This is a genomic window from Marinospirillum alkalitolerans (assembly GCF_045055655.1).
GTDB classification, from domain to species: Bacteria; Pseudomonadota; Gammaproteobacteria; order Pseudomonadales; family Halomonadaceae; genus Marinospirillum; species Marinospirillum alkalitolerans.
Genome location: NZ_JBANFI010000009.1, coordinates 1 through 54042, shown reverse-complemented (window position 1 = coordinate 54042; position 54042 = coordinate 1). Strand labels below are relative to the sequence as shown.

At 53.0% G+C, this 54042-nt stretch carries 52 protein-coding genes, 3 tRNA genes and 1 other RNA gene; 31 read left to right on the top strand and 25 right to left on the bottom strand.

Annotated features, from left to right (window positions below):
- Nucleotides 1-15: 15 nt before the first annotated feature.
- Entirely contained in the window at nt 16-777 is a 762-nt protein-coding gene (locus V6U78_RS12160; RefSeq protein ID WP_405341285.1) for a TlyA family RNA methyltransferase, read from the bottom strand.
- Nucleotides 778-909: 132 nt separating this feature from the next.
- Between V6U78_RS12160 and ffs the strand changes: the two genes are divergently transcribed.
- Nucleotides 910-1006, top strand: an RNA gene (gene ffs, locus V6U78_RS12155) — signal recognition particle sRNA small type.
- Between the two features lie 156 nt (nt 1007-1162).
- Here ffs and V6U78_RS12150 read toward each other — a convergent pair.
- The gene (locus tag V6U78_RS12150; protein WP_405341282.1) at nt 1163-1306 is read right to left on the bottom strand and encodes a T6SS immunity protein Tdi1 domain-containing protein; all 144 of its coding nucleotides are present in this window, start codon (nt 1304-1306) and stop codon (nt 1163-1165) included.
- Between the two features lie 124 nt (nt 1307-1430).
- Nucleotides 1431-2297 carry a DUF2262 domain-containing protein gene (locus tag V6U78_RS12145; protein WP_405341279.1) on the bottom strand — a complete coding sequence of 289 codons (867 nt, stop codon included), beginning with the start codon at nt 2295-2297 and terminating at the stop codon, nt 1431-1433.
- Nucleotides 2298-2616: 319 nt separating this feature from the next.
- Here V6U78_RS12145 and V6U78_RS12140 point away from each other — a divergent pair, with 319 nt between their 5' ends.
- The gene (locus V6U78_RS12140; RefSeq protein WP_405341276.1) at nt 2617-3858 is read left to right on the top strand and encodes an NAD(P)/FAD-dependent oxidoreductase; all 1242 of its coding nucleotides are present in this window, start codon (nt 2617-2619) and stop codon (nt 3856-3858) included.
- A gap of 77 nt (nt 3859-3935) precedes the next feature.
- On the opposite strand, the gene V6U78_RS12135 is transcribed toward V6U78_RS12140, so the two are convergent.
- The 5 genes from V6U78_RS12135 to V6U78_RS12115 form a co-directional block, all read right to left on the bottom strand.
- On the bottom strand, nt 3936-5153 hold the full coding sequence (locus tag V6U78_RS12135) for a BCCT family transporter (RefSeq protein WP_405341273.1): 1218 nt from the start codon (nt 5151-5153) through the stop codon (nt 3936-3938).
- Nucleotides 5154-5340: 187 nt separating this feature from the next.
- Entirely contained in the window at nt 5341-7020 is a 1680-nt protein-coding gene (gene betA / locus V6U78_RS12130) for a choline dehydrogenase (RefSeq protein WP_405341270.1), read from the bottom strand.
- Nucleotides 7020-8483, bottom strand: coding sequence for a betaine-aldehyde dehydrogenase (gene betB, locus V6U78_RS12125; protein WP_405341267.1), 1464 nt, complete (start codon nt 8481-8483; stop codon nt 7020-7022). The genes betA and betB overlap by 1 nt, the downstream gene beginning before the upstream one ends.
- Before the next feature lie 16 nt (nt 8484-8499).
- Nucleotides 8500-9090, bottom strand: a complete 591-nt coding sequence (betI, locus tag V6U78_RS12120) for a transcriptional regulator BetI (protein ID WP_405341264.1) — start codon at nt 9088-9090, stop codon at nt 8500-8502.
- Between the two features lie 126 nt (nt 9091-9216).
- A complete protein-coding gene (locus V6U78_RS12115; protein WP_405341261.1) occupies nt 9217-10272 on the bottom strand; it encodes a hypothetical protein in 1056 nt (351 codons plus the stop codon).
- 312 nt (nt 10273-10584) lie between these two features.
- On the opposite strand from V6U78_RS12115, the gene V6U78_RS12110 reads away from it, so the two are divergent.
- The 9 genes from V6U78_RS12110 to V6U78_RS12070 all read left to right on the top strand — a co-directional run bounded on the left by V6U78_RS12110 (nt 10585) and on the right by V6U78_RS12070 (nt 17826).
- The gene (locus V6U78_RS12110; RefSeq protein WP_405341258.1) at nt 10585-11082 is read left to right on the top strand and encodes a CinA family protein; all 498 of its coding nucleotides are present in this window, start codon (nt 10585-10587) and stop codon (nt 11080-11082) included.
- Nucleotides 11083-11170: 88 nt separating this feature from the next.
- Nucleotides 11171-12229 (top strand): recombinase RecA, encoded by a 1059-nt coding sequence (gene recA, locus V6U78_RS12105; protein ID WP_405341255.1) that lies wholly within the window; start codon nt 11171-11173, stop codon nt 12227-12229.
- The gene (locus V6U78_RS12100) at nt 12219-12776 is read left to right on the top strand and encodes a regulatory protein RecX (protein ID WP_405341253.1); all 558 of its coding nucleotides are present in this window, start codon (nt 12219-12221) and stop codon (nt 12774-12776) included. The genes recA and V6U78_RS12100 overlap by 11 nt, the downstream gene beginning before the upstream one ends.
- Nucleotides 12777-12881: 105 nt before the next feature.
- Complete coding sequence (alaS, locus tag V6U78_RS12095; protein ID WP_405341250.1) at nt 12882-15527, top strand: alanine--tRNA ligase; 2646 nt, start codon at nt 12882-12884, stop codon at nt 15525-15527.
- Nucleotides 15528-15575: 48 nt separating this feature from the next.
- Nucleotides 15576-16814, top strand: coding sequence for an aspartate kinase (locus V6U78_RS12090; RefSeq protein WP_405341247.1), 1239 nt, complete (start codon nt 15576-15578; stop codon nt 16812-16814).
- A 288-nt stretch (nt 16815-17102) separates the two neighbouring features.
- Nucleotides 17103-17297, top strand: coding sequence for a carbon storage regulator CsrA (csrA, locus tag V6U78_RS12085; protein WP_405341244.1), 195 nt, complete (start codon nt 17103-17105; stop codon nt 17295-17297).
- A gap of 226 nt (nt 17298-17523) precedes the next feature.
- Nucleotides 17524-17613: transfer RNA gene (locus V6U78_RS12080), tRNA-Ser, on the top strand.
- A 17-nt stretch (nt 17614-17630) separates the two neighbouring features.
- Nucleotides 17631-17707, top strand: a tRNA-Arg gene (locus V6U78_RS12075).
- A gap of 42 nt (nt 17708-17749) precedes the next feature.
- Nucleotides 17750-17826: transfer RNA gene (locus V6U78_RS12070), tRNA-Arg, on the top strand.
- Nucleotides 17827-17994: 168 nt separating this feature from the next.
- On the opposite strand, the gene V6U78_RS12065 is transcribed toward V6U78_RS12070, so the two are convergent.
- The 3 genes from V6U78_RS12065 to purD all read right to left on the bottom strand — a co-directional run bounded on the left by V6U78_RS12065 (nt 17995) and on the right by purD (nt 20727).
- Nucleotides 17995-18867, bottom strand: coding sequence for a phosphoribulokinase (locus tag V6U78_RS12065; RefSeq protein WP_405341241.1), 873 nt, complete (start codon nt 18865-18867; stop codon nt 17995-17997).
- A gap of 2 nt (nt 18868-18869) precedes the next feature.
- A complete protein-coding gene (locus tag V6U78_RS12060; protein ID WP_405341238.1) occupies nt 18870-19295 on the bottom strand; it encodes an acyl-CoA thioesterase in 426 nt (141 codons plus the stop codon).
- 139 nt (nt 19296-19434) lie between these two features.
- Nucleotides 19435-20727: a phosphoribosylamine--glycine ligase gene (gene purD, locus V6U78_RS12055; RefSeq protein WP_405341235.1), complete on the bottom strand. Its 1293-nt coding sequence runs from the start codon at nt 20725-20727 to the stop codon at nt 19435-19437.
- A 357-nt stretch (nt 20728-21084) separates the two neighbouring features.
- Between purD and V6U78_RS12050 the strand changes: the two genes are divergently transcribed.
- On the top strand, nt 21085-21459 hold the full coding sequence (locus V6U78_RS12050; RefSeq protein ID WP_405341232.1) for a phasin family protein: 375 nt from the start codon (nt 21085-21087) through the stop codon (nt 21457-21459).
- A 141-nt stretch (nt 21460-21600) separates the two neighbouring features.
- On the opposite strand, the gene phaR is transcribed toward V6U78_RS12050, so the two are convergent.
- Nucleotides 21601-22107 carry a polyhydroxyalkanoate synthesis repressor PhaR gene (gene phaR, locus V6U78_RS12045; RefSeq protein ID WP_405341229.1) on the bottom strand — a complete coding sequence of 169 codons (507 nt, stop codon included), beginning with the start codon at nt 22105-22107 and terminating at the stop codon, nt 21601-21603.
- Between the two features lie 142 nt (nt 22108-22249).
- Between phaR and V6U78_RS12040 the strand changes: the two genes are divergently transcribed.
- Entirely contained in the window at nt 22250-22624 is a 375-nt protein-coding gene (locus tag V6U78_RS12040; RefSeq protein WP_405341226.1) for a hypothetical protein, read from the top strand.
- A gap of 114 nt (nt 22625-22738) precedes the next feature.
- Here the strand turns inward: V6U78_RS12040 and V6U78_RS12035 are convergent, their stop codons facing one another.
- Nucleotides 22739-23503, bottom strand: coding sequence for a hypothetical protein (locus tag V6U78_RS12035; protein ID WP_405341223.1), 765 nt, complete (start codon nt 23501-23503; stop codon nt 22739-22741).
- 191 nt (nt 23504-23694) lie between these two features.
- Here V6U78_RS12035 and V6U78_RS12030 point away from each other — a divergent pair, with 191 nt between their 5' ends.
- The 10 genes from V6U78_RS12030 to V6U78_RS11985 all read left to right on the top strand — a co-directional run bounded on the left by V6U78_RS12030 (nt 23695) and on the right by V6U78_RS11985 (nt 34613).
- On the top strand, nt 23695-24153 hold the full coding sequence (locus tag V6U78_RS12030; protein WP_405341220.1) for a hypothetical protein: 459 nt from the start codon (nt 23695-23697) through the stop codon (nt 24151-24153).
- 5 nt (nt 24154-24158) lie between these two features.
- Entirely contained in the window at nt 24159-24866 is a 708-nt protein-coding gene (locus V6U78_RS12025; RefSeq protein ID WP_405341217.1) for a 16S rRNA (uracil(1498)-N(3))-methyltransferase, read from the top strand.
- A gap of 208 nt (nt 24867-25074) precedes the next feature.
- Nucleotides 25075-27861: a monovalent cation/H+ antiporter subunit A gene (locus V6U78_RS12020; RefSeq protein ID WP_405341214.1), complete on the top strand. Its 2787-nt coding sequence runs from the start codon at nt 25075-25077 to the stop codon at nt 27859-27861.
- The gene (locus V6U78_RS12015; protein WP_405341211.1) at nt 27862-28203 is read left to right on the top strand and encodes a Na+/H+ antiporter subunit C; all 342 of its coding nucleotides are present in this window, start codon (nt 27862-27864) and stop codon (nt 28201-28203) included.
- The gene (locus V6U78_RS12010) at nt 28200-29699 is read left to right on the top strand and encodes a monovalent cation/H+ antiporter subunit D (protein WP_405341208.1); all 1500 of its coding nucleotides are present in this window, start codon (nt 28200-28202) and stop codon (nt 29697-29699) included. The genes V6U78_RS12015 and V6U78_RS12010 overlap by 4 nt, the downstream gene beginning before the upstream one ends.
- An 8-nt stretch (nt 29700-29707) precedes the next feature.
- A complete protein-coding gene (locus V6U78_RS12005) occupies nt 29708-30211 on the top strand; it encodes a Na+/H+ antiporter subunit E (protein WP_405341205.1) in 504 nt (167 codons plus the stop codon).
- Entirely contained in the window at nt 30205-30474 is a 270-nt protein-coding gene (locus tag V6U78_RS12000; RefSeq protein ID WP_405341202.1) for a K+/H+ antiporter subunit F, read from the top strand. Before V6U78_RS12005 ends, V6U78_RS12000 begins: the two co-directional genes overlap by 7 nt.
- A gap of 28 nt (nt 30475-30502) precedes the next feature.
- Nucleotides 30503-30895, top strand: coding sequence for a Na+/H+ antiporter subunit G (locus V6U78_RS11995; RefSeq protein ID WP_405341199.1), 393 nt, complete (start codon nt 30503-30505; stop codon nt 30893-30895).
- Nucleotides 30896-31000: 105 nt separating this feature from the next.
- A complete protein-coding gene (locus tag V6U78_RS11990) occupies nt 31001-32386 on the top strand; it encodes a DASH family cryptochrome (RefSeq protein ID WP_405341196.1) in 1386 nt (461 codons plus the stop codon).
- Between the two features lie 232 nt (nt 32387-32618).
- Nucleotides 32619-34613 carry a methyl-accepting chemotaxis protein gene (locus V6U78_RS11985; RefSeq protein ID WP_405341193.1) on the top strand — a complete coding sequence of 665 codons (1995 nt, stop codon included), beginning with the start codon at nt 32619-32621 and terminating at the stop codon, nt 34611-34613.
- Between the two features lie 118 nt (nt 34614-34731).
- On the opposite strand, the gene mnhG is transcribed toward V6U78_RS11985, so the two are convergent.
- The 11 genes from mnhG to V6U78_RS11930 form a co-directional block, all read right to left on the bottom strand.
- Nucleotides 34732-35175 (bottom strand): monovalent cation/H(+) antiporter subunit G, encoded by a 444-nt coding sequence (mnhG, locus tag V6U78_RS11980; protein WP_405341190.1) that lies wholly within the window; start codon nt 35173-35175, stop codon nt 34732-34734.
- Entirely contained in the window at nt 35168-35437 is a 270-nt protein-coding gene (locus tag V6U78_RS11975; RefSeq protein ID WP_405341187.1) for a monovalent cation/H+ antiporter complex subunit F, read from the bottom strand. The genes mnhG and V6U78_RS11975 overlap by 8 nt, the downstream gene beginning before the upstream one ends.
- Nucleotides 35434-35907 carry a Na+/H+ antiporter subunit E gene (locus V6U78_RS11970; protein ID WP_405341184.1) on the bottom strand — a complete coding sequence of 158 codons (474 nt, stop codon included), beginning with the start codon at nt 35905-35907 and terminating at the stop codon, nt 35434-35436. Before V6U78_RS11970 ends, V6U78_RS11975 begins: the two co-directional genes overlap by 4 nt.
- A complete protein-coding gene (locus tag V6U78_RS11965; RefSeq protein ID WP_405341181.1) occupies nt 35904-37412 on the bottom strand; it encodes a Na+/H+ antiporter subunit D in 1509 nt (502 codons plus the stop codon). The genes V6U78_RS11970 and V6U78_RS11965 overlap by 4 nt, the downstream gene beginning before the upstream one ends.
- Nucleotides 37409-37756, bottom strand: coding sequence for a Na+/H+ antiporter subunit C (locus V6U78_RS11960; protein WP_405341178.1), 348 nt, complete (start codon nt 37754-37756; stop codon nt 37409-37411). Before V6U78_RS11960 ends, V6U78_RS11965 begins: the two co-directional genes overlap by 4 nt.
- Nucleotides 37757-37765: 9 nt before the next feature.
- Nucleotides 37766-38197, bottom strand: coding sequence for a Na+/H+ antiporter subunit B (locus V6U78_RS11955; protein WP_405341175.1), 432 nt, complete (start codon nt 38195-38197; stop codon nt 37766-37768).
- The gene (locus tag V6U78_RS11950) at nt 38194-40605 is read right to left on the bottom strand and encodes a putative monovalent cation/H+ antiporter subunit A (RefSeq protein ID WP_405341172.1); all 2412 of its coding nucleotides are present in this window, start codon (nt 40603-40605) and stop codon (nt 38194-38196) included. The genes V6U78_RS11955 and V6U78_RS11950 overlap by 4 nt, the downstream gene beginning before the upstream one ends.
- Nucleotides 40606-40771: 166 nt before the next feature.
- Nucleotides 40772-41818: a ferrochelatase gene (hemH, locus tag V6U78_RS11945; RefSeq protein ID WP_405341169.1), complete on the bottom strand. Its 1047-nt coding sequence runs from the start codon at nt 41816-41818 to the stop codon at nt 40772-40774.
- Nucleotides 41819-41954: 136 nt separating this feature from the next.
- Nucleotides 41955-42266, bottom strand: coding sequence for a DUF6482 family protein (locus V6U78_RS11940; protein ID WP_405341166.1), 312 nt, complete (start codon nt 42264-42266; stop codon nt 41955-41957).
- A gap of 174 nt (nt 42267-42440) precedes the next feature.
- Nucleotides 42441-43805 carry an MATE family efflux transporter gene (locus V6U78_RS11935; protein WP_405341163.1) on the bottom strand — a complete coding sequence of 455 codons (1365 nt, stop codon included), beginning with the start codon at nt 43803-43805 and terminating at the stop codon, nt 42441-42443.
- Nucleotides 43806-43830: 25 nt separating this feature from the next.
- Nucleotides 43831-44304: a MarR family winged helix-turn-helix transcriptional regulator gene (locus tag V6U78_RS11930; protein ID WP_405341160.1), complete on the bottom strand. Its 474-nt coding sequence runs from the start codon at nt 44302-44304 to the stop codon at nt 43831-43833.
- A 261-nt stretch (nt 44305-44565) separates the two neighbouring features.
- Here V6U78_RS11930 and V6U78_RS11925 point away from each other — a divergent pair, with 261 nt between their 5' ends.
- The 4 genes from V6U78_RS11925 to V6U78_RS11910 all read left to right on the top strand — a co-directional run bounded on the left by V6U78_RS11925 (nt 44566) and on the right by V6U78_RS11910 (nt 48446).
- Nucleotides 44566-45801, top strand: coding sequence for a methyltransferase (locus V6U78_RS11925; protein ID WP_405341157.1), 1236 nt, complete (start codon nt 44566-44568; stop codon nt 45799-45801).
- Nucleotides 45802-45888: 87 nt separating this feature from the next.
- Nucleotides 45889-47079 (top strand): chloride channel protein, encoded by a 1191-nt coding sequence (locus V6U78_RS11920; RefSeq protein ID WP_405341154.1) that lies wholly within the window; start codon nt 45889-45891, stop codon nt 47077-47079.
- Nucleotides 47080-47190: 111 nt separating this feature from the next.
- Entirely contained in the window at nt 47191-48075 is an 885-nt protein-coding gene (locus V6U78_RS11915) for an EAL domain-containing protein (RefSeq protein WP_405341151.1), read from the top strand.
- 89 nt (nt 48076-48164) lie between these two features.
- Entirely contained in the window at nt 48165-48446 is a 282-nt protein-coding gene (locus tag V6U78_RS11910) for a hypothetical protein (protein WP_405341148.1), read from the top strand.
- Between the two features lie 95 nt (nt 48447-48541).
- Here V6U78_RS11910 and V6U78_RS11905 read toward each other — a convergent pair whose 3' ends face one another.
- Nucleotides 48542-50590, bottom strand: a complete 2049-nt coding sequence (locus V6U78_RS11905; RefSeq protein WP_405341145.1) for a M3 family metallopeptidase — start codon at nt 50588-50590, stop codon at nt 48542-48544.
- Between the two features lie 245 nt (nt 50591-50835).
- Here V6U78_RS11905 and V6U78_RS11900 point away from each other — a divergent pair, with 245 nt between their 5' ends.
- The 4 genes from V6U78_RS11900 to V6U78_RS11885 all read left to right on the top strand — a co-directional run bounded on the left by V6U78_RS11900 (nt 50836) and on the right by V6U78_RS11885 (nt 53999).
- Nucleotides 50836-52218 carry a sodium-dependent transporter gene (locus V6U78_RS11900; protein WP_405341142.1) on the top strand — a complete coding sequence of 461 codons (1383 nt, stop codon included), beginning with the start codon at nt 50836-50838 and terminating at the stop codon, nt 52216-52218.
- The gene (locus V6U78_RS11895) at nt 52215-52757 is read left to right on the top strand and encodes a gamma carbonic anhydrase family protein (protein WP_405341139.1); all 543 of its coding nucleotides are present in this window, start codon (nt 52215-52217) and stop codon (nt 52755-52757) included. Before V6U78_RS11900 ends, V6U78_RS11895 begins: the two co-directional genes overlap by 4 nt.
- A gap of 1 nt (nt 52758) precedes the next feature.
- On the top strand, nt 52759-53364 hold the full coding sequence (locus tag V6U78_RS11890; protein ID WP_405341136.1) for a YjaG family protein: 606 nt from the start codon (nt 52759-52761) through the stop codon (nt 53362-53364).
- A gap of 239 nt (nt 53365-53603) precedes the next feature.
- Nucleotides 53604-53999 (top strand): flagellar basal body-associated FliL family protein, encoded by a 396-nt coding sequence (locus V6U78_RS11885; RefSeq protein WP_405341133.1) that lies wholly within the window; start codon nt 53604-53606, stop codon nt 53997-53999.
- Nucleotides 54000-54042 lie beyond the last annotated feature (43 nt).

Below are 54042 nucleotides of genomic sequence, written 5' to 3'. Positions count from 1 at the left end.
ATTATCTTCTTCTGATTACGAAATCTTTTGTGCCATACACAGAAATTCGTTATTACCGTCACCACCTTGGATTGGGCTGGCAAGCCATCCTCTCAGGCTCAGTCCCAAGCCGAGTATCTTGCTCTCTATCTTGCTTCTTACTGCTTCGTAGAGGCGAGTATCCGTCACTAAGCCATGCTTATTGATATGCTCCTTTCCTACCTCAAACTGAGGCTTCACCAGGGTAATCAGCCAGCCTTGATCTGCCATCAAATTAGGGCATTGGGGTAAAACCAGCGTTTGTGAGATAAAGGAGATATCCATCACTATGAGCCCATACTTGGCCGGTAGCTGGGCTGAGAGAAGCTGATCCGGTGTCAAATAACGTGCATTGACCTTTTCCAAAGCACGCACTCGAGGGTCACTCTGGAGGCGGGGGTGAAGCTGGCTATGCCCAACATCAATGCCGACCACTGATGCGACACCCGCTTGCAGCAGGTAGTCAGTAAAGCCACCTGTTGATTGTCCTATATCTAAAGCTATTTGATTGTGAACTTGAATCGATCCAGCTTCTATCGCTGCTTTGAGCTTGAGTGCACCACGAGAGACATACTGGTCTTCTTCCGCTGCCTCAACCCTCAGTAGAGTCTCTTCAGGCAGCTTTAACCCCGGCTTGCTTGCAACCTGCCAATGTCCACCTTTATTCAAATAGACGCGGCCTTGCTCTAGCATTTTCGCAGCTTGAGTTCGAGTGGCAGCAAGTTGTTGGTGAACAAGGAGTTGATCAAGGCGTAACATAGATGACCCTAAAATAAACGCTGAAAATAAGCTATTGATGGAATTGTTATTTTATCTGATATTCTTGCTTTTTGCTCTTTGGACTGTTAATCTTATGGCCGTTTTAAAGAGTTACGTGTTTATGGTAGCTCCTATTGGTTCTCTCGCAACACGAAATTGTGAACCCCGCCAGGCCCGGAAGGGAGCAACGGTAGCAGTGGATGTGTGTGCCGAGATGTGGCTGGTAGGGGCTGCCTCCATAAATCGCTTGCTTTTATTTGTATATTCCTCAGATTTTGCACTCTTCCCACTCATTGACTCACCCTAACGCATGATATGAATGCTCGGATCTTCTAGATCCACTAACATTTCTATGTGTGTTGTGATATCCACTTTTTGTCGGTTCTCAGCAGCCACTTCCCCTCCCTAAACAGATCACTGGAATAAACGCATACATTTCGTTTTCCGCCAAAGGGATGAGTTTTTCTAAAGCGCGTTTAAACAAAGGCTCTTCATCTTCTTGCTCTTGATTAGAGCCCGTCGACAACATCTTCTCAATCGTTACTTTCTACAACCAGCCAAATCATATTTCCATACATCATTCTGTTCATTGTATTGCCTTTGTTATTTGGTGAGGGAACGAGCTGAAGTTGCTAGGGTTGCACTTTACATTACTAGCCTGGTATATCTGCATCCAGAGGGCCTTCAGCGAGAGATCCTGTAATCAGAATCGAATGCCCCCAAAATAAATCACCATCATGATGCCAGAATTCAAACTCCCCATCAGAATCCACCGTGATGGATTCAAGCTGCATCGCCTGGGCGAAGGCTGAAGCTGTAACTTCTTCTTGATCCTCAGTTCGCCAGCTCTCATTTTTAAGGTCTAGAAGCTCAGCGACAGCATAGTCGGTGATTTTTTTTGACCAGTCACTCGCATGGCGATAAAGCGCTTCTAGCGTTTTGATACTAGATGCGATAGAGGCGTTTTCTTCATCCACTGATATTGACACTCTCACTGGCTGGCCCATCCAGTTTATCGATCCTTCAAACCAGTTTAGCGAGCGGTTAAAAGTGAGGAGACCAAACTCAGGGTGTGTGATTTCAACTGGCGATTTATATTGTTCGAGCACCGCTTTGAGCTCGGTATCATTTGGTGGATTTAAAATCGATAGGAGCTGTGCTCTTGCATCACCGAAAGGGCTGACTCTTGATAGTTTGACTTTTAATTGGACGAGAGATTCTTTTTTTACTCTGTCTTGAATAGCTTGGAGCTCTCCATTCGCTAGCTGTTTGGAGACAATAAGCCGTGAAGGGTTTATCTTGCCTCCGGCTTCTTTCCAAGCGATGAGAGAGAAGATTAAAGACCACTCTTGATGAGGAGGCGAGTTTCCTGCACTTGGTCCATTCGCCCCAACGACTCCGTAGATGATCGTTTCTGGCAGAGTCGCAAATTCTTGCTCTAGCTTTGCTTTCTTGATCGCGGCTTCTTTGACAATGTCTGCCATCGACTTGGTGCTATCGCACTGGTTTTTATTCGGCATGATCCTACCTGTTCTGTCGCGTGCAGATGGTTTTAAATTGGGCAGGCTGGCGTACCAGTGGATGAGGTGAGGGTGATATGCATCCTGCGATAAGGTGAAGCTTCTTGCTGCGCTCTTTTTACCAAACCCGACCTTAAAGCGCAAATCCTTTGATTTTGTGCTGTTTTGATTATCTTGCAGTTGATTGGCCTCTTCTTTTGTTGAACTTCTTTATTTTTCTACTGCGTCGTTTACAGGCCCTAGCTGGCTTTCACTTGATTAACTGAACCCAATGGTGTTTTATTGTTGGCAATATGACATTCAGATGAAGGAGTTTTCGGTGGCACAAGAAATCACTGTTTTAGGCGCGGGAATGGTCGGTGTGAGTGTGGCTTGGCACTTGCAGCAGCGTGGCTATGCTGTGCGACTGGTGGATCGGCGTGCGCCCGGCGAAGAAACTTCTTATGGGAACGCGGGCATTATCCAGCGTGAAGCTGTTCGTCCTTATGCCTTTCCGCGTGATTTATCCACTTTGCTACGGGTTGCGCCCAATCGTGCCGTAGATATTCGTTATCGCCCTTTGGATGTGCTCAAGTCAGCGCGTCCATTGTTTGGTTACTGGCAGAGCTCTGCTGCTGGACGCTATGCCAAGATACAGCCTCAGTATGCAGCTTTAATTCAGCAAGCCTTGGAAACCCATGAAAAGATGATTCAGGCGGCGGACGCTGAGCATTTAATCCGCCGTGAAGGCTATCTTGAAGTTTTTCGTACGACGGCGGCTTTGGAGGCCGAAGCAGGCTTAGCCGAGCAGGATCAGCAGTATGGTGTGGAGTATCAGTTATTGGATCAGGCCGCGTTAGCGCAGCGCGAGCCGCATCTGTCAACAGAGTTAAAAGGCGCGATTCACTGGACTCAGCCGTGGACCGCGCGCGATCCAGGTGCGTTAGTGAAGGCCTATGCCGCTGATTTTGTACGAGCGGGCGGAGAGCTGGTGACAGCGGATATCCAGAGTATCCGTCGTCAAGGCCAGCAGTGGGAAGTGAGCACCGGCCAGCAGAAAGTGACCAGTGAGCAGTTGGTGATCGCACTGGGGCCTTGGTCTGCTCATTGGCTTGCCCGTTTAGGCTTGCGTGTGCCGCTCTTTTCCAAGCGGGGTTATCACATGCACTATGCCAGCGAGCATCCCTTGCATCATTGGGTGATGGATGCTGAAGTCGGCTATCTTTTGGCGCCGATGCAAGCGGGTATTCGTTTGACCAGTGGTGCTGAGCTGAGTGGTTTAGAGACCGCGCCTAATTTTGCCCAGTTAGCCGCCGCAGAGCAGGTGGCGCGTGGCCTTTTTCCCTTAGGTGAACGTCTGGAAGCCACTCCCTGGTTTGGCTCACGCCCTTGCCTGCCGGATATGAAACCAGTCATCGGCCCTGTGGCTTCTCAAACGGGTTTGTGGACAGCCTTTGGGCATGGGCATCAAGGCTTTACGTTAGGTCCGCTGACAGGTCAGCTGATTGGGCAGATGATGGAGAAGGAGCCAACGGCGATGCCGATGACTCCCTATGCGCTAGAGCGCTTCTTCACGGAGTAAATCTTTGATCAACGACTGCATTCAGTGGCAGTGCGTTGATCAGAGGTTTGCTTGCCTTGGTGGCGGCAGCTGAGTCGTTAATTTGCCAATTCGAACTTGCTAAAGTCGAGCGTATTGTCCTTGGGTGAGGCCTGGATGGCGCTGACCTGTTGGCGCTTGCGCAGCAAGATGTAGGCAAAGCAGCTGAAGTAGAGCGCGATCACCAGCGCGCCGACCCAGTGGATGCGCAGGAAATCAAGCTGGAACAGCAGGGTGAGCCCGCACATGGCAACAAAGTTGCCGATAAAGTAGCGTGGTTTGCCGAGTTCACGGGTGGTCAGCTTGAGATTTTCGGTATACAGGCGAATCAACGAATCGAGCGAGTTGATCACCATCAAAATCCCCACCGAGATCATCGCCAGATTCATCCAGTGGCTGATTGGCAAGTCTTCGGCGTGGTAGTAGTAGAGCACAGTGAACCAAGTGCCTATGGCCAGTGATGGGAAAACCAGCATCGCTAGAAACAGCTGCCAGGTTTTTAATCCACCGACAAAGCGTGCTGTAAACTGCCCGATCATAATGCTCCAAGAAAACCACCAGAAGAGATAAAACTCATGGTAATCATTCAGTGGCAGCATAAAGTGGTGCAGGTTGCCAAAATAGTCGCCAATCAAGCCAGCGGTTGCAACAAAATCGCTGGGTGACCCAGAGTCACCACTAAAAGCGTAGAAGCCCATCCCGATAATCAGCGCGATAAACAGCAGCGAGGAGCCGAGGCTGAGAATCCGCACAAAACGCAGTTGGCTGCTTGAGTAAACGGCCAGCGTGATGGCGATCATGACGATGAGATAAAAGATCGGCCGTACACTTTCGCCATCGCCGATTTGGGGCAGATACCAAGGCAGGTTGGCCAAGAGCAAAAAGGCAGTAAAGGCACAGGTGCCGATAATCACCAAGTTGTTGACGATCTTAACCACTGGGATTTCAAAAAACCTGACACGTGGCTCAATGATGCAAAAGTAAAAGCAGGTCAGGAAGTAAAAACCCCAGATTAAGAACGCCCAGAAACCAAACTCGATGGCCAAGGGGTTCGCAAAACTGTATTCCGGATTGGCAGAAAGATCTGCGTAGCTGCCGAATTCAGTCAGGGGAAACATAATCAGGCCCACATCAAGGCCAGAGGTAAAGAGAATAGCGATCAGCGTCAGGGTACGTACAGGGGTGACGCCAACACATTCTAGATTCCACCACTTGATCAAAATAAACAAGATGGTGGCAAAGGTGAATAACAGGCCGGCGGATAACCAAAGTGTCATGCTCGCCTCCTGTATAAACGGTCAATCATCTGTCGAAACAGCATGGTGTTCCTCCTCTATTGAAACTTGCGCTCATTCGAATCGGACACAAACCACCGCAGGTTGGACGGCTCAGACAAGGGCACAACACACAAGCGCATTGTGCCTTGCTGATGGTTTGCAGCTCAGGGGTGGAAAGCCTTGTGCGCTAAGCGCGCTGAGGCTTGCCGGGTCTTTGGCGTTCCTGCCATGCAGCATCCATGATGACGGGGGCTGGGGAAGCCTCCAGAGGTTGGCGGCCACGGATGGCGTCCGCCAGTTTTTCAGCGACCATGATGGTCGGGGCATTCAGGTTGCCATTGGGAATCGTGGGGAAGATGGATGAATCCACCACACGCAGCCCCTCAAGGCCGTGAACCCTGCCTTGCTCATCAACGACAGCCAGAGCATCCTGGCCCATCTTGCAAGAGCAGGAGGGGTGATAGGCACTTTCGACAGCTTGACGGACAAAAGCATCGATCTCGTCATCTGTTTGTACCTGCTCACCGGGTTGGATCTCGGCACCGCGGAAGGCATCCATGGCTGGCTGGTTGATGATTTCGCGCGTGAGACGCACACAGGCACGGAATCCAGCGCGGTCTTCTTCCGCCTGCAAATAGTTGAACTGGATCTCTGGCGGCTGGCGCGGATCGGCCGATGTGACTCTGACCCAGCCCCGACTTTTCGGCTTGTTATGGCCGATATGCAGCTGGAAACCATCGCCAGCAAAGGCTTCTTTGCCGTCATAGCGCATGGCCGCAGGCAAGAAGTGGTATTGCAGATCTGGCCACTCCACACCGGCTTTGGAGCGAATAAAGCCACAGGACTCAAAGTGGTTGGTGGCCCCCAGCCCTTTTTTAGTCAGAATCCAGCGGGCACCAATTTTAAAGCGGCTCCATAAGCCTAGCTTTCTGTTCAGAGAAACTGGCTGGGTGCAGCGATATTGAAAATAGAATTCAAGGTGATCTTGTAGGTTCTCACCCACACCAGGGAGGGGATGATGCACTTGAATCCCCGCTGCCTGGAGTACCTCTGGATGACCAATGCCAGACAGTTGCAATAGATGAGGCGAGCCAATCGAGCCTGTGCTGAGCAGCACTTCGCGATGGGCATGGACTTGATGCACCTGCCCGCTCTGCTCGTATTCAACGCCAATGGCTTTTTTTCCATCAAGCAAGACGCGTCTGACTAACGCCTTGGTGATGACTTTCAGATTGGCGCGTTGCATCGCTGGGCGCAAATAGGCATTGGCCGTTGACCAGCGGCGTCCATTTTTGACCGTCATATGCATGGGGCCAAAGCCTTCTTGCTGCGCGGCGTTATAATCCTCTGTGGCGAAATAACCTGCTTCAACACCGGCATCAATAAAAGCCTGATAAAGCGGGTTTTGCATCTGGTTGCCATTATTGACGCCCAGAGGACCGCTGTCTCCGCGATAGGCATTGCCGCCAAAGGCCCAGGTTTCGGCTTTTTTGAAGTAGGGCAGGCAGGCGGCGTAGTTCCAGCCTTGAGCGCCCTCGGTCTCCCATTCATCAAAATCGCGCGCATGACCCCGCACATAGACCATGCCGTTGATCGAGGAAGAGCCGCCCAGCACCTTGCCGCGTGGGCAGTGCATCCGGCGACCATCCAGACCCGGTTCAGGCTGGGTCTCAAACTGCCAGGCATACTTCTCGGTATTCATCGGAATCGATAAAGCCGTTGGCATTTGAATGAAAATACTGCGATCACTGCCGCCGGTTTCGAGCAACAGCACGCGGATGTTGTCATCTTCAGTCAAGCGGTTAGCCAGAACGCAACCTGCTGAACCCGCTCCCACAATAATGTAATCAAATTCAGCTGTGTTCATTAGAAGGGGCTCTCCAAGTCGGTCATGCCGACATAGACGGCCTTGATCTGCGTATAGTGATCGAGAGTGACGCGGCCATTCTCACGTCCAATACCAGAGAGCTTGTAGCCACCGACAGGCATCTCAGCGGGTGAGGCACCATAGCTGTTAATCCAGCAGATACCGGCTTGCAGCTGGTGGATGACGCGATGTGCGCGGCGAATATCTTGGGTGAACACCCCAGCTGCCAGACCCACATCAACCTGATTGGCGCGCTGGATGACCTCTTCTTCTGCGCTAAACGGCAGCAAAGACATCACCGGCCCAAAGATTTCTTCACGGCAGATGGTCATCTGATCCTGACAATCAGCAAAGATGGTGGGTTGAACGAAATAGCCCCCTTCGCAACCAGCAGGCTGGGCCGTCTTGCCGCCGCTGATCAAGCGTGCGCCTTCCTCGATGCCCTTGTGAATATAGTGCATCACCAGATCACGATGCTGAGCTGAAATCAGCGCACCAAAGTTGGTGGCGGGGTCCATTGGATCACCCAGGCGAATATTCTGCTCGGTACGCTCTAAGAGTCGCTGTTGAAAAGCCGCATAGATGCCTTGCTGCACAAAAACACGCGTGCCATTGGTGCAGATCTCGCCTTGGGTATAGAAGTTGCCCAGCAAGGCAGCAGACACTGCATTTTCAAGATCGGCATCATCAAAAATAATCAGCGGCGATTTGCCACCGAGCTCCATGGTGACTTCTTTCAGGCTACTGGCGGCAGCGGCCATGACCTTCTTGCCGGTACCCACCTCACCAGTAAAGGAGACCTTGGCAATCTGGGGATGATGCGTGAGCCAGGCACCGACACGGCCATCGCCTTGCACCACGTTGAATACCCCATCAGGCAGCCCGGCTTCAGTGAAGATTTCAGCGAGTTTGAGTGCGCCTAAAGGGGTTTCTTCTGAGGGTTTGAAGAGCATCGCATTGCCTGCAGCCAGTGCAGGGGCTGATTTCCAGCAAGCGATTTGCAGGGGATAGTTCCACGCACCAATACCCGCGCAGATGCCCAGAGGCTCACGGCGTGTATAGTAAAAATCACCACCTAGGTCTTGTTGCTGGCCTTCGATCGAAGCGGCTAAGCCGGCAAAGTATTCAATCGAGTCGGCCCCCGTGACCACATCGACCGCCACGGCTTCTTGCCAGGGTTTGCCTGTATCACGCACCTCAATTTCTGCGAGCTGATCATTGCGTTCACGCAGCAGGGCAACGGCGCGCTGCAGGATACGACCCCGCTGCATCCCGCTCATCGCCGACCAGAGAGCAAAACCCTGCTGGGCTGATTCCAGCGCGGCTTGTTGGATTTTGTCGTCGGCCACTTCGACTTCATAGATGGCTTGGCCTGTTGCGGGGTTGATCACCCTAAAGGTTTCGCCAGTAGCATTGGCCAATGGACGACCATGGATATAGTTCAAATAACGCGGTAAAGACATAGGGACTCCAGTCAAATTAGGCACCCTTCGTTAAGGCGTCGAGGGCAAAGCGCTTACACAAGCGCTCACCAGCACTAAAGCCTTCTTGAGGATCAAGGCTCAGTGCACTGCGTAACCAGAAACCATCAATCATGGCGGCGAGCTGACGGGCTGCATCGGTTGCGGCTGCGGCATCCAGCTTGAGTGCAAAGGCATAGCGAATGTTGCTATACAGGCGTGCATTGTTAATCTGCTGCAAGCGCTGCAGGCCAGGTTCATGCATCGAGCGCGCCCAAAAACTGAGCCAGGTGCGAGTGGCCAGATCGGAACGCTGAAAATCAGTGAAGTTGGCTTCAATGATAAAGTTCAGCCTTTGCTCAGGGCTGACTTCACCTTGCTGTAAGCGCTGGCGCAAATCCTTGCCAAGTTGTTCCATCAAATAGCGCAGAGCGGCTTCAATCAGGCCTTGTTTGCCACCAAAGTAATGGCTGATGATGCCGGATGACAGCCCGGCTCGGCGACTGATAGTCAAAATGGTGGTGTTTTGCAAGCCGAGTTCGGCAATCGATTCGAGGCTGGCCTGAATCAGTTGATGACGACGCGTATCCTTGATTGTGGTTTTAGTCATAATGTTGATTGAACGTTCAATTAGTATAAATGTTAGACGAAGTTGAACCATCATTCAACTTTCATCGCGAAAAGTCAGTGTTCGATGTCGCTGGAGGGGGATTCAGCCATGTGTGGCTGCATCTGTCTAGAGTGGTGTTGTTGAAGTGCTGCTCTGTGTTGGTCGCAGCTGTAGCATGGCTTGCTCAACCTGCGCCAGTATCAGCTCTGGCGCTTGATCTGGTTGTGACCAAAAGTGCGTCGCTTGTTCGATCCGATGCAGCATATCCGCTTGTCGATCTGGGGCAAGATTGGCTTGGCAGCGTTGCAGCAGTGCTGAGTTCGGCAGTAGCCAGAGGAGCCAGCCGAGAGCTTGCGGAGCGGCTTGATCTATCCATCGACCCCAGGCACGAGAGGACAGCCCGAGCAGTTGCTGTTGAAGCTGGCGGCTGAGTTCAATCAGTTCGCTTAGATCGTGCCGACGTTGAACGGCAAAAACCTGCATGAGATGCAGACTGGATTTGAGCAGTCCACTGATCTGCTGCTGTGAGCAGTGCAGATGCACTATCAGGCCGAGTGTGATCCAGCTGAGACGATAACCTGCCTCGCGCGATAAAAAACAGAGTTGATAGTCTGCTTGGGTCAGGCGAATCTCCTGTTGCGCGGTGAGCTGATCGCAGGAGGCTCCAGGCTGCCAAGGAGAGACAGGATGAAGGAGGTCTAAGGTTGCGGCAGCGCGCAAATAGGCTTCAACGGCCGCTCGCCCTGCTGCCAGCTGCTCGGCTGATGCCTGTTCTGGTGAGCAGGTAAAAAGACGTGCCGCATCACGAAGGGCTTGGTTCTTGCGCCGCGACATGGTTTTTTCAAGCCATAAATCGAAGAGGTGATCCTGCATAAACCAGCTCAGCGCGGCCAAAGCATCAATTGAAAGCTGGTTAGCAAGGCTGTGAGCATCCTTGGAGGCTGCAAAATACAGATAGCGGCAAGGTTGGCGCCAGATTCTTTCATCCAGAGTTAAACGCAGGCGTTCAGGCAGGTCAGGCAGACTGTGAAGCAGGCTTGAAATCAGTTTTTGCAGCTCGGGGATGGGCAGGCTCTGATGGATGAACAAGGAAGGCGCAACTAGACGCAAGTCGATCTGCTGCGCTAGAGTCGGAGTCAATTCAAGATGTGCTGCGCGAAGAGTGATTTCTGCCTGGGCCATAGCTGCTCCTGAGTCTCCGATATCGGCTTCGTGATGCACAAGCATAGCCTAATTCATCTTTTGATGCTTGCAGGGGCAGCCTGGGTGAGACAGGCTGATTGGCAAGAATAATGAGGGATAAGGCGAGAGTCATTAAGAAGCCTCTGATTAACTACTGCGCTTGGTGATGCTGCGTTAAAATTGGTCTCAAAATGCTCATTGACTCAGTGTCAACTTCGCTTTTTCGATCAATTTTGCCTTACCTGCGTTCGTGACATTGATCAGAGGTTTCTTAAGCAAGGTAAAGAGCGAGAGAGCAGGGGAGGAAAGAAGATGACACGTCAACAACAGGTTGCTCGCTTGGCTGAGTTGCTTGTGGAGCGCCAGCAAAAGGTGGTGACAGCAGAGTCCTGCACCGGAGGCGGTGTGGCCCAGGCCTTGACTGAACAGCCGGGCAGCTCAGCCTGGTTTGAGTCTGGCTGGGTGACCTATTCTAATGCCGCGAAGATGCGCTGTTTGGGCGTTGATGCGGTTGTGCTGGAGCGTGATGGGGCTGTCAGCGAATCGGTCGTCAAAGCCATGGTGGCTGGCGCTTGTCGTGCAGCAGGGGCGGACTGGGGTCTAGCCACCAGTGGTATTGCGGGGCCGGATGGTGGCACGCCTGAAAAGCCCGTTGGGCTAGTGTGGCTGGCCTGGGGCAATGCGCAGCAGCAGCAGGCCTTATCCTGTCGCTTCAGTGGATCACGTCATGCTATTCGCGAAGCCAGTATTGATCAGCTGCTGGCGATTTTTATTGCTGAGCTGGAAGCCGACGCTTCTGAGGCCAATTAAGAAAAGGCTGGTATCTTATACAGTCTTTGCATAGAATCAGCCTCAGGTTTTGTGCTTCTTTATATGTAGAACTTGGAAGGATATCAACATGGCTATAGATGAAAACCGCCAGAAGGCACTCAGTGCGGCTTTAGGGCAAATTGAGCGTCAGTTTGGCAAGGGCGCAGTGATGCGTATGGGTGAACAGCCACGTGTGGTGATGCCCTCAGTTTCCACTGGCTCTTTGGGCCTGGATATTGCGCTCGGTATCGGTGGTCTGCCTTATGGACGGATAGTGGAAATCTATGGTCCTGAATCTTCCGGTAAAACCACGCTGACTCTGTCGGTCATTGCTGAAGCACAAAAGCAGGGTAAAACCTGTGCCTTTATTGATGCTGAGCATGCGCTGGACCCGATCTATGCAGAAAAGCTGGGTGTCAATCTCGATGATCTGCTGGTGTCTCAGCCAGATAATGGTGAGCAGGCGCTGGAAATCACCGACTCTCTGGTGCGCTCTGGCGCGATCGATGTATTGATCGTTGACTCAGTCGCTGCCTTGACGCCCAAGGCCGAAATCGAAGGCGAGATGGGCGATTCGCATGTTGGCTTGCAAGCACGTTTGATGTCGCAAGCGCTGCGCAAAATCACGGGTAATATCAAAAATGCCAATTGCCTGGTGATTTTTATCAACCAGATCCGGATGAAGATCGGCGTGATGTTCGGTTCGCCTGAAACCACCACCGGTGGTAATGCGCTCAAGTTCTATGCTTCTGTCCGTCTTGATATTCGCCGTATCGGTGCGGTGAAGCAGGGTGATGAAGTCACTGGTAACGAAACCCGTGTCAAGGTTGTCAAAAACAAGGTCTCCCCTCCTTTCAAACAGGCTGAATTCCAAATCCTTTATGGCAAGGGGATCTACCATGCTGGTGAGGTGATCGATCTTGGCGTGCAGTGCAAGCTGGTTGAAAAAGCGGGTGCTTGGTACAGCTATCAGGGCACAAAAATCGGTCAAGGTAAGGCCAATGCCGCTCAGTACCTTGAGGATAACCCTGCTGTGATGCAGGAAATAGAAGCCGGTATTCGCGCTCAGTTATTGGCTCCGGTTGGGGATAAGTCCGCTGCTGTTGAGTCATCAGAAGAAGACCTCCCACCGCTGGATGACGAATAGTTCTGATCCTCTGCCTCAGTCTGCTGGGGCAGAAGTGCAGCGCTGGTATGCGGCCCTAGAGGCCAAGGCGCTGCGCCTGCTGACACGGCGTGAGCAGAGTGCGCATGAACTCATGCAGCGCCTAAAAGAGGCAGGTCAGCCCCGCTGGGGGCGTCCTGGGCTCTCTGCCCCCGAGTTTCTGCATCAAGATGAGCTGTCTTGCCATCTGGCCCAGCTGATCTTTCAGCTACAGTTCCAAGGCTGGCAAAGTGATCTTCGCTTTGCGGCCAGCCTCACCGAGCGTCTCCTGCGTCAGGGCAAAGGCCCGCTACTGCTGCAACAAGCCTTCGCTCAGCATCAGTTAGCGACTGATCTCACCCAGCCTCACTTAGCACGCCTCGCGCCCTTGTGGTTGCATCAGGCCCAGCGTGTACGCCGCCAAAAATTCGGCCATGAGCTGCCTGTCGATCGCCGCCAAGCCGCCAAAATGCAACGCTTTTTGGCCAGTCGTGGTTTTACAGCAGAGCAGATCTACGCGGCTGTATTTGAGCCAGAGAACCCCGTATAATGCAGCGCAATAGCTGACTACCTCTGAGTTGTTTGGTTTGAGCACGAGGCCTTCACTGGCAGGATCAGGCTTGAATCATGGCTCGCTGCCAATGAGAGAAAAAAGATGAAGAGTGCTGAAATTCGTGAAGCCTTTTTAAGGTTCTTCCAATCCAAAGGGCACACCCTCGTGCCTTCGAGTTCACTGGTTCCCCATAACGATCCCACCCTTTTATTTACCAACGCTGGCATGAATCAGTTTAAAGACTGTTTTCTTGGACAAGAGCAGCGTGGTTATGTGCGTGCTACCACATCGCAAAAGTGTGTGCGTGCAGGCGGAAAGCATAACGATCTTGAAAATGTCGGCTACACCGCGCGCCACCATACCTTCTTTGAAATGCTGGGTAACTTTAGCTTTGGCGACTATTTCAAAAAAGAAGCGATTCACTATGCGTGGGAGTTTCTGACTGGCGTGGTCAAGCTGCCGCAAGAAAAACTGCTGGTGACTATTTATGCCGAGGATGATGAAGCCTTCGCCATCTGGAATGAAGAAATCGGCTTGCCAGCTGAGCGGATTATTCGCATAGGTGACAATAAAGGCGCGCGCTACGCTTCGGATAACTTCTGGGCGATGGGCGATACGGGGCCTTGTGGTCCTTGTACTGAGGTTTTTTACGATCACGGTGAGCATATCTGGGGTGGCCCGCCCGGCAGCCCAGAAGAAGATGGCGATCGTTTTATCGAGATCTGGAACGTGGTCTTTATGCAGTACAACCGCAGCGCAGATGGCCAGATGCACCCACTCCCTGCGCCTTCTGTGGATACGGGTATGGGTCTGGAGCGCGTGGCTGCAGTCCTACAGGGTGTGCATGCCAACTATGAAATTGATCTGTTCCAGAACCTGCTGAAAGCTGCGGCTGAGGCCATAGGCTGTACAGAGCAAGACACGCCTTCGCTGCGCGTGGTGGCTGATCATATTCGCTCCTGTGCCTTCTTGATTGCTGATGGCGTACGTCCATCGAACGAAGGTCGTGGCTATGTGCTGCGCCGCATTATTCGTCGTGCTTGTCGTCATGGTCACAAGATGGGCGCGACGGGGAGCTTCTTCTACCGCCTGGTGCCTGCACTCGTGGCCGAAATGGGGGGCGCCTATCCGCAACTCAAAGAGCAGCAGGCGCAGATTGCCGCCGCCTTGCAGCAAGAAGAAGAGCAGTTTGCCAAAACGCTGGATCAGGGAATGAAAATTCTGGAGCAGGATCTAGCCGAGTTGCAAGGTCAGGTGATTCCCGGCGAGGTGGCATTCAAGCTTTATGATACCTATGGCTTCCCGCTGGATCTGACCGCAGATATCGCCCGTGAGCGTGATCTCACTATCGATGAAGCTGGCTTTGAGCAGGCGATGGAAGCCCAGCGTGAACGTGCACGTTCAGCCAGCCAGTTTGGCGTGGATTATTCGCAAACCATCCAGGTGGATCGTGCCACTGAATTCACCGGTTATGAGCAGGCCCAGACCCAAGCCCACATCCTGGCTGTGTACCATGAAGGCCAAGCTGTTGCGCAACTGGCAACAGATCAGTCCGGCGTGCTGGTGCTGGATCAGACCCCCTTCTATGCCGAGTCTGGTGGTCAGGCTGGTGATGTCGGTTATATCAAAACTGCCACGGGTGTGTTTGAAGTGACCGACACCACCAAGGTGGGCGAGGCCCATGTGCACCATGGTCGTGTGGTGTCAGGCCAGTTAAGAACGGGTGAGGCAGCCGAGGCCGAAGTGAATAATCAGCTGCGCCAACTGAGCCGCGCCAACCACTCGGCCACCCATCTTTTACACGCAGCGCTGCGCGAAGTGCTCGGAGCTGGTGTCGAGCAAAAGGGTTCTTTGGTCGATGCCCAGCGCCTGCGCTTTGACTTTAGCCACCCTGAGCCAGTGAAGCCTGAGCAGCTGCGTGAGATCGCAGAGCGGGTAAATGCACAGATCCAGCAAAATAGCCTGGTAGGCTGTGCGGTGATGGATCTGGAGCAGGCCAAGCAGCAAGGCGCGATGGCCCTCTTTGGTGAAAAGTACGCTGATGATGTGCGTGTCTTGTCGATGGGGACCAAAGAAGATGGTGCGGCCTTCTCTGTTGAGCTGTGCGGCGGTCTGCACGTTGAGCGTACCGGTGATATCGGTTTATTCCATATTCTGAGTGAGAGCGGCATTGCCTCAGGTGTGCGTCGTATTGAAGCGGTCACCGGCCAGCAAGCACGCCAAGCCCTGTTAGCCAGTGAAACGCAGTTGCAGCAGGCTGCAGCGCTGGTCAAAACCAAGCCAGAGCAGCTTTTAACTCGTCTTGAACAGCAGCAGGAAAAGCTGCGCCAGCTTGAAAAAGAAGTGCAGCAGCTGAAGAAAAAGCTGGCTTCGGGCGCAGGTCAGGATTTGACGGCCGGTGTGGAAACCCTGCAAGGTATTCAAGTGCTGGCGCAACTGATCGAAGGTGCGGATCGTCAGACGCTGATGGAAATGATGGATCAGCTCAAGCAAAAACTGGCTCCAGCAGCGATTCTGCTGGCCGCTGTAGAAGATGGCAAGATTAGCTTGGTCGCCGGTGTTTCAGGTGCGGCCAAGGAGCGTTTGCATGCTGGCCAGCTCGTCAATCATGTGGCGCAGCAGGTCGGCGGAAAGGGCGGTGGTCGCCCTGATATGGCACAAGCAGGTGGCACTGATGTTGCTGCCTTGCCTGAAGCCTTGAAAAGTGTAGCAACCTGGGTCGCACAAAGTCTGGACAGCGCAAGCTAAGCTGACCAGCAGAGCACAAGACATTCACTCTTAACCCAAAGGAAAACTATGGCACTTTATGTTCAAAAGTTCGGCGGCACCTCAGTGGGGAGCGTTGAACGGATTAAAAAAGTGGCGGAGCGTGTAGGACGCTATCGCCAGCAAGGTCATGATGTCGTGGTTGTGGTTTCGGCCATGAGCGGTGAGACCAATCGTCTGATCGACTTGGCCAAACAGATACACGAAGAGCCTTCACCACGTGAGATGGATATGCTGGTCTCCACAGGTGAGCAGGTGACCATTGCCTTGTTGGCGATGGCGCTGGAGCAGCAGGGTACGCCAGCCACTTCGTTTACTGGTGCGCAGGTCGGCATTTTGACCGATCAGGCACACATGAAGGCGCGGATTAAAGATATTGCAGTCGATCAGCTGCGTGCACGTCTCGATCAAGGCCGTGTGGTGGTGGTGGCTGGCTTTCAGGGCGTGGATGAGCAGGGCAATATCACCACTTTAGGGCGGGGTGGCTCAGATACCACCGCTGTTGCCCTAGCGGCGGCACTCAAAGCCGATGAATGTCAGATCTACACCGATGTCGATGGTGTTTACACGGCTGATCCACGTATTTGTAGTGCAGCAAAGCGCTTAGAAAGCATTACCTTTGAAGAAATGCTTGAGTTAGCGAGCATGGGCTCCAAAGTACTGCAAATTCGCTCAGTTGAATTTGCAGGTAAATACAAGGTGCCGCTGCGCGTCTTATCGAGTTTCGAAGACAATGAAGGTCCGGGTACATTAATTATTGCAGACGATGAGGAGAATCCTTCGATGGAAGAGCCAGTCATTTCAGGTATCGCCCACCAAACGAATGAAGCCAAGCTGACCGTACTGGGTGCGCCCGATATTCCCGGCGTTGCGGCGAAGATTCTCGGTCCAATCAGCGACCAGAATATCGAAGTCGATATGATTGTGCAGAACGTCTCTCCTGATGGTAAATCAACGGACTTCTCTTTCACTGTAGCGCGTGGCGATTATAAAAAAGCGGAAGCCACTCTGCAGCAGGTCGTGAATGAACTCGGTGCTGGTAAGGTCGTCGGCGATACAGCGATTGCCAAGGTGTCTCTGGTCGGCGTTGGCATGCGTTCACACGCAGGTGTCGCGAGTCTGATGTTCCAAACACTGGCAGATAATGGCATTAATATTCGTATGGTTTCGACGTCAGAAATTAAAATTTCAGTCGTGATTGATGAGAAATTTACTGAACTGGCTGTACGGACGCTGCACACTGCTTTTGGTCTTGATCGCCAAGACTAGTTCTTCTTGCTCTACCGCCCTCTGAAGTCGTTTTCAGAGGGCTTCTCACCCTAATCAGAGCTTCAAGACAGGCTCTCCCTTCTCTATTAACAAATCTCATACATCGCATAGTGAAAAAACATTTAACATGAATGCAGTTTTGTTCGATAATATGTCTGTATTTAGGGTTTATTGAAACTGGATAGGTTTCAACCTAAAGCAAGCTCAAATTTAGCAATCTTGAATAAAAGATATGCTCTAGCCTGTTGAGTTCCTAATGATTGGAAAGCCTGATAAGGAGATTCCACTATGCTGATTTTAACGCGCCGTGTTGGTGAGACTCTGATGGTCGGTGATGATGTAACCGTGACTGTACTGGGTGTGAAAGGTAACCAAGTGCGTATTGGTGTGAATGCCCCCAAAGAAGTGGCGGTTCACCGTGAAGAGATCTACCAGCGCATTCAGCGTGAAAAAGAAGAAGGTCAGTCCTCAGATCAGTATTGATCAAGGCGATCACCAAACCACAGGCTTTGTTCTGTGGTTTTTTTTGGCCCCTGAATCTGTCCAGCCAGACACCCAATAAATCCACTGCGATGGCGCTGATCACGCCTAGCCTGTGCGACTGACCTTGATTAGTCGCTGGTTGAAGTGGATTATTCTTTGATCTGCAAAACTTTTTTCAAAAAAGACTAGACAAGCTCAGAATAAATGTTAATATGTGCGCCGTGTTGGAGAGGTGGCCGAGTGGCTGAAGGCGCGCCCCTGCTAAGGGCGTATGGGAGAAATCTCATCGAGGGTTCGAATCCCTCTCTCTCCGCCACAAAAAGTTTGATCTGCGCGCTCATAGCTCAGCTGGATAGAGTACCTGGCTACGAACCAGGCGGTCGGAGGTTCGAATCCTCCTGAGCGCGCCAACAAGCTTAACTAGATGCCAATCTAGTGCTTTTCAGTAAAGTGCGCTCATAGCTCAGCTGGATAGAGTACCTGGCTACGAACCAGGCGGTCGGAGGTTCGAATCCTCCTGAGCGCGCCAAACTGAAGGCTTTCTTTTTTTATCCCCTTTTTTCTTGTCTTTTAGCCATCCTATGGCACCCTTCCTTGCTTCCTTGCTTCCTTGCTTCCTTGCTTCCTTGCTTCCTTGCTTCCTTGCTTCCTTGCTTCCTTGCTTCCTTGCTTCCTTGCTTCCTTGCTTCCTTGCTTCCTATTTGAATCTTCTGCCGTCGAGCAGCTCCTGCACCCGAGGCAACATAACCAGCTCAAGGGCTAAAGGCATCTTGGCGCCTGGCACGACCAAGGTATGAGGACGAGACATAAAGCTGTCCTTAATCATGGCGAGAAGATAGGGGAAGTCGATTTTTTTGGGATCACGAAAGCGAATCACAACAAAGCTCTCATCTGCGGTTGGAATCGCACGAGGTTCAAAGGGGTTGGATGTGTCTACAACAGGGACGCGCTGGAAGTTGATATCCGTGCGTGAGAACTGTGGTAGGATGAGGCGCATATAGTCACCCATGCGAGCCTGAATGCTCTCGATCACGGCTTCTTGTGAATAGCCGCGTAGCTTGGTATCGCGATCAATCTTCTGTATCCACTCTAGGTTGATCGAAGGCGCCACGCCGACGAGCAGATCAACATACTGGGCGATATTAATGTCATCGGTCACCAGGCCGCCATGCAAGCCTTCATAGAGCAGCAGATCAGTGCTTTCAGGCAGTGAGGCCCAGGGAGTAAAGGTGCCAACCTGATAGCCTGCCTCAACCAGTTCTTTATCTTCGGCATGGATATAGTGGCGATAACTGCCGGTACCCGCCTGAGAGTATTCCAAAAAGAGAGACTCTAGGCGATCGAGCAGATTGGCCTCAACCGCAAAATGAGACAGGGATTCCTCACGCTCCGGTTGTCTGGCCAATAAGCGCTCTAGTTCAGCGCGGGTATAGCGATGAAAGCTATCACCATGCACAAAGGCTGCTTTGACATTTTGCCGTGCAAACATCCGTGCAAAGGCGTCTTTGATGGTGGTGGTTCCTGCACCAGAAGAGCCGGTCACTGCAATAATGGGGTATTCGCGTGACATGCCTAGCGTGCCTGTGCTAGTGAAAGAAAGCCTGCAGGAACAGCGACGGGACGACGCGTCTGATAATCAAAAAAGACCAAGCCAACCTTCGCAATGGCGAGCAGATCGCCTTGGGCGTTACTGAGTCGATGATAGACTTCTGCTCCTTTAGAAGACAGCTCGCCCAGGGACAGCTCCAGCGTCAGTTCTTGAGGGTAAAAGCCTTCAGCGCGATAGTTGACAGCCAGTTCGGCGACCACCAGGCCGCAACCATCGAGATTGATTTCGGTATAACCAGCTTGGGCCAGCCATTGGCAGCGTCCTTCGTGCAGCAGTGAAACCAGTGTATCGTGCCCCAGGTGCTGGCCATAGTTAATATCACTGATTCTCAGCCCGATCTGGGTTTGAAAGATCACGGGTTCAGGGAAGTCCAGCTTGATTCTTGCCATGCGTCATAGGCTCCTGTAGTCCGATGGCAGGGGCTCATCCCTTGCGGGATGAAGCGCCGCCGGAAGTCGACAAGGGAAGGTCAAAAAAGCCCAGACTTGGCTGGGCTCTATGAATAACAAGTAGAAAACGCTATGCAGCTTACTCTGTGCCTTCCTCGCGTGCAATGGCGCGATAGCCGATATCCTGACGGTAGAAGGCGTCTTTCCAGCTGATGTCGGTGATCTGCTGATAGGCGCGGCGCTGTGCTTCGCCGACGGAATCACCCAAGGCGGTGACACACAGCACGCGGCCACCAGAAGTCACCACCTGCTTGTCCACCAGCTGGGTGCCAGCGTGAAACACCTTGACCTGAGGCTGTTCAGTGTTGGGCAAGCCGCTGATCACATCCCCCTTGTTGTAATTATTGGGGTAGCCACCTGCCGCCATCACCACACCTAAAGCGGCTTGGGGGTTCCACTCGGCGCTGACTTGATCCAGCTTTTGCTCCAGGGCGGCTTGGCAGAGGACGACCAGATCTGAATCCAGGCGCATCATAATGGGCTGGGTTTCTGGATCGCCAAAGCGGCAGTTGTATTCAATCACCTTGGGCGCGCCTGTTGGATCAATCATCAGGCCAGCATACAAGAAGCCAGTGTAGGGATGTCCTTCAGCGGCCATACCGCGTACGGTGGGCCAGATCACCTCTTCCATCACGCGTTGATGGACTTCTGGTGTGACAACCGGTGCGGGTGAATACGCCCCCATGCCACCCGTATTCGGGCCGGTATCCCCATCGCCAACACGTTTATGATCTTGGCTGGTGGCCATCGGTAGCACATGTTCGCCATCAACCATCACGATAAAGCTGGCTTCTTCGCCTTCTAAAAATTCTTCAATGACCACGCGGGCACCCGCATCGCCAAATGCGTTGCCAGAGAGCATGTCACGGACAGCCTCTTGTGCTTCTGCCAGTGTCATCGCCACGATCACACCCTTGCCAGCGGCCAGGCCATCCGCCTTGATCACAATTGGCGCGCCTTTCTGCTCAAGATAGGCCAAGGCTTCATCAATCTGGGTGAACACAGCGTATTCTGCTGTAGGAATCTGATGCCGAGCGAGGAAGTCTTTGGTAAAGGCTTTGGAGCCTTCTAGCTGTGCTGCACCCTTGCTTGGACCAAAAATGGCAAGACCACGTTGCTGGAAAAAATCCACCACACCGGCTACCAGTGGAATCTCAGGGCCGACGAGTGTTAGCGCAATCTGCTGTTGTTCAGCGAAGTCAGCCAGTGCTGCAAAATCCAAAGGATCGATATCAATGTTGGTAACCTTGGGTTCTAAGGCGCTACCGGCATTGCCTGGTGCTACAAAAACTTCGCTGACTGCGGCTGATTGAGCCGCTTTCCACGCCAGTGCATGTTCGCGTCCGCCACTGCCTAAGACTAAAATTTTCATCATGATTTCCTAAGTGCTGTGATCTCAAGGGTCGGTCTAAAAAGGGTGGTTGTTTTATGAGGCAACCAAATTCAGAAGTCAGAATGGGAGGATTATCGCAGATTTTTTGCTTCAGGGCTTGTCCTCGGTGATCGAGAAGGGCTGCGATCAAACAAGAAGGTCATCGAAGGACAAAAGAGCGTCTCGTCTGGTTGAGCTGGCGCTCTAAAGGCGAACTTTCTTTAAAAGTTGTTTTTACGAGATAAATCACTTTTTTTGCTTTTACGGTTTGACCCTTATTGTGCGGTGCACTATATTGAAGTTGTGTTGTTGCATTGCAGCAAACCATCATTTTCGTTGCTCAGGAGGTTGCACACTATGTTTGATAAAATGTTTTCCGACATGCAGTCCATGATGAAGCCCTATCAAGAAACTTGGAATGGTCAGCAGTTCAAACCCGTCGCTAATCTCATGATGATTCAGGCGAAGGCGATGGAGAAGCTCGGCAGTGAGCAGGCGCGTTTTTACACTGAATGCGTTGAAACTTTTTCTAAGCAGCTGGATGGTCCTGCTAAGGGTAAGGATGCAGCAGGTTTGCAGGAAGCCCAGTTTAATATGGCGCAGGATCTGCAAGATCGCGTTGGTCGTCTGTTCAAGAATAACATGGATATTCTGACAGAAGCTCGTGAGAAAGCGACCGCAGAGCTCGAAGTGATCAAAAGCCAAGCCACTAAAATGGCAACCCCCAGCTGAGCTGACCCAGTTTTACAGCCAGGTAACAGCTGACTCCCTCTGTCTGAAGCCTGCTGTTTCGCCCAGTCTATGATGGACTGGGCTTTTTTATATGCGACGAGGCAGCCAGGCAGCGCTTAAAGGTGCGCTTTAGGAAGTTTCTTAGTCATCTGAGCGGGATGGTTGGTCATCGCCTTCATTGGCGGCAGGGCGATGCAGGTTCTGCCCAGAGAAGGTTTTCCACAGCAGCAGATTCTGTTCAGCAATCTTACGCATCACCTCCATTGGCGTGGTGGCCTGCATGGGATTGGAGCGCATGGCTTGCTGCATCTGTTGGCGCAGGATTTTCTGCTGCTCCATAAAAGCGCTGACGCTCTGCTCAAGATAGCCACCCATGCTGGATTGCATGCTGTCGCCATAAAAACGGATGAGTTGCTGCAGTACTTTATTACTGAACATCGGGCTGCTGGTGCCCTCTGCTTCACGGTTTTCTTGTTCAGTGATAATTTGCAGCAAGATATGACGTGTTAAATCATCTCCTGTTTTGGAATCTTCAACGCGGAAGTCTTCGCGCTCAATAATCAGTTGGCGAATGTCTTCCAAGGTAACGTAACGACTCTGTGATGTATCGTAGAGGCGTCGATTGGCGTATTTACGAATGACTCTCAAAATATCTACCTCGCTATGACTGGGCGCGTGACCCCTTGTTATTCTGCTTTGGCTACAGGCGCTATCCTAGCACGAATAGTGATTGCTTCTTGAGATCCTGTTAGGTTAATTTAGATCTTAGACTAAGCAAAGGAGTCTATCGATGTTACTGAAAATTCGTAAAAGCAAAGCGATTCACTTTAAAAGTAACGATACCCCGAAAGGGCGCTTGATTAACCTGAGTAGTCATTTATATATCAATCTCCATCAAGTGACGGAACTCTCCCACTATACGCTCAAGCAAACACAAGAAATGCGCACGCTAGATGGCACGAGTCAGGTGGTGCTGGAAAGCGGTACTAAGGTACTGCATTTTACGCTGGTGCCGACTTTTGCCTCCTATCCCGATAAGCAGGATCCGCAGCGCCGCATCCATGAACGACGTTTTTATACTGTCTATTTTACGCCTGAAGCGCAGCAGGACTATGCTGTTGTGCGCCAAGTACTGAATGGGCAGGTGTTTAATAACGACGATTAAAGAACCTCTGACCAACAGTCACAAAAAAGCTGACCTTGATGTCAGCTTTTTTGTATCTACTTGCCTCTAATGCATCCTGTTTTCTATTTTTGATCGGCACTGGTTTGAGGTTTCCTAGAAGCCACAGCTGCCTTGTCCTTCTTGTTCTACACAGAGGTTATAGAAGATGCCTTGCGCGGTTGTGCGGCGTTGAGAAGAGGAACTGCTCTGCTGTTGGCCTGCTTCCTGAGCGGCAGCACTGATCCATTCTCCGGGTGTGATCAGCAGGCTTGATGCCACGCCGCTGACAGCCCACTTTTCGGCCTGTTGGTTGCTGAGAGAAGGACGGCGCTGTTGTGTTCTGGGCGCTGCTTGCTGGGTTGAAAAGGTCAATAAAACGCGCTGGCCTTGAGGCTGAACTGTCACATGGGTTCCGGCTTGCAGATGAAAGTAACCTTCTTCTGTCGGACGGCCTGAGCTGTGGGTCGATGTCAGGGGCAGATAAAAGTCCTGATTCAAGCGTGCGGTACTGCCTTCAATCAGCCGCAGCTGTTCAACCTGCTGACGCTGTGTTGAGATGTGCCGTCCGGGGCGTTGCTCTGCAAGGTTGGATGTAGAGCGCACGAGCAGAACCCGATAATTCTGCAGAGGCTGATCCAGCTCGCCGATCAGTTGCCGTAAGCTGGTGAGCTCATCAGCAGGGCCGCTGAGAATCAAGCGCTGCCCTTGATGGCTGATGCGGACTTGATCAGAAAGGTGAGGCTGTAACTGGCTGCTGACTTCAAGCGCGCTACGATGTTCCAGATCGAAGGATTGAATGTGGCGCTCGCTACTGATGGCATGGTTGAGAAGAAGCAGGCAGGTCAGCAGGAGGATGCTGAGTTGAAGTGTAAAGCGCATAGTGGAACTCCTTGAGACTGCTGGATCGAGGCTGATTGAGGCAGAGATCAGTAAAAGACTACTTTTTATCACCTGACTTTACATCTTCTAGGGTCAAGATAGGTAGAATCTTGTGGTTAGATATCATTACAATATGATGGCTCACTGATCGCACTCTTGCTTTTGGTTAGAGACTCTATCGAGGAAAGATTATGTCACAAGCCCAACTCTCTACGACATCGATACCCGCTTCTTTGCATGCCCTATCGGGTGCGGCGTCCCCTGTTCGTCGTCGTCGCTACCCTTTACTGAGTTTGGATTTTCAGGTGCGCTTTGATGTAGAAGGTGAGGTTTTTACTACCGAAGCCTTTGAACTCTCTAATGAATTATTACGCTTGCGTTGCCAAGCAGGCGATATCCCTAAAATCGTACCGCGCACGGCGCATCATCGCCCAGATGAGAAGGTCGAGCTAGCGGCACAGCTTTTAGTCGATGGACAACAGCAGATAGAAGCTCGGCTTCAGGTCAAATCCTGTCGTCGTTATTCACAAAAAGAATTTCATGTCACTCTTGCGCTGGCCAGCTTGGCTGAGCAGGATCGACAGGCATTGGAGGCCTTTTTGCAGCAAGCGCTGTCCAATAATGCCCCCCATGCCTGTGTCTTTGGTTAATCGGCATGAATCTTCTCCTGCTGCGTGCAGATGAAATCTCCGATCAGGGCGAAGCTTTACTGACCGATCGTCGCCATCAGCATCTTCATCAAGTCAATCGGGTGCAGCGAGGCGATCGCCTGCGAGCTGGCCTGCTCAATGGTTTGCAGGGTGAGGCTGAAGTCATTGAGCATCGTCCTGATCTGACCCGTGTGAGAGTGGAGTTGGATCGTGCCTCACCTGCCCCCTTGCCGCTGCGTCTGCTTTTGGCCTTGCCACGCCCTCGGATGCTGGCCCGCAGTCTTGAGCATGTGGCTGCGTTGGGAGTGAAGGACATCCACCTGCTTCACACGGCGCGAGTTGAAAAAAGCTTTTGGCAATCGCCAGAGCTCAAGCCGGAAAAAATCCATCACCATCTATTGCTGGGACTTGAGCAGGCGCGTGATACCCATCTGCCTCAGGTGCATCTTGAAACACGCTTCAAGCCTTTTGTTGAGGATCAGTTACCAGCCTTGAGCCAGGGTTCTTTGCGCCTGGTGGCCCATCCTGGTCCTTATGCTGCTTGCCCGCGCGGCTTGACTGAACCTGTCACCTTGGCCATCGGGCCAGAAGGGGGGTTTGTGGATTACGAGATAGATCAGCTGGTCGCAGCAGGCTTTACGCCTGTGCAGCTTGGTGAGCGCATCCTGCGTGTTGAAACAGCGGTGACAGCTTTGCTAGCCCGCCTTTTTTGATCCCTTGATCGCAAACGGCCTGGTTGAGTTGACTGGGCTATGAGTCAAGTGCGACAAAGGGAGCAATAGACTTTTACTCATCCAAAAGGTATAAAACCGGCTGCTCGTCTGACCAAGGCGCGAGCCAGGGCCAGCGTGTCATCGACATCTTGTCCTCTTCTTTTTTGACTTCTCTTGCTACTTCTTATCCTCATTAGGAATCTTTGCTATGGCTTTGATGTGGATTTTGCTGCTGCCTTTGCTGGGCACGCTGGTTCCACTGGTATTGATGAAAAGGTCGCGTGGCTGGTGCGCTTCATTGAGTGCACTGGCACCCTGCAGCGCCTTGTTGTTGCTACTCAATCAGTGGCCAACTTTACTGGCCGAAGGTCCCATCCTCGCTACCTATAGCTGGTTACCTCGCATCGGGTTGAACTGGACTTTTTATCTGGATGGTTTGAGCCTGTTATTTGCACTCTTGATTCTGGGCATTGGTCTTTTAGTTCTGTTGTATGCACGCTATTACCTGGCGCAGAAAGATAATCTGGGACTTTTTTACAGCTATTTGCTGCTCTTTATGAGTGCGATGCTGGGTATCGTGTTATCCGGCAACGTGATTCAGCTATGGTTTTTCTGGGAGCTGACCAGTATCAGCTCTTTTTTACTGATCGGCTTTTGGTTTCAGCAGAGTGCGGCGCGTAAAGGAGCACGGATGGCTCTGACGGTCACTGGGACGGGTGGCTTGGCGCTGTTGGCGGGTCTGCTGTTGATCGGGCATTGGGTGGGCAGCTATGAACTCAGTGTGTGGCTGGCCAGTGGTGATCTGATCCGCGAGCAGGCCTTGTATCCGCTGGCTTTGGTGCTGGTACTGATTGGGGCCTTCACCAAGTCTGCGCAATTTCCTTTTCATTTTTGGCTCCCTCACGCGATGGCTGCACCGACACCCGTGAGTGCCTATCTGCATTCAGCGACCATGGTAAAGGCGGGGCTTTTTTTGTTGGCGCGCTTTTATCCTCTTTTAGCGGGAACAGAACTTTGGGGGTGGTTACTCACCAGTGCAGGGTTAACGACCTTGCTGCTAGGGGCTTATCTGGCCCTGTTCAAAACCGATTTGAAGGGGCTGATGGCCTACTCGACCTTGAGTCACTTGGGTTTGATCACCCTGTTGATGGGGTTGAATACCCAGCTGGCACTGGTTGCTGCCTTGTTTCATCTGCTGAATCATGCGCTCTTTAAAGCGGCGTTATTTATGAGCGCGGGCATTATCGACCATGAAACGGGCACACGAGATCTGCGTGTTCTGCGCGGCTTATCCAGCGCCCTGCCTTTGACGGCCACCTTCTCGTTGATTGCTGCGGCAGCCATGGCGGGGGTACCACCCTTGAATGGTTTTATCTCCAAAGAGATGCTGCTTACTGAAGCACTGAACCAAACCCAGTGGGGCAGTCTGAGCTGGTTGCTGCCCGTTCTGGTGACTGGAGGTGCGGCCTTGTCGGTGGCCTATTCGGTCCGCTTTGCCTATGGCGTTTTTTTTGCGGGTCCGATGGGGCCACTGCCCACCACGCCTCATGAACCACCGAGGATGATGCTCCTGCCTGTCGCACTGCTGGCGCTCTTGTGCTTAGCGCTCGGGCTCTTTCCAGCGCAGTTGGCCGAGCCTTTGGTGATGTTGGCCGTGATCACCGCGCAGCCTGAACTCAGCTCGCCCCATCTGGCTTTATGGCATGGTATGAACTGGCCGCTGGGTTTGAGCCTGCTGGCTTTTTTGATAGGAACGCTGATCTTTATGACGCGTCAGCGCCTCTTTGCTTTTCGTGAGCGCACGCCAGATCTGGATGCCAAGCTGGTCTTTGAGGCGGGCATACAAGGCTTGGTCAAGCGGGCACAACTTTGGCATCAGCGCTTAGAAAATGCCTCCTTACAGCGTTATCTGGCGTGGATGCTGATTGGCGTTTTGCTGCTGCTGGCGCAGCCCATCGCGACACTGAGCCTGCCCTTGGCGCAGCAGCCCTTACAGCCGATTGATGGCGTCAGCTGGGTGGTGGCTCTCTTGCTCAGCCTTGGGGCGCTGGCGACAGTGGTGGTGCATCATCAGCGCTTGCTGGCCTTGCTCACCCTGTCTTTGGTGGGATTGATGGTGTCGCTGGCCTTTGTGCGTTTTTCAGCCCCAGATCTGGCGTTAACGCAGATTTCGGTTGAAGTAGTGACGATGATTCTGTTCTTACTCGCCCTGTATTTCTTGCCTCAGCAAGGGCGTGCAGAGTCTGCTCCTTGGCGGATATGGCGTGATCTGGCTCTTGCGGGAAGTGTGGGTGCGGTGGTCGGAACGCTGAACTTTGCGATGATCACCCGTCCTTTTGAGTCGATCTCAGGTTACTTTCTGGAGAACAGCTACTCAGGTGGGGGCGGCACCAATGTGGTCAACGTGATTCTGGTCGATTTTCGAGGCACGGATACGCTGGGTGAAATCGCGGTGCTGGGTATTGCCGCACTGGGTATCTATAAACTGCTGACGGGATTAAAACCGACGCTCCCAACGCAATCACCGCTCGGCTATGCGTGGGCGCAAGAGCGCTATCCCATGCTGCTGGCAACCGTATCACAAAGCTTGCTGCCTTTGGCCTTGCTGGTTTCTGTTTATATCTTCCTGCGTGGACATAATCAGCCTGGGGGCGGATTCATTGCCGGCCTGATTACGGCCATCGCCTTGACGCAGCAGTATATTGCCCATGGCATCCTATGGGTCAAAGAGCGCTTGCATTTGAATTATCAGTGGATGATTGGTGGTGGTCTGCTGATCGCGCTGTCGACTGGTTTGGGTAGCTTATTGTTTGATCAAGCCTTCTTAACTTCTTGGTTTGATTATTTCCACCTGCCGTTGATTGGCTCTTTTGAGCTGGCCAGCGCGATGTTATTTGATCTGGGTGTGTACCTGACGGTGGTTGGGGCAACGCTGATGATACTGGCCCATCTGGGTAAGCTCGATCCGGCTAATGTGATTCAAGGAGTCCGCTAGATGGAAGCCCTCTTTTCTTTTTGTGTTGGTTTACTGACCGCTTGCGGTGTGTTTTTGGTACTGCGTGCGCGCACCTTTCCGGTTGTGCTGGGAATCACGCTCTTGTCCTACGCCGTGAACCTTTTTCTCTTCTCCAGCGGACGTCTGACTCTGCGTGCATCGGCGGTACTGGAGGCCACGCCGACAATGGCGGACCCCTTGCCTCAAGCCTTGGTCCTCACCGCGATCGTGATTGGCTTTGCGATGACGGCCTTTGTGCTGGTCTTGGCGATTCGTGCCTATGTGGATCAGGGCAGTGATCAGGTCGATGGTCAGGCTGCTGCTGAGGATCGCCAGTCATGATGGTGCATTTGATGCTGGCTCCGGTGGTGTTGCCTTTTTTGACCGGCAGTCTGTTGTTGCTGCCTTTTGCTCGCTCGAACACGCGGCGGCGTAATCTGGTACTGGTCAGCAGTGTCTTGCTGTTGGCGGTGAGCCTTGTGCTGCTGGTGACCACCCATCAGCAAGGTGCCAGTTACTATGCGCTGGGTGGCTGGGCTCCGCCTTATGGCATCTTGTTTTATCTTGATCGGCTGGCGAGCCTGATGCTGGTCTTAACCAGCCTCTTGACCTTGGCTGTGCTGCTCTATGCCTGTGCAGGTGAAGATAAGACAGGTAGCTACTTTTATCCGCTGGTGATGTTTCAAGTCGCCGGGATTCAGGGCGCCTTTTTAACCGCCGATATCTTTAACCTGTTTGTTTTTTTTGAGATTTTGCTGATGGCCTCCTATGCCTTGCTGATGCATGGTGGCGGGCGTGAGCGGGCACGCGTTGGTGTGCATTATGTCATTTTAAACCTGGTTGGATCGAGCTTGTTTCTGCTGGCGCTGGGCTTGCTCTACGCTACGCTGGGTAGCTTGAGTCTGCCTGATTTGGCGGTGCGGGTGCAGCAGGTCAGTGAAGATCAACAGCCTTTAGTCAAGGCTGCGGGTTTGCTGCTGTTGGCGGTGTTTGCGCTGAAGGCGGCGCTTTTGCCCTTGCATTTTTGGCTGGCTGCCACCTATTCGGCCGCCAGTGCGCCGGTGGCCGCGTTATTTGCGATAATGACCAAGGTGGGGCTCTATTCGATCTATCGGGTTCATACCCAGCTATTTGGCCCTGCTGCCGGTGATCTGGCGGGATTGGTGCAGCCTTGGCTATGGCCCTTGGCCGGATTAACGCTGGTGGCTGCGATTGTGGGCTTGTTAGCAAGCCAGCAGTTAAGACGCCTGGTGGCCTATAGTATTTTACTTTCTGTCGGTACGCTGGTGTTCGCTGCGGCCTTGCAGACACCTGAGGCGCTAGGGGCTGCGCTTTATTATCTGGTGCATTCCACACTGATCAGTGCTGCTTTGTTCCTGCTGGCTGATGTGATCCTACAGCAGCGCGGTCAGGATGCTTTACAGGCAGGGCCGGCGGTCCGTCAGCCTGTTTGGTTGGGTGGTTTGTTCTTTGTGGCCGCCTTGGTGGCAATCGGCCTGCCGCCCTTCTCGGGCTTTATGGGCAAGCTGCTGTTGCTGCAAGCCAGTGTGAGCCATGGACTGTGGATCTGGCCTTGGATACTGCTGGGCAGTTTGGCGCTGATCATCACTTTTAGTCGCGCTGGTTCGAGCCTCTTTTGGCGTGCTGAGGCGAGTCTCCAGTCTGCAAGCGAGACGCAGGCACCGCGGATGCACTGGACGCAGCTGGCGGCCATTCTGCTGCTTTTAGCCTGTTCACCCTTGATGGTGATCTTTGCTGAGCCCTTGTATGAATTCACTTTTCTGGCCGCTGAAGCCCTGTTTGTTGCGCCTCAGCCTTTGATCTGGTCAGAGACTTAGGAGGTCGGATGCTGACTCAACCTCGTTTTCGCTGGCTGCCTATGCCAGTACATAGCCTGCTGCTGTTTGTGATGTGGTTACTGCTCAATAATACCCTCGCTCCTGCGCACTTGCTGCTGGGTGCGGCCTTAGCGCTTTGTATTCCGCTCGTGGTGCGGGGCTTGCAAAACCCACAACCCAAGGTCAGAAAACCCCTGCGTGCCTTGGGCTATTTCTTGCTTGTGCTCTATGACATCGTCACCGCCAATCTGCATGTTGCGCGGTTGGTGCTGGGGCGCTTGGATGTGTTGCAGCCAGCCTTCATTGCTGTGCCTTTAGATTTGCAAGGTGATGTGCCGCTGTCGTTACTGGCCATGACCGTGTCGATGACGCCGGGTACGGTGAGCTGTGAGTTCTCGACGGATCGCTCTTGCCTTTATGTGCATGCTTTGCATGTCGAGGATCAAGCGCTGCTGATCGAAACCATTAAGACACGCTATGAGCGGCCTTTGCAGGAGATTTTTGGATGCTAAATGCGGTGATCTATGTGGCCTGTGCGCTGATTTGTCTTGCGCTGCTGCTTAATCTGGGGCGCTTATTGGCTGGACCTTCGATGGTCGATCGAATTTTGGCGCTTGATACCCTCTGCATTAATAGTCTGGCGCTGATTCTGCTCTTGGGGCTTTCTTTAGGATCACCCTTGTATTTTGAAGCGGCGCTGTTGATCGCCCTGCTGGGATTTGTGACGACCTCCGCCTTGTGCAAATACCTGCTGCGTGGCGATATTATTGAATAACCGCCTCGTCGACTGAGAGGAACAGCCTGTGTTTGATTATCTGATCGCTTTTTTTATTCTGCTGGGTGGCGGCTTTATGCTGATTGGCTCCATTGGCCTGGCACGCCTGCCTGATTTTTATATGCGCTTACATGGGCCGACCAAGGCCACGACTTTAGGTATTGGCTCCTTACTGATTGCCTCGATGCTTTACTTTACGCGAGCGGAGAGCAGTTTTAGTGTGCATGAGCTGCTGGTCACCTTGTTTCTCTTTATCTCTGCACCGGTGAGTGCGCAGATGCTGGCTAAGGCGGCACTTCATGCACGCCTTCAGGCGCGTGAAGGCACCTTTGGGCAGGCCACTCAAGAAGCGGCGCGCGCGCAACAGGGTCGATTGGGGAATAAAGAGGGCGCCGTGAATCAAGAGCAGAGCAGTGAATAAAGCCAGCTGATAGAGCCATCACGGAATCACTGACAGCAGAGATGAGCTCTGCTTAAATGGTGCGGGGTTGAACTCACCATCTCTGTGACCTATGAGGGCTCTTTTATGGCAAAAACCGGCCTGCTACTGCTGACTCAGGATATGCGTCTTTCGGATCATGTCTTGCTTCAGCAAGCCGCAGCGCAGTGTGATCGGCTGCTTCTCGTCTATCTGCTCGATCCAGCTTGGCTGCACGCTTCGGCCCAGACGCAGCGTCGTTTGGGTGCACATCGACAGGCCTGGTTGGCCGCACATTTGCGTGCCTTTCAAGCCCGCCTGCCGCCACAGCAACAGCTCTACCTGCTCAGCGCACCTTGGCGCACCAGCTTGCGTCCCTTATTGGAAGCCTGCTCGGTCAGCAGTGTGTGGATGAGCGAGCCAGTTGCAGATGAAGAGAGCCGCGCTTGGCACGCCTGGCAGCAAGCCCATCCAGAAGTGCGCTTTTATAGCCAGGCTGTGCAGCGTCTGTGGTCGTTGCAGGCGCTGCCTTTTGACTTGGCGGATCTTCCTCCCACCTTTACCCAGTTTCGCCGTTGTGTTGAAGCGCTCCCGGTCAGCCCACCCGTCCCCGCAGTGGCGTCGCTGCCTGAAGCACCGCATCTGCATTCTGAGCAATTAAGCGCCTTGCGGCTGACTCCAATTGACACGCGTTTTCAGTTACCCGCCAGTGAAGAAGTGCAGTGGCCAGATTTTCTGCGTCATGGCAGGGCCGAATCCAAGCTTGTTGATACTTGGGCGGGTGAGCAGGGCGCACAGGCTTGGATGGCCGCCTACTTTGCCAGTGGCGCGGCCCAACAGTATAAGCAAACACGCAATGCTTTGGATGGGGTGTACACCTCAACGCACTTTTCTCCTTGGCTGGCGTTAGGCAGCCTATCACCACGGCAGATCTTGCAGGCCTTGCGCTGCTATGAAGCGGAACAGGGGGCGAATGAATCCACCTACTGGATCTATTTTGAGCTGTTATGGCGAGAGTATTTTCAGCTCTATGCTTTGCGTCATGGTGCGGCCTTATTTCACTTTGGCGGAATTCAGGGCCGCGCACCACTGACCAGCTTTTATCCGCAGCGTTTTAAGGCCTGGTGTGAAGGAGAAACCCCTTGGCCGCTGGTGAATGCCTGCATGCAGCAGCTCAAACAGATTGGCTGGATGTCGAATCGAGGCCGCCAACTAGTGGCCAGCTGCTTGGTGAATGAGCTGCAAATCGATTGGCGCTATGGTGCGGCTTGGTTTGAGCAGCAGCTGATCGACTATGATCCAGCCAGTAACTGGGGCAATTGGCAGTATCTGGCTGGCGTGGGGGCCGATCCGCGAGGTTTGCGTCGTTTTGATCTGGCCAAGCAGGCCGCCACCTATGATCCACAGGGGCAGTTTACCCAGCGTTGGGCTGCTGAGCATAAGGTGACACCTTTATATAGTGTTGATGCGGCTGATTGGCCTTACGCGCCTTAAGCCTCGCGATACGCAAGGCGGTTGGGGTGGATGCGACTGGGCTAACCTCACGCCAGCTTTCTGCCAAGCTGGCCTTGCTCGGTGAAAGTTGCTTTCTTTTCACCCTGGGCTAGCCAAAAAATTGATTTTGCTAGATTGAGGTAGAAAAAACATCTGTTTGAGCGGTTGCGTTGCGGCTTGGCTGCGGTATATTCATCGTTGATTAAGATGAATATTACATGGAGTCAGCCTTATGTCTTGGTTCAAAAAAAGAGCAGCATCCCAGCCCGAGGCACAGCCGATCAAGGTACTGCAGATCAGCAGTCGCGAGATCAGTGCATCCCGCTTGCAGGCGCTGCAGTTTGATCAGGCCAAGACCAAGCTGGTGCTGGCGTTTATCTCGCCGCATCTTGATTTTGAAAGAACCGTTGCACAGCTTAAGCAGGCGATGCCCTTTGCAGAAGAGCTGGTCAGTGTGATGACGGCAGGGGAGCTGAGTTCTTGCACCAGCCAGCTTTACCATCCTGCTGATCAGGCCTGGGATAATATCGTGCTGCAAAGCTACAGTGATCAGGTGTTTGCGCAGGTGCATCTGGCCTCAGTGCCTTTGCATTGCGAAGATATTCTGGCTGGTCAGCCGCGCTTGACTCGTCAGCAACGCGTCGAGGCCATTAAGACCGAACTGAACAAGCTGCGTTTGCCCTTTGATGTTGATTTTCACCAGACGCTGGCGCTGACCTTTATTGATGGCTTGACCAGCAGTGAGAGCTTTTTTATGCAGGCGCTCTATGCCAGCGAGCGCTTTCCCTGTTACTTCATTGGTGGCTCTGCCGGTGGCAAGCTGGATTTCCAGCAGGCTTTGGTGCATAACGGCCAAGAGGTTGCTCATCATCAAGCGGTGGTGGTGTTTGTGCAGCTGGCACCCCAGATCCGTTATAGCCTGCTGAAAACACATAATTTTGAAAAGACCCCTCTGTCCTTTATCGTGGCTGAATCGAACGAAACAGCGCGTCTTGTGCATAGCGTGATGCCAGATCAAAGCACACGTGTTGTCAGTCCAGTGGCCTATTTGTGTGAGCAACTGCGCTGCTCACCTCAGGATTTGCAAGCCAAGCTGGCCGGCTATTCCTTTGCGGTTGAGATCGGCGGTGAGTTGTTTATTCGTTCTGTGGCCGCGATTCAAGACCAGTCTATCCAGTTCTTCTGTGACCTCAGCTTTGGCGACCGTTTGTATCTGGTGAAAGCCAAGGATTTTGTCGCTACCACGCAAGCGGCTTTTCAGCAGCAGCTGGCGGCGCATTCGGTTCAGCCCTTTGCCATGCTGGCCAATGATTGCATTTTGCGCCGGCTGAATAATGCTGACCAGCTCCAGCGTATGCCAGGCTTTGCTGATCTGACCGTGGCGGGTTTTTCAACCTTTGGCGAAATTCTTGGCGTGCATATGAATCAAACGCTGACTGCCTTGCTGCTGTATCAAGTGCCGGATGGAGTGGGTTTTCGCGATGCCTATGTTGATCAGTTTCCGATTCACTATAGCCAGTTCCGCCTCTACTTTCTTGAAGCCAAGATGCAAAGCCAAGAGCAGATTAATCGCGTGCAGGCTGCCTTAGTAGAACAGCTGACGGAGTATCGTCCACTGCTGCGCTCGATGGTCCATAGCTTTGATCATGTGGCCAGCTACGCTCAAACAACAGGGGCGGCCTTGGATCGGATGCAAGCGCAGTTTCAGGCCTTTTCAGATGTGATTGAGGGCCAGACAGCCCAGCGTGATCAACTCCAGTCAAAGGTGACGAGTCTACAAGCCAGCTCAGAGCAGGTTTTGTCTGTTTTGAAGGTCATCTCGGGCATTGCGGATCAAACCAACCTGCTGGCCTTAAACGCGGCGATTGAGGCAGCGCGTGCTGGAGAGGCAGGGCGTGGATTTGCTGTCGTGGCCGATGAGGTGCGCCAGCTCTCGCAGAATACACAGAAAAGCCTTGATGAAACGGGCACCACCATTCACGGGGTGACGGCTGCGATCAGCTCGATTGAAGCGACGCTGGCGCAGACTGAAACTGCGATGCAGAGTATTACTGAAAGCGCGCAGCAACTCAGCGATGAAATGCAGCAGCTTGCCGAGGCATCGCAGACCACTTCTGTTGAGGTGGAGAAGAGTATTCAGACGATCGGCCAGATGACGGAGACGATGGATCAGATCGATGAAGAAGTTGCCGCCATTGATCAGCTCAAGGCGCTCTATCAACACTAGGTGCCTCTGGAGCCTCTCCTCGCGCGCTAGCTTATCCTGTTATAGCTGGCGCCAATTCTGCTGCTGCACTGTCCGAGAAGAAATAAAAAAAGCCGCTCATTAAGAGCGGCTGGGCAGATCAGAAATCACTGTTTCTTTTGCGCTTGGGTTTGATGCGCGGCTTGATATCGAGATTCTTGCGGTAGATCTCTAGTTCTTCGGCGGTTTCCAGGCCGCTGAGCAGGCGGTGTGTTTTAGGATCATAGTTGGCCTGCAACTCATCCTTAACACTGCCTTCCCACATTGGCACACCAACAAAGTAACCTGCGCGACCAATCGCATGAGCGGCAATCGGTGCGGTAATCAGGATAAACAGAATCACCGCGATGGCCTTGGTGACCACCAGTGAATCACTAAAAAAGAGAGCTGCTGCCGTCATTACCAAGATGGCACCCAGCGCTCCAGCCTTGGTACTGGCATGCATGCGTGTTGGCAGATCAGGTAGACGCAAAATCCCGAGGGCTGCCAACAGCATAAAGAGACTGCTAAACAGCAGTAAGAACATAATGATCCATTCAATCATCGCGCTGGCCCCCTTTTTCAACAAAGCGTGCAAAACCTATAGCGGCGAGGAAGGCGGTGAGGGCCATCACGACCGCGACATCAATAAAACTACTCGATTGAGTATAAATGGCATGAACACCAATCATGCCCACCATAATGGAGGCGATCAGCTCCAGCGCGACTACACGATCAGGTAGGCTTGGCCCTTTCACCAGGCGGATAAAAACCACCACCATGGCGAGGCTCATAATCAGGAAAGTGAGTGTTAACACTAGGTTCATCTGAGAATCTCCAACGCACGGCGTTCCATTTCCTTCAACTCTTGACGCAGTGCCTGCTCATCTTCCATAAACATCGCATGGATAAACAGAACACGACGATCATCCGACACATCCAGGCTGAGTGTGCCTGGGGTCAGAGAGATCAGGTTAGCAACGAGCGTGATTTCTAAGTCAGTTTTGGCTTCCAGCGGCAGAGCAATCACCCCTGGCTTCATATACCAGATGGGGGTCATCACATCATAAGCCACCTTCATATTGGCCTTGACCAGCTCGACAAAAAAGAAGCCAGCAAAGCGAATGAGATTAGGCAGGCGTCGTGAATAGCCATTCAGGATTGGAATATGGCGCTGCAAAATCGACAGCGCAACATAGCCAAGTAAAAAGCCGAGTAGGAAGTTATAGCCGTTGAAGGCCCCTGTCAGCACGACCCAAATCAGGGCCAGCAGCAGGTTCCACATAAATGCAATCATTGTGCACCTCCACCGAGTACGGCTTCAATATAACCAGCAGGATTCAGCAGTTGCTGGGCCGATGCTTCCGCCAGTTCATAGATGGGCTGGCCATAGAGACCGATCAGCAGGGTGCAGATCGCCAGCAGCACAATCGGAATGTACAGATACACCAGACCGGAGTCCTTGACCTTGCCAGTCAACTTATCGGTGCTGATACCCTCAGGTACTGGTTTCCAGAAGGCTTCAGCCCAGATTTTGGTCATCGAGTAGAGGGTCAGCATGCCCACCAGCAGTGCGACAAAGGTAATGACCCAAGCCTCAGCTTCTATACCGGCACGAATGATAATGAACTTGGCAAAGAAGCCGGATAAGGGCGGCAAGCCAGCCAGTGAGAAGGCGGGAATCAGGAACAGGATCGCCAGCAGAGGACGCTCTTTATACAAGCCACCTAGCTTTTTCAGATCATAGGAACCCAGGAGACGATGGGCGACACCACTGATCAGGAACAGATTGGTTTTGACGATAATATGGTGAGTGATATAGAACACACCACCAATAATCGCCAAGGGCGTGTAGAGGGCGAGCCCCATCATCATATAGCCAATCTGGCTGATAATGTGAAAGGACAGAATCCGGCGGAATTCAAACTGCGCCGCCGCACCTAAAACGCCGGTCAGCATCGTCAACCCTGCGCCCCAGAGAAGGATTTCATGAGTGAAATCTGGGCTTTGGTTGAAAATCAGCGTGAAGAAGCGAAACAGCGCATAGACCCCGACCTTGGTCAGCAGGCCAGCAAAGAGGGCTGAAACGGCCACTGGTGGCGTGTGGTAGGAGGCAGGCAACCAGAAGAACAGCGGGAAGGCCCCTGCCTTAATGCCAAAGGCCACCATAAACATCACCGCGATGACATCTACCATGCCGGTTGATTCTACCTCAGCCAGCTTGACTGCAATATCTGCCATGTTCAGTGTGCCCACCAAACCATAGAGCAGACCAATCGCGCTGAGGAAGATCGCCGAGGAGACCAAGTTCAGTGTGACATACTTGATAGCACCTTCCATTTGTGAGCGCTCACTACCCAAAATCAGCAGCGCAAAGGAGGCCACCAGCATCACCTCAAACCACACGTAGAGGTTAAACACGTCCCCAGTCAGGAAGGAGCCAGCGACACCGGCTAACAGCAGGTGCATCAGCGGGAAGTAGCCAAAGCGCTCATAGGTTTCAGAGGTGGTAGCCAGAGAGTAGATGGCCACACCCAGACCCATCATACCCGTGAGTACCACCATGATCGCACTCAGCAGATCGGCCACCAGCGTAATCCCGAAGGGTGCGGCCCACTGGCCCATATAAATGACCAGATGGCCTTCTGCACGCACAGCCAGCAGCAGATAAACACTGGCAACCAGTAAAGCTGCCGTGCCCAAAACCGCAATCCAGCGCTGGAGCAGACTACTGCGCCAGGTCACAAGGGAGAGGGCACCGCATAAGAGCGGAATAAAAATAGGGAGAGCCACCAGGGTCATGAATCAGTTTCCTTCATTTGATCAAGATCGTCTGTTTTCACGATTTCATAGGCGCGGTGAATCAGCACCACCGAGAAGGCCAGTACACCAAAGGCAATCACGATGGCGGTCAGAATCAAGGCTTGAGGCAGCGGGTCAGCCACGATACCTTCAGGTGCCATCGCGCCTTCTGGAATCAAAGGCGGGGCTGAGCGAGTCATGCCTGCTGAAGTAAAAATCAGCAGGTTAGCGGCATTGGACAGCAGCATCAGTCCAATAACGAGTTTGGCAATGCTGCGTCTGAGCATCATATAGATGGCTGCGGCATACATGAGCCCAACGACCAGGGCCATTATGGGTTCCATGATTACTCCTTAAACTTGTTCAGATTCAGCCAAGGCGACAACAAAGGTCATCACCGTACCGATCACAGCAAAGTAGACCCCAAGATCAAAAATCAGCGGGGTTGAGAGCTTCACCTCGACACCGCCTGGCAGCAGAATTGGCCACCATTGTGCGGTGAGCAAAGGCTCTCCATTGAGCAGCGCCGGAAACGCGGACAGAGTGCCGATGACCAGCCCCCAGCCAATCAGAGTGCGTGGATCAATGCGCATCAAATCACGCGTCAGCTCTGAGCCAAAGGCAAAAAGATAGAGGGTGAAGGCTGCGGCAGCGACCAGTCCGGCAATAAAGCCACCGCCGGGTTCATCATGGCCGCGCAGCAGCAAAAACACGGAGAAGATCAATTGCAGCGGCATCAAAAAGCGGGCGGCTGCATAGAGGATCAGGGTACCTGGCTTCATCATACGGCGGACTCCTTCGAAGCTGGCTCAGCAGAAACAGTCTGGGCGGCAGCAGAAGACTGCTGCGTCTCGATCTTGGGCTCAGGAAGCACCAGGCTGCCTGCAAGGGTGTTGGCTCCTGGATCTGTCTCGGGATGAAGCTTGATCATCGCGTAGACACCCAAAGCGGCCAGTGCCAGTACAAAAATCTCGCCCAGTGTATCCAGAGCACGGTAGTCAACCAGAATCACGTTGACGATATTGCGGCCATAGGCCAGCGGCTGGCTATTGGCGACCATATATTCAGAGATGCTGGGGAAGAGCTGCACGTCAATGGTGATCATGATCAGCAGTGTCATCAGACCACCAGTCAGCAGCGCCACGCCGATATCGCGTGCACGCTGCATCGGTGTCGAGAGGCTGACAAAGCTGGGCAGGCGGAAGAGCACCAGCACCAGCAGCATCACCGTCAGCGTTTCGACCAGCACCTGAGTGATGCCAAGATCGGGTGCGCTGAAGAGGATGAAAATCAGGGCCACGGCGAAGCCCACGACACCCATCGCTGCCACCGCGCCTAAGCGCGAACGTGTGCTACAGGCAATAAAAGTGGCTGCAATCAAGAGACCCGCGATAATCAGTTCATGCCACTGGAAGTCCAGAACCCAGTTCCAGTGCATCTGATAACGGGCAAACAGGGTGTAGCCAACCAGCAGGGTGAAGGACATCAAAATGACACTCAGATAGTTGCGCATCGAGCCATTTTGCAGCACACGGGTTTGCCATTCAGCGGTTTTGACCATGCCATCCATAAACTTGAAGTAGCCAGCTTCTGGACCACGGGCAATCATTGGATCCAAAACGGCAATCAGACGACGATAGGCATCCCAGCGCCAGAAGAGCAGTGCACCGACAATCAAGCTACAAATCGATAAAATCAACGGTAGATTGACGCCATGCCACAGATAGAGGCTGACCTCAAGCGGTTGCCCAGCAACGCTGCTGGCCGCGCCTTGTACGAGCAGGCTGCCAGCGAATTGAGGAAAGAGACCAAAGAAGAGTGAGAGGCCTGCCAGCACAACAGGACCGGCCAGCATCGGCCAGTGAGCTTCATGCGGTGTGTGAGGCGTTTTTTTCAGCTCGCCAAAGAAGGGCTTGATCGCGACAACACCAGCAATGGCGATCCCCAGCATTGCCGAAGCCACGGCCAGAATCAAGGTGTAGGTGAGCAGCTGAGAGCCTTCGAGTACAGCTTCGAGCATCATTTCTTTAGCGATAAAACCAAACAGAGGTGGTAATCCGGCTAAAGAGAGACCCGCGATGAAGGCCGCAGCGGCGGTGATGGGCATGGCTTTACGCAGTCCGCCGAGTTCAGGTACTTCTTTGGTGCCCGTTGAATGATCCACTGCACCAGCGATCATAAACAGCGCGCCTTTATACAAGGAGTGGCCGAGCAAGAAGGCAGCAAAGGCAATCATGGCGGTTTCAGTGCCGATACCAAGCAGTAATGTCAGGGTACCGAGCGCCATCAGTGTGGAGTAGGCCAGCAGTTTTTTGATTCCGGTGCTGCGCAGGCCCATAAATGCGCCAACAAACATGGTGGTCGCTCCAAACAAAGGCAGAATAAACTGCCACGCCTCTGTACCGCCGAGGGAAGGAGAGAGGCGAGCGAGCAGATAGACTCCCGCCTTGACCATCGTGGCCGAGTGCAGATAGGAGCTGACTGGTGTTGGCGCTGCCATGGCATTGGGGAGCCAGAAGTGGAAGGGGAACTGGGCTGATTTGGTAAAAGCACCACCAAGCAAACACAACAAGGCAGCAAGATACAGAGGATGGTTTTGAATCACCTCACCCTGGGTCAGCAGCGTCTGAATCGAGTAGCTACCCCCGATCATGGCCAGCATGACCATCCCTGCCAGCAGGGCCAGACCACCACCGACGGTAATGATCAAGCCTTGCAGTGCGGCCTTACGGGCAGAAGCTTCGTGGTGATTAAAACCGATCAGCAGATAGGAGGTAATACTGGTGAGTTCCCAGAAGACAAACAGGGTGATCAGGCTATCGGAGAGAACCAGCCCCAGCATCGAAGCCATAAAGGCCAGCAGCACCATATAAAAACGGTGCAAGTCCTGATGTCCTTTCAGATATTCACTGGCATAAAGGAACACAAAGCTGCCGATCACCGTGATCAGCATCGCAAAAAGGAAGGAGAGGCCATCGAGGACGAAAGTCAGCGAAATATCCAGACCGGGAATCCACGCCCATTCATGAATAATGACCTCACCGGCGAGCATCTGCGGCAAGAAGCTGGCAAACCAGATCGCCAGACCGGCGGGCAGAAGCGCAATCAACCAGCCAAGTCGCTGGTGAAAGACACTGCTCAAAAAGGGAGTGAGGGCTGCCAAAAGGAAGCCCGAGAGCACAGCGAGCTGCATAATTCAGATTTCCTCACAAAAAGGGATTTCAGATTAATCTAGACTAATACACTAGGTTTTGCGCGACAAGAAAAACCGATCAAGCGCCCTGCTGGCAGCGCACCTTGATTAAATAAGAGAGAAAAACACAAGAGTGTGACAAAACGCCACACTCTTTGGGATGGGTTTATTGCACGCTCAGAGGCGCATTCAGTGGTGGCATCCAACCTTGGCTTTGTTCCAAGACCAGCTGAGTGAGCATCGAGAGGTGTTCAGGTGCAGCATTGAGAGCTGGAATATAGTGAAACCCATGACCACCGGCCTGTTCATAAATTTCGCAGTTTTCGCCGGCGATTTCTTCTAGGGTTTCAAGACAATCGGCACTAAATCCAGGGCAGATGACGCCAAGCGATTGGAGCTGCTGTTCGCCCAGCTGCTGCATGCTTGCATCGGTATAGGGTTGCAGCCAGGGTTCTTTGCCAAAGCGCGATTGAAAGGTCAGTAACCACTGATCTGGTTGACGTCCTAAGGCTTGTGCCAAGGCCTCAGCCGTGGCTTGGCAATGGCGCGGGTAGGGATCTCCCTGTGCAGCATAGCGTTGAGGGATACCATGAAAAGACATCACCAGTTTTTCAAAGGGTGCGCCGCGCTTAGCCTCGGCTTGGCGTACCGAGTTGGCCAGTGCCTCGATATAGGCAGGATGCTGGTGATAATCGCGGATATAGCGCAGCTCTGGCCAATGGGGGCAGTGTTTCAAACTGGCAGCGAGTCGATCAAAAGCGGCTGCGGTGGTGGTAGCGGAAAACTGGGGGTACATAGGCAGCACAAGAATGCGCTCTGCCCCCAGTTGGCGCAGCTCGCGCCCTGCGGCTTCCATGGAAGGGTTGCCATAGGTCATGGCGAGGACCACTGGAATATCTTGTCCTGTCGCCTGCTTTAAAGAGGCAGCCAGACCGCGTTGTTGCTGACGGCTGATTGCCAGCAGTGGGGAGCCTTCTTCTGTCCAGACCTCTTGGTAATTTTTGGCAACGCGTCTAGGCCGTGTGCGCAGAATGATGCCGTTCAGAATTAACCACCAGAGTGGACGCGCTAGATCAACGACACGTCGATCCCATAAAAATTCAGCAAGGTAGCGACGGACTGCATCAGGTGTCGGGGCATCTGGTGTACCAAGGTTGACCATCAACACGGCAAAAGGAGGACGTTGGTGCGGGGTGTGCGCTGCTTCCATCATTGGGCTCCACAACAGGTGAACTTAAGATGGAGACCAGTCTAGCAGAAAGGGCGTCTAGATCGTATAACTTATGTATAGGTGAGGCTGGCCGCAGGAGAAGCAAGAGCGCAGCGAGAAGTTCGCTGCGCGATAGAGACTAGCCCAGTGGAATCACGGCACGGCTGAGACCTTGAAAGCCAGGATCTTGATCAGCTTGGCGGCCCAAGACTTCATCCTGAGGAACAGACAGGCTTAAACCCTGACAGGGAAGGCCTTGGCTGTGTAGTTCTTGTTTGGCTTCATCCAGGCTACGAAAAACACGCGGGCGACCCCGCCAGTTGGTGAGCAGGTGGACTTCACCATCCACATAAATATGAACGACGTACAAGCGACTTCCCGCATGGCTAATAATGGCACTGGTCGCGTTGGGGTCAGACTTGATCCGTCTTTTGACTTGACTCATTTGCATATTGACCTCCTTTTACAGCAGAACTCAAGAATCTTTGCCTTTTACTTAGTGCATCCTAGCATCCAGAAGTTCAGCTTGTGTATAAGAATAATGCAGCAATGAGAGTCTAGTCACACAAGATGTCGTCAACATGACAAGACGCCCATCTTGTGTGGAGAGAGTCAAGAAGAGGTTTTAGTGAGGTGGCGTGTCCTGAGCTGGCGCAAGACGCTGGGGTTGAGAGAGGCGTCGCCATTGATGCCTGACCAGCAGTAAAACCAGCAACACAAGCACCAGGTTTGATAAGGGCAGGGCGAGCCAGACGCCATTGATGCCGAGCCATTGAGGCAGCAGGAATAAAAATGGCACCTGAATGGCCATGTTGCCAAGGGTGATCAAGGTGGCGGGGCGCGCTAAGCCCAGAGATTGAAACCAGGTTGCCGTGACGACTAAAAATCCATCCAAAAATAAGCCGAGCAAAAAGAGCCGCAGTGCTTGTTCGGTAATCTGCATTAATGCTGTATCGCCAGAATGGATAAAAAACTGGGCGAAAAAGTGCGGTGAAATTTGGATAGCGAGCAAAAATGCCAGCCCTGTGCTCAGGACAAAGGCGATCGCCAGGCGATAGGCGGCTTTAATCTGTGCGCTGCGGCCTGCACCATGATAGAAGCTGCTAATCGGCTGTAAACCACCGGCGACCCCTTCGGCCATCAAATAGTAGAAGGTCATCAAGTAACCGGCGATGCTATAGGCGGCGACATGGACGCTACTGCCATAGTGGAGTAGCAGTGCGTTATGCAGCACGATAGAAAAGCTCAGATAAAGATACATCAGCATACTCGAGAAGCCGGTTTGTAACAGGCGTCCGGCCCGCTTGCTCTCCCAGCGCAGTTGGCGCCAGCTGATCGGGAGCTGACTGCGACGACTAAATAGATATCCAAGGCACAAGGCGACAGAAATCAGCTCACCAAGGAGTGTGGCCAAAGCAGCCCCTTCTAAGCCATAGCCCAGCCATCCAATAAAGAGCGCATCCAGCAGAATATTGCTGATGGCGCCGATGCCCATCGCCAGCGTGGCCAGCCGTGGTGCACCTGCATTACGAACCAGCAGAGGAAAAACGATACTGGCGAGGACGATCGGCGTACCCTTTAAAAGCCAGTTCAGATAGACCTGCCCAAAAGCAAGAGCCTCGCCCTCTGCGCCTTGAGCGCGCAAGAATGCACCGCTGAAGGTAAACAGCAGGCTGCCCAAGACCAGGCTGAACAGCAGCAGCAACAAAAAACTTTGCGCCAAATACCGGCGCGCGCCTTCTGGATCACGCGCACCAAGCATCATCGACATATGGGCGCCTGTGCCGATGCCAATCATCATCCCTGCTGCCAGTAAAACACCCACCAAGGGCCAGGCAAGGCTAATTGCCGCGAGGCCTTCACCGCCAATAAAGTGGCCTACGAAAATACCATCCACGATCTGGTAAGTGCCGCTGACCATCAGTGCGGCGATGGAAGGCAGGGTGTAGTGCCAAAAGGCCCGGCTGACAGGGGCTGTATGTAGGTTCATCTTCTACTCATGTAAAAAGTGGAGTTTAGGTGCTGGTATAGGGGCGCTGCGTCAGGCTGGGAGGCACCAAAGGGCCTAAATCCAGTCCGGTGCAGGCACGCTCAAGGAGTTGTGTTAGCTGGGCCAGTTCTTCGGCGGACAGCGCCTGTTCAAAATGGGTGACGGCAGACTGGTAAATCAACGGCTCTTTTTCTTTGAGCTGGCAGGTCTTGTCACTGGGGTATAAGAGGGTGGCACGCGCATCCTCAGGACAAGCCTCGCGGTAGAGGTAGCCGCGTTCTTCTAATTTGCGTGTCATGCTGCTGGCAGAAGCCTTGCTGACTTGCATGCATTCAGCCAGCTCAGTGAGGCGCAGACCGGTTTCGTCCCAAGCCAGCAGCGTATACAGATATTGCAGTTCGCTGCTTGTCAGTTCGAGGTGCTCGGTTTGTCTGGCTTGCTCACGCCACTGGTGCCAAAGGTGCCACTCCAAACGCTGTAGGCTGTGTTCTAGGGGCATTGCTTTCTCCTGTGTCAAGATTTATAGTTAGTCAGTCTAACTAATTATTGGTTCGTCAGCAAGACGTGATCAGCGCCCTAGTCACTCAGAGCACCGCGCCTTATACTCCCCTTGGCGGCTATCCAGCCCAACGGATCAGCAAGCCTCCGCCCCCAGATGACAGAGCCACTGCTGGCCTTGCAAAGACTCCATCAAGCCTCAAGCTTTGGGTGCCGCTGAGCTGAAGTCGGCTTTCATTCAAGCAATCAACCATCAAAGACTATGAACTTCACAACGACCCTTGCCAGCTGGCAGCAGCTCGATGCTTGGCTGAGCCATCATGCTGATTTTTGGCAGCCTGTCCCTTTTTACACGCCTAAGCCGCCTTGGGCGCCGCTGGCTCCAGATTTATTCGCTGCTGTGCGTGGGCTGTCAGAGGAGGATTACCTGGCCTTGGCGGCTGATCAGGCTGCGGCGCAGCCGTGGTTGGCTGGCTATCGGTCGTCGCTTTTGCCACCACCGCTGCCGCCTTTAGAAGCCTTGACGCTGAAGAGGTCTCAAGCTCAGGCTTTGACGCTCAGTGAGGTGCAAGCGCCCCATATGCCAGAGCGTAAACGTCACCAAGCAGGATGTTTAGCTGCTCAGTTGCAGCCCTATACACGGCCTTTGGTGGATTGGTGTTCTGGTGCAGGGCATTTGGCACGCACCCTGGCTAAAGCCAGTGGTCAGCCTGTGCTGGCGCTAGAAGAGGATGCGGCTTTAGTGGCACGGGGTACCGCATGGATTGAGGCCACCCAGTGTCCAGATCAGAGGCAGGTCAGACTAGAGCAACAAGATGTATTGGCCTTGCAGGCAGATTCGATTTTTTGGCCGCGAGATCAGCATTGTGTTGCTTTGCATGCCTGTGGCGATCTGCATCGTCACTTGTTGCGTCAAGCCGTGGCGGCGCGCCAGCCGCGTATTAGCCTGGTGCCTTGTTGTTATCATTTGACTCAGGCGCACCATTGGCAGCCCTTGGCTCAGGCCACGCAGGCTTCGGCCTTGTCGGCTTTAACGCCCTTGCAGATGCGCTTGGCTGTGCAAGAAACGGTGACGGCGCCTGATCGTGTCACACGGCAGCGTCATTGCCTCAATGTTTGGCGCTTGGGCTATGATGCCTTGCGCCAGCAGTTGACTCAGGACAAGGCCTACCAGCCTTTGGTATCCTGTTCAGTCAAGCAATTGCGCTTAGGCTTTGCAGCCTTTTGTGCTTGGGCGGCAGAGCAGCAGCAGCTGGTTTTGCCTGCTGAGGTTGATTGGGATGCTTGGTGGGCTCAAGGGCAGCAACGCTATGCTGAAGTACAGCGTGATGAACTGGTGCGGCATCAGTTTCGTCGTCCCTTAGAAATCTGGATGCTTTTGGATTATGTCTTGTTTCTCCAAGAGGCGGGTTATCAGGTCCAGCTGAGCTGCTTTTGTGAACCTGGCTTGTCACCACGTAATCTGTTGATTGATGCGCGCTTAACCAACGCAACCTAGCTTTATCGTGCCTTGATAGGCGATGTCATGCTGGGGTGCCATGCTGGGCCGAGTCAACCACCAGCGCGCAAAGAAAGGAAAAAAGAGATGTCAAGAATAAAGGCTGGCTTACATTGGCTGGCCGTCTGGTTGCTATTGGTGCTGCTGGTGGGTAGCTGTGGCGCTTTTTTTCTTTGGTCTTTAGAGGCCGTCACAGCTCAGCGTTTGGCGCACCCTTGGCTGCTCTGGCTGCTGCCCTTGGCGGGTGGTCTGGTGAGCTGGGTGTACTGGCGCTGGGGGGGAGAGGTTGAGGCTGGCCATCATCTTTTGCTGCGCAAAGCCGATGAAGGCGCACCCGTGGCCTCAAAGCCGGTGCCGCTGCGGATGCTACCACTGATTCTGGGTGGCACCTTGGTGTCGCATCTTTTTGGGGCCTCAGTTGGGCGCGAGGGCACGGCCTTGCAGATGGGCGGTGCCGTTGCTGATCAGCTGCGTTTGGGTCGTGTCTGGACGGCGATGGATCGACGTCGCTTGATGTTGATGGGCATCAGTGCTGGGTTTGGCGCTGTTTTCGGCACCCCTTGGGCGGCTGCAATCTTTGCACTCGAGATCGCCTATCGGCGGCGTTTTGAGGGCCTGACCCTCATCGCCTGCTTGTTAAGTGCTTGGGGGGCAGATCAGGTGGCCCAAGCCTGGGGAGCGACGCATCCTCATGAAGCAGTGCATCTTTTTGGTAGCTGGACAGTCTGGCTTTGGGGGCAGCTCCTTGTTGCGGCGCTCGGCTTTGGTCTTTTTGCGCGTTTGTTTTTACTGGCTTGTCAGGGGTTGGCAGGCTGGATGCAACGCTCGATTCATTTTCCGCCGCTGCGACCTGTGCTGGGCGGCAGCCTGCTGGTGCTGTTGGTGATGACGCTGGGAGGTGAGGCTTATTTGGGCCTGAGTCTGCCGCTCCTCAGTGCTGCTTTTGATCAGACCCTGCCTTGGTGGGACAGTCTCGGCAAGTTTGGCTTGACTCTCTTGTCACTTGGCAGCAGCTTTAAAGGCGGCGAAGTGACCCCTCTGTTTGTGATGGGGGCGACCTTAGGCAATAGTTTTGCCCAGTGGATGGCGTTACCTGTCAGTGCTATGGCAGCTTTGGGGTTGGTCGGTGTGTTTGCCGCTGCGACACGCACTCCTTGGGCTTCCAGTGTGCTGGCAATAGAGTTGTTTGGGCTGGATATTGCTCTTTTTGCCTTGTTTGTTTGCTGGATTGCCTGCTGGGTGGCGGGCCGTCGCGGACTCTATACGCCTAAAACCTGATGGGATTGGGTGCAGATGAGCGGCTGTGGTTGAGGCTGTCATAAAGTTGTCACTGGCCTGTCAGAGAATGCCCCTTTAAGAAAAGTTTATTGAAGTGGGCGAGGAAAAATGATGGATAACCAGCACTTAGGCGTTGCTGGATGGGGTCAGTCCGAATGGGCAGGGTCTGATGCTGCGCCCAATATGGACTTAGGCGGCGCGGATCGAAGCGCACCAGAGCAGACGCAGCAAGACATCGATCTATTAAAGCAGTTATTAAGACAACGCCATCTCACCAGTGTTTACCAACCCTTGGTCCATCTGCCCAGTCAGCGTATTTTTGCTTGGGAGGCTTTAAGCCGTGGGCCGCAGCACACCCGACTCTTTGCACCGACACCGCTGTTTAAGCTCGCGCGTGAGCAAGGCTTGCTGGTGGATTTAGAAAACCTAAGCCGTGAGCAGGCGCTGAAAGGCTTTGCGCGTCAAAGCTTACCTGGACGCTTGTTTATCAATATCTCCCCTGATCTGCTGATTCAAAAAGAACACCAGCCGGGGCGGACCTTGGCATGGGTACAAGCCTTAGGTTTGCAGGCGCATCAAGTGGTGATTGAACTTACTGAGCAGCAGCCAACAGAAGACTATGTGTTGATGCGTCAAGCGATACGCCATTATCGAGATATGGGGTTTCAAGTGGCGCTTGATGATTTGGGCAGTGGTTATTCTGGCTTGATTATGTGGTCCGAGTTGCGGCCTGATTTTGTGAAGATCGATCGACATTTTGTGCAAGGGATACATCAAGATCCAGTGAAAGAGCATTTTGTGCGCTTTATTCTGAATACGGCTCAGGCGCTGGGTACGCAGGTCATTGCTGAAGGCGTGGAAACCGCTCTAGAGCTGTCTTGCCTTGCTCGTCTTGGGGTGATGCTGGTGCAAGGCTATTACTTTGCGCGCCCTCATGCCCAGCCAAAAACCTCCTTGCCTGCTGCGCTTTTTGAGATCCCAGACCTCACGAATTAATGCCTCGCCTTTCAAGGTTGAAATAAGAGGTCTTCTCAATCGACCTTTGTGGGGTGTACACTCGCGATTTATTCAAAGAGGACAAGGCCATGAGCCAACAACCCCGTTTATTTGGTCTCACACCGACAGGTGAGCGCATTGAACTGCCTGAGCTGGCCGAGATACAACTCTGTTGGGATGAGGGACTGCCTGTCAGTCTGGTGCTGGCTCCTGAGCATCTGAGTGGTCAGAGTTTTTCACTAGAAATTGGCAGCGAAGAAGATGCCAGTGATCATATCACCGAGTTTGGCAGTTTTGTGCTGCGCCCAGGTGCTTGTAATGTGGTCGATGTCAGTATTGAGTTGGCACCCATGCCGAGCTGTGATCACTAAGCAAGACAGGGCTTCTTGCAGCATCAAAAAGGGCGTCGATGACGCCCTTTTCTTTTGTGGTGACTTGTCTTTTTTAGCAAGAGATTCGTCACACCTTATCTGCTGAGCTCAGTCGCAGCCTGTATCCCATTGTGGCGCAATAAAGCCTCTATCTGAGGTTCACGACCACGAAAGCGTACAAATAGCGTCATCGCCTCTTCTGCGCCACCGCGTTCAAGGATCGACTCCATAAAACGCTGCCCCGTGGCCGAATTCAATATCCCTTCTTCTTCAAAAGCACTAAAGGCATCCGCTGAGAGAACTTCTGCCCATTTGTAGCTGTAATAGCCTGCGGCATAGCCACCAGCAAAGATATGACTAAAGCTGTTTTGGAAGCGATTAAAAGGCGTTGCGGGCACGACGCTGACTGTTGCACGAATCTGATCGAGCAGAGCCTGAACCTGATGGCGATCTGGCGCAGGCAGCTGCTGGTGCAGACGGAAGTCAAACAGAGAAAACTCCAGCTGGCGCATCATCTGCATGGCTGATTGAAAGTTCTTCGCTGCCAGAAGCTTATCAAATAAGTCCTGCGGCAGCGGGGCCCCGGTTTCTTGATGCGCGGCAATTTCATCCAGCCCTTCACGTTCCCAGCAGAAGTTTTCCATAAACTGGCTCGGCAGCTCTACCGCATCCCAGGCCACGCCATTGATCCCCGCTACATCCGGTACGGTGACCTGGGTGAGCAGGTGGTGTAGGCCATGCCCAAACTCATGGAACAAGGTGGTCACTTCTTGATGGGTCAACAGGCTCACTTGATTGCCAATCGGGGGGGTGAAGTTACAGGTTAAGAAAGCGATCGGCTTTTGCACGCTGCCATCGGCGCGTTCACGGCGAGTGGCGAGGTCCGCCATCCAGGCCCCACCGCGCTTGCCTTCGCGCGCATAGAGATCCAGATAAAAGCTCGCGATGCGCTCACCCTCACGTTCAATATGAAAAGCCTGCACATCAGGGTGCCAGACTGGCATTTCAGTGGCGGGGCTGAAGGTGATGCCAAATAAACGACTGCTGATCCGCAGCAGGCCTTGCACCACCTGGGGTGCGGCAAACCAGGGCTTGAGTTCTTCCTGATTGAGGGCATAGCGCTGTTGACGGAGTTTCTCTGCAAAGTAGCCCACATCCCAGGCTTGCAGTTGATCCTGTCCCTGCTGTTGTGCAAAGGCTTGCAGCTCAGCCATATCCTGCAGGGCTTGAGGTCGTGCTTGTTGGGCCAGTTGTTGCAGAAAATCGATCACCGCCTCGCTCGTGGGGGCCATCTTGCGAGCAATCGAGTAATCGGCATAGTTTTTAAAGCCCAGTAGTTCAGCCTTTTCTTGGCGCAAGGCCAGAATTTCTTCGATCAAAGGTGCATTATCCCAACGACCCGCATCTGGGCCTTGATCTGAGGCCCGCGTGACATAGGCAGTGTAGACCTCTTCACGCAAGGGGCGATGATCAGCATAGGTCATGACCGGATAAAAACTGGGGAAGTCGAGCGTCAACAGCCAGCCTTCTAATCCCTTAGCCTGCGCTGCTGCTGCGGCAGATTGGCGGGCAGATTCAGGTAGGCCAGCTAACAGGGTTTCATCCGTAATGTGTTTTTGCCAAGCTTGGGTTGCATCCAGAACCTGATTGGAAAACTGATTGCTCAGTTCTGACAGGCGTTGCTGGATGTCGGCAAAACGAGTTTGCTGCTGTGGTGGTAGATCGATCCCGCTGAGTTGGAAATCGCGTAAGTTCAGGCGCAAGGCTTGCTGTTGATCTGGATGGAGATCGGCCTGCTGCGCAACCTGCTGATAGAGGCGATAGAGCTCAGGATGCTGATTAAACCAGGTTGAATAGGCAGAGAGCTTGGGCAAACAGGCTTGGTAGGCTGTGCGCAGCTCAGGTGTATTGCACACGCTATTCAAATGGCTGACGACTGACCAGGCGCGACTCAGCTGATCGGCGCTTTCTTGTAGTGGCTGAATAGCGCTTTCCCAGCTAGGGTGTGCCTGCTGGATCACCTGCTCGACTTGGGCGCGTGCTGCTGCCAGCCAGTGATCAACAGCGGGTTCAATCTGCTCAGGGGTGATACGGGTAAAATCGGGGAACTCAGTGAGTTGAATCAGCGGTTGTGGGCTGGACATCAATACACTCCATTAGGTCGGTGGGATGAGTGGCTTATCGAGCTGTGTGCTGGATGCATACAGAGCGCACCAAGATGTTATAGATGAATGGGGGCAGTCGATCGGAATTGCAAATCAGAGATAACGAATAGGCAGTGTAAACACTGACAAAAAAACTCAGACAGGTTAAGCTAGCCAAGAGTTCCGGCCTGATCCTGTCAGGCCTTTTTTTGTCTTTACTCCTTGACTGATCCAGTAGGTTGACTATGAATCACCCAGTGTTAGAAGCGTGGAGCTCGAACCGAGCCTTTATCTTTGCCGTCACCGGTGCCGCTGTCGGACTGGGTAATATCTGGCGTTTCCCCTATCTGACTGGGGAAAATGGCGGGAGTGTTTTTCTACTGCTGTACCTGTTTTTTATGCTGGTGATCGGTCTGCCGATCATGATCGCTGAGATTGGCCTTGGCCGCGCTGGACGAGCAGGACCTATGCAGGCACTGATGCGTTTGGCGCAAGGTGCGGGTGCTCGGCCGCAGTGGCGTTATCTGGCGGTTTTTGGTGGCCTCACCCTGTTTTTAATCCTGTCTTTTTACAGCATGGTTTCTGGCTGGTCTTTGGCTTATCTGGTTAAGAGCGTCGATGGCAGCTTGGCTCAGCAAAGCCCTGAAGTGATTGCCGGGGCTTTTGGCCAGTTGATGAGCAATCCAGGCTTGATGCTGCTGTGTCACACCCTCTTCCTACTGCTGACCCTCGGTGTCGTTGCGGCGGGTGTGAATCAAGGGCTGGAGCGTCTGAACACCTATTTGATGCCCCTCTTATATCTGCTGCTTTTACTTTTGGCGGCCTATGCTGTCACCACACCAGGTTTTGCTGAAGCGATGCGCTATTTGTTTTTGCCTGATTTTAATGCCGTGAGTTGGAAGGTGGTGCTGGATGCGATGGGGCAGGCCTTTTTTACGCTGGCTGTGGGCGCTTGTGCCTTGATGGCCTATGGTGCTTATATGCCCGAAGATCAAAGCCTACCCCGTGCAGCGGTGGTGGTCGCACTTCTGGATGTTGGGGTGGCCTTGTTGGCGGGTATCGCGATTTTTGCTTTGGTTTTTAGCCACCAACTCGAGCCCACCAGTGGGCCAGGTTTGATGTTTATTACCCTGCCGATTGCCTTTAGTGAACTTCCCCTGAGTCATCTGCTGAGCCTCGGCTTTTTCCTGCTGCTTTTACTGGCAACCTGGACCAGTTCGATCAACCTGGCCGAGCCGCTGGTTGCGATGTTGAAGGATCGTGGCTGGTCACGCTTGCGTGGTACGGCGGTCATCGGATTAGGGGTCTGGATTTTAGGCAGCCTTGCGGCCTTGTCCTTTAACGTGATGGCTGAAGTCTACCCGCTGGGCTTTTTAGGGGGTGTTTTTGCAGAGAAGAACCTCTTTGGTTTGTTGACCAGCATCCCAACCGATATCTTCTTGCCTTTGGGCGGTTTACTGATCGCCATCTTTGCCGTTTATATTGTGCCTGTGGCCGATATTCGTGCTGCGATCGGTGGATCTGAAACCTTTTACCTGCTATGGCGGCGGATGACGGCCAAACTGGCGATTCCTTTAACTGGCTTATTGCTACTGACTTCTGTGCTGACATTTTGGGGCGTATTATGACCATCAGAACCTATCAACAGCATCAACCTGATCTGGGCGCGCGTGTTTTTGTTGATCCCAGCGCGATCGTGCTGGGCGATGTTGTACTCGGCGACGATGCCTCGGTATGGCCACTGGCCGTGATCCGAGGTGATATGCATCGCATACGTATCGGTGCGCGTACCAGCGTTCAAGACGGCGCGGTGTTGCATATTACCCATGCCAGTGATTTTAATCCTGATGGCTATCCTCTGGAGATCGGAGCAGAAGTGACGATTGGGCACAAGGCGATCCTGCACGGCTGCCAGATTGCTGACCGAGTGCTGGTGGGGATGGGCGCGATCGTGATGGATGGCGTGCGAGTCGAAAGCGAGGTCATTATTGCCGCTGGCGCACTGGTGCCGCCAGGAAAAACACTTGAATCCGGCTATGTCTATGCTGGTAATCCAGCGCGTCAACTGCGTCCTATCTCAGAAAAAGAGCGCCGTTTTTTCAGCTATTCAGCGGCCAACTATGTGCGCTTGAAAGATCAGCATCTGGCTGAAGGTTGGGAGGCTTAGGATGCAGGATTCAGCCCGCCCATCTTTTTATCAACAGCTGCGTGAGTTGCAGCCCTTTCAACAGCAGATCTGGGCAACGGCCCTAGCGCAGCGTGCCGCCCCTAACTATCTGCTCTTTGCTGAAGTCACTGGCAGCGAGCATGGACCCGCGTTTAAACAGCTGCTGGCCTTGGCTTGGGAAGGGGTGATCAGTCCGCAATCACGGATTAACTGGCCTGTGCAGCAAGAAAAGCTCCCCGCTTTGCTTCCTGATCCTGAGGCCACTCACCTCTATGGTGTCTATCCTGCCTTAGATGCAGCGACAGGCTTAGAATTAGTGCTCGATGAAGCCGTGATGCCGCAAACCGAGACTGCCGTGGATGCCAGCAAGCTCTCGCGTGCTACTGTGCGCCATTATTTGGAGCAGCTCTGTCCAGAAGGCATGACATTAGAAGAGGCCAAGCAGTGGATACGTCATCATCCTTTGATGGAAGATGAGCAGGATTTTCAAGATGAGCTGCTGCATCAGATACAGCAGTTGGAGCGGCCTTTTAGCCCTTTGGTGCGTGAGATTAAAAATCTGGCCATGAATCAAGGCGTCAGTAATTTGGGAATTAGTCTAGACTAAACACCAGTCGTTAGATGGTATGATCTTTTGGTTTGTCTCGGATCACAAAGCTGGCATGATTAGGGTGAATCAGGTGGTGCTTGATCCGTATCAAAACTGAAGGGTCCATGTGACACAGTAAGAGAAGTCAGTATCTCAAACCGTCTTTTTTACAACTCTTTGTGTGTTGCGCTGGTGTTGTTTAAAGGAAGTTTATACACTGGCGCCAAGAATAATTTAGCGTGAGAGGGAAACAGTCTATGCGGTTACGTGTCATTTACCTGTTACTGGCTTTAAGCTTGCTACTGGCCCCCCTGCCGACCTTGGCCAACTCAGGTGAAGTCATCTACGTACCGATTAGCCCCTTTGTGACTAACTATGGTGGTCCAGGACGGCTCAAGTATGTGAAGGTGGATATGACGCTGATGGTGACCGGTGTGCGCAATGCGCAGGTGATCGAGGATAATTTACCTTTGGTGCGTAACACTGTAGTGATGAATCTTTCACGCCAAAGCGAAAACAATGTGGTGACACCGCGTGGACAAGAGCGCATACGTCAGCAGTTGCGTGATGATCTCCGCCATGTGTTAGAAACGCAGGTTGGTGCACCTTTAGTGGATGAAGTGCTGTTCACTAACTTTATCTTCCAGAATTAATACTTCTCAGCTGGTCTCTTCTTTTTCTCTTTTTTGTACAAGC

Excerpts from the sequence above, each read along its gene's own strand:
- V6U78_RS12115 (WP_405341261.1), bottom strand. The coding sequence starts at position 10,272 with ATGGCCCAGGCAGAAATCACTCTTCGCGCAGCACATCTTGAATTGACT.
- V6U78_RS12040 (WP_405341226.1), top strand. The coding sequence starts at position 22,250 with ATGTTACTGAAAATTCGTAAAAGCAAAGCGATTCACTTTAAAAGTAAC.
- V6U78_RS12050 (WP_405341232.1), top strand. The coding sequence starts at position 21,085 with ATGTTTGATAAAATGTTTTCCGACATGCAGTCCATGATGAAGCCCTAT.
- betI (WP_405341264.1), bottom strand. The coding sequence starts at position 9,090 with ATGACTAAAACCACAATCAAGGATACGCGTCGTCATCAACTGATTCAG.
- V6U78_RS12135 (WP_405341273.1), bottom strand. The coding sequence starts at position 5,153 with ATGACACTTTGGTTATCCGCCGGCCTGTTATTCACCTTTGCCACCATC.
- V6U78_RS12000 (WP_405341202.1), top strand. The coding sequence starts at position 30,205 with ATGCTAAATGCGGTGATCTATGTGGCCTGTGCGCTGATTTGTCTTGCG.
- V6U78_RS12145 (WP_405341279.1), bottom strand. The coding sequence starts at position 2,297 with ATGCCGAATAAAAACCAGTGCGATAGCACCAAGTCGATGGCAGACATT.
- V6U78_RS12005 (WP_405341205.1), top strand. The coding sequence starts at position 29,708 with ATGCTGACTCAACCTCGTTTTCGCTGGCTGCCTATGCCAGTACATAGC.
- recA (WP_405341255.1), top strand. The coding sequence starts at position 11,171 with ATGGCTATAGATGAAAACCGCCAGAAGGCACTCAGTGCGGCTTTAGGG.
- hemH (WP_405341169.1), bottom strand. The coding sequence starts at position 41,818 with ATGATGGAAGCAGCGCACACCCCGCACCAACGTCCTCCTTTTGCCGTG.
- betB (WP_405341267.1), bottom strand. The coding sequence starts at position 8,483 with ATGTCTTTACCGCGTTATTTGAACTATATCCATGGTCGTCCATTGGCC.
- V6U78_RS12010 (WP_405341208.1), top strand. The coding sequence starts at position 28,200 with ATGATGGTGCATTTGATGCTGGCTCCGGTGGTGTTGCCTTTTTTGACC.
- V6U78_RS12015 (WP_405341211.1), top strand. The coding sequence starts at position 27,862 with ATGGAAGCCCTCTTTTCTTTTTGTGTTGGTTTACTGACCGCTTGCGGT.
- V6U78_RS12090 (WP_405341247.1), top strand. The coding sequence starts at position 15,576 with ATGGCACTTTATGTTCAAAAGTTCGGCGGCACCTCAGTGGGGAGCGTT.
- V6U78_RS11970 (WP_405341184.1), bottom strand. The coding sequence starts at position 35,907 with ATGATTGCATTTATGTGGAACCTGCTGCTGGCCCTGATTTGGGTCGTG.
- V6U78_RS11990 (WP_405341196.1), top strand. The coding sequence starts at position 31,001 with ATGGCAAAAACCGGCCTGCTACTGCTGACTCAGGATATGCGTCTTTCG.
- V6U78_RS12035 (WP_405341223.1), bottom strand. The coding sequence starts at position 23,503 with ATGCGCTTTACACTTCAACTCAGCATCCTCCTGCTGACCTGCCTGCTT.
- V6U78_RS11885 (WP_405341133.1), top strand. The coding sequence starts at position 53,604 with ATGCGGTTACGTGTCATTTACCTGTTACTGGCTTTAAGCTTGCTACTG.
- V6U78_RS11930 (WP_405341160.1), bottom strand. The coding sequence starts at position 44,304 with ATGCCCCTAGAACACAGCCTACAGCGTTTGGAGTGGCACCTTTGGCAC.
- V6U78_RS11985 (WP_405341193.1), top strand. The coding sequence starts at position 32,619 with ATGTCTTGGTTCAAAAAAAGAGCAGCATCCCAGCCCGAGGCACAGCCG.
- V6U78_RS11965 (WP_405341181.1), bottom strand. The coding sequence starts at position 37,412 with ATGACCCTGGTGGCTCTCCCTATTTTTATTCCGCTCTTATGCGGTGCC.
- V6U78_RS12020 (WP_405341214.1), top strand. The coding sequence starts at position 25,075 with ATGGCTTTGATGTGGATTTTGCTGCTGCCTTTGCTGGGCACGCTGGTT.
- V6U78_RS11900 (WP_405341142.1), top strand. The coding sequence starts at position 50,836 with ATGAATCACCCAGTGTTAGAAGCGTGGAGCTCGAACCGAGCCTTTATC.
- V6U78_RS11925 (WP_405341157.1), top strand. The coding sequence starts at position 44,566 with ATGAACTTCACAACGACCCTTGCCAGCTGGCAGCAGCTCGATGCTTGG.
- V6U78_RS11935 (WP_405341163.1), bottom strand. The coding sequence starts at position 43,805 with ATGAACCTACATACAGCCCCTGTCAGCCGGGCCTTTTGGCACTACACC.
- betA (WP_405341270.1), bottom strand. The coding sequence starts at position 7,020 with ATGAACACAGCTGAATTTGATTACATTATTGTGGGAGCGGGTTCAGCA.
- purD (WP_405341235.1), bottom strand. The coding sequence starts at position 20,727 with ATGAAAATTTTAGTCTTAGGCAGTGGCGGACGCGAACATGCACTGGCG.
- V6U78_RS12025 (WP_405341217.1), top strand. The coding sequence starts at position 24,159 with ATGAATCTTCTCCTGCTGCGTGCAGATGAAATCTCCGATCAGGGCGAA.
- V6U78_RS11960 (WP_405341178.1), bottom strand. The coding sequence starts at position 37,756 with ATGGAACCCATAATGGCCCTGGTCGTTGGGCTCATGTATGCCGCAGCC.
- alaS (WP_405341250.1), top strand. The coding sequence starts at position 12,882 with ATGAAGAGTGCTGAAATTCGTGAAGCCTTTTTAAGGTTCTTCCAATCC.
- V6U78_RS11915 (WP_405341151.1), top strand. The coding sequence starts at position 47,191 with ATGGATAACCAGCACTTAGGCGTTGCTGGATGGGGTCAGTCCGAATGG.
- V6U78_RS11905 (WP_405341145.1), bottom strand. The coding sequence starts at position 50,590 with ATGTCCAGCCCACAACCGCTGATTCAACTCACTGAGTTCCCCGATTTT.
- V6U78_RS11890 (WP_405341136.1), top strand. The coding sequence starts at position 52,759 with ATGCAGGATTCAGCCCGCCCATCTTTTTATCAACAGCTGCGTGAGTTG.
- V6U78_RS12110 (WP_405341258.1), top strand. The coding sequence starts at position 10,585 with ATGACACGTCAACAACAGGTTGCTCGCTTGGCTGAGTTGCTTGTGGAG.
- V6U78_RS12060 (WP_405341238.1), bottom strand. The coding sequence starts at position 19,295 with ATGGCAAGAATCAAGCTGGACTTCCCTGAACCCGTGATCTTTCAAACC.
- V6U78_RS12030 (WP_405341220.1), top strand. The coding sequence starts at position 23,695 with ATGTCACAAGCCCAACTCTCTACGACATCGATACCCGCTTCTTTGCAT.
- V6U78_RS12150 (WP_405341282.1), bottom strand. The coding sequence starts at position 1,306 with ATGTTGTCGACGGGCTCTAATCAAGAGCAAGAAGATGAAGAGCCTTTG.
- mnhG (WP_405341190.1), bottom strand. The coding sequence starts at position 35,175 with ATGATTGAATGGATCATTATGTTCTTACTGCTGTTTAGCAGTCTCTTT.
- V6U78_RS12160 (WP_405341285.1), bottom strand. The coding sequence starts at position 777 with ATGTTACGCCTTGATCAACTCCTTGTTCACCAACAACTTGCTGCCACT.
- V6U78_RS11975 (WP_405341187.1), bottom strand. The coding sequence starts at position 35,437 with ATGAACCTAGTGTTAACACTCACTTTCCTGATTATGAGCCTCGCCATG.
- V6U78_RS11920 (WP_405341154.1), top strand. The coding sequence starts at position 45,889 with ATGTCAAGAATAAAGGCTGGCTTACATTGGCTGGCCGTCTGGTTGCTA.
- V6U78_RS12100 (WP_405341253.1), top strand. The coding sequence starts at position 12,219 with ATGACGAATAGTTCTGATCCTCTGCCTCAGTCTGCTGGGGCAGAAGTG.
- V6U78_RS12065 (WP_405341241.1), bottom strand. The coding sequence starts at position 18,867 with ATGTCACGCGAATACCCCATTATTGCAGTGACCGGCTCTTCTGGTGCA.
- V6U78_RS11895 (WP_405341139.1), top strand. The coding sequence starts at position 52,215 with ATGACCATCAGAACCTATCAACAGCATCAACCTGATCTGGGCGCGCGT.
- V6U78_RS11940 (WP_405341166.1), bottom strand. The coding sequence starts at position 42,266 with ATGCAAATGAGTCAAGTCAAAAGACGGATCAAGTCTGACCCCAACGCG.
- V6U78_RS11955 (WP_405341175.1), bottom strand. The coding sequence starts at position 38,197 with ATGATGAAGCCAGGTACCCTGATCCTCTATGCAGCCGCCCGCTTTTTG.
- V6U78_RS11950 (WP_405341172.1), bottom strand. The coding sequence starts at position 40,605 with ATGCAGCTCGCTGTGCTCTCGGGCTTCCTTTTGGCAGCCCTCACTCCC.
- V6U78_RS11910 (WP_405341148.1), top strand. The coding sequence starts at position 48,165 with ATGAGCCAACAACCCCGTTTATTTGGTCTCACACCGACAGGTGAGCGC.
- csrA (WP_405341244.1), top strand. The coding sequence starts at position 17,103 with ATGCTGATTTTAACGCGCCGTGTTGGTGAGACTCTGATGGTCGGTGAT.